The 45147-nt window shown below is 30.8% G+C and carries 46 protein-coding genes and 1 pseudogene (1 of these 47 running past the window's edge); 43 read left to right on the forward strand and 4 right to left on the reverse strand.

What is annotated here, in order from left to right; translation table 11 throughout:
- The 15 genes from KPL44_RS05020 to KPL44_RS05085 form a co-directional block, all read left to right on the forward strand.
- Window positions 1–41, forward strand: partial view of a flagellar basal body-associated FliL family protein gene (locus tag KPL44_RS05020; RefSeq protein ID WP_216247801.1) — the final stretch only. Its footprint begins 421 nt before the window's first position; 41 of the gene's 462 nt are visible here — the last part of the coding sequence; its start codon lies beyond the left edge, outside the window; its stop codon occupies window positions 39–41.
- An 11-nt stretch (window positions 42–52) separates the two neighbouring features.
- A complete protein-coding gene (locus tag KPL44_RS05025; protein WP_216247802.1) occupies window positions 53–430 on the forward strand; it encodes a flagellar biosynthetic protein FliO in 378 nt (125 codons plus the stop codon).
- Complete coding sequence (fliP, locus tag KPL44_RS05030) at window positions 414–1238, forward strand: flagellar type III secretion system pore protein FliP (RefSeq protein WP_216247803.1); 825 nt, start codon at window positions 414–416, stop codon at window positions 1236–1238. The genes KPL44_RS05025 and fliP overlap by 17 nt, the downstream gene beginning before the upstream one ends.
- Before the next feature lie 10 nt (window positions 1239–1248).
- The gene (gene fliQ, locus KPL44_RS05035; RefSeq protein ID WP_171296813.1) at window positions 1249–1518 is read left to right on the forward strand and encodes a flagellar biosynthesis protein FliQ; all 270 of its coding nucleotides are present in this window, start codon (window positions 1249–1251) and stop codon (window positions 1516–1518) included.
- A gap of 11 nt (window positions 1519–1529) precedes the next feature.
- Window positions 1530–3365, forward strand: coding sequence for a fused FliR family export protein/FlhB family type III secretion system protein (locus KPL44_RS05040; RefSeq protein WP_407934992.1), 1836 nt, complete (start codon window positions 1530–1532; stop codon window positions 3363–3365).
- A 15-nt stretch (window positions 3366–3380) separates the two neighbouring features.
- A complete protein-coding gene (flhA, locus tag KPL44_RS05045) occupies window positions 3381–5447 on the forward strand; it encodes a flagellar biosynthesis protein FlhA (protein ID WP_407934993.1) in 2067 nt (688 codons plus the stop codon).
- Entirely contained in the window at window positions 5444–6646 is a 1203-nt protein-coding gene (gene flhF, locus KPL44_RS05050; RefSeq protein WP_216247805.1) for a flagellar biosynthesis protein FlhF, read from the forward strand. Before flhA ends, flhF begins: the two co-directional genes overlap by 4 nt.
- The gene (locus tag KPL44_RS05055) at window positions 6640–7500 is read left to right on the forward strand and encodes a MinD/ParA family protein (RefSeq protein WP_216247806.1); all 861 of its coding nucleotides are present in this window, start codon (window positions 6640–6642) and stop codon (window positions 7498–7500) included. The genes flhF and KPL44_RS05055 overlap by 7 nt, the downstream gene beginning before the upstream one ends.
- Window positions 7501–7513: 13 nt before the next feature.
- On the forward strand, window positions 7514–8158 hold the full coding sequence (locus tag KPL44_RS05060; RefSeq protein WP_216247807.1) for a flagellar brake protein: 645 nt from the start codon (window positions 7514–7516) through the stop codon (window positions 8156–8158).
- Between the two features lie 12 nt (window positions 8159–8170).
- Window positions 8171–8899, forward strand: coding sequence for a FliA/WhiG family RNA polymerase sigma factor (locus KPL44_RS05065; RefSeq protein WP_216122286.1), 729 nt, complete (start codon window positions 8171–8173; stop codon window positions 8897–8899).
- A gap of 51 nt (window positions 8900–8950) precedes the next feature.
- Window positions 8951–9442 (forward strand): DUF6115 domain-containing protein, encoded by a 492-nt coding sequence (locus KPL44_RS05070; RefSeq protein WP_216247808.1) that lies wholly within the window; start codon window positions 8951–8953, stop codon window positions 9440–9442.
- A gap of 62 nt (window positions 9443–9504) precedes the next feature.
- Window positions 9505–9639 (forward strand): hypothetical protein, encoded by a 135-nt coding sequence (locus tag KPL44_RS25715; protein WP_258880636.1) that lies wholly within the window; start codon window positions 9505–9507, stop codon window positions 9637–9639.
- The gene (locus tag KPL44_RS05075; protein ID WP_216247809.1) at window positions 9636–10418 is read left to right on the forward strand and encodes a flagellar hook-basal body complex protein; all 783 of its coding nucleotides are present in this window, start codon (window positions 9636–9638) and stop codon (window positions 10416–10418) included. Before KPL44_RS25715 ends, KPL44_RS05075 begins: the two co-directional genes overlap by 4 nt.
- A 26-nt stretch (window positions 10419–10444) precedes the next feature.
- A complete protein-coding gene (locus KPL44_RS05080; RefSeq protein ID WP_216247810.1) occupies window positions 10445–11230 on the forward strand; it encodes a flagellar hook-basal body complex protein in 786 nt (261 codons plus the stop codon).
- A gap of 141 nt (window positions 11231–11371) precedes the next feature.
- A complete protein-coding gene (locus KPL44_RS05085) occupies window positions 11372–12133 on the forward strand; it encodes a hypothetical protein (protein ID WP_216247811.1) in 762 nt (253 codons plus the stop codon).
- Window positions 12134–12206: 73 nt separating this feature from the next.
- On the opposite strand, the gene KPL44_RS05090 is transcribed toward KPL44_RS05085, so the two are convergent.
- A complete protein-coding gene (locus KPL44_RS05090; protein WP_216247812.1) occupies window positions 12207–13850 on the reverse strand; it encodes a putative manganese-dependent inorganic diphosphatase in 1644 nt (547 codons plus the stop codon).
- A gap of 290 nt (window positions 13851–14140) precedes the next feature.
- Between KPL44_RS05090 and KPL44_RS05095 the strand changes: the two genes are divergently transcribed.
- Window positions 14141–16735 (forward strand): calcium-translocating P-type ATPase, PMCA-type, encoded by a 2595-nt coding sequence (locus KPL44_RS05095; protein WP_216247867.1) that lies wholly within the window; start codon window positions 14141–14143, stop codon window positions 16733–16735.
- 103 nt (window positions 16736–16838) lie between these two features.
- Here KPL44_RS05095 and KPL44_RS05100 read toward each other — a convergent pair whose 3' ends face one another.
- Window positions 16839–17258: a hypothetical protein gene (locus KPL44_RS05100; RefSeq protein ID WP_071613418.1), complete on the reverse strand. Its 420-nt coding sequence runs from the start codon at window positions 17256–17258 to the stop codon at window positions 16839–16841.
- Between the two features lie 245 nt (window positions 17259–17503).
- On the opposite strand from KPL44_RS05100, the gene KPL44_RS05105 reads away from it, so the two are divergent.
- Window positions 17504–19798: an AAA family ATPase gene (locus KPL44_RS05105; RefSeq protein ID WP_216247813.1), complete on the forward strand. Its 2295-nt coding sequence runs from the start codon at window positions 17504–17506 to the stop codon at window positions 19796–19798.
- Between the two features lie 306 nt (window positions 19799–20104).
- Here KPL44_RS05105 and ychF read toward each other — a convergent pair whose 3' ends face one another.
- Complete coding sequence (gene ychF, locus KPL44_RS05110) at window positions 20105–21202, reverse strand: redox-regulated ATPase YchF (RefSeq protein ID WP_171296824.1); 1098 nt, start codon at window positions 21200–21202, stop codon at window positions 20105–20107.
- Window positions 21203–21535: 333 nt separating this feature from the next.
- On the opposite strand from ychF, the gene mraZ reads away from it, so the two are divergent.
- The 24 genes from mraZ (at window position 21536) to KPL44_RS05230 (ending at window position 43319) form a co-directional block, all read left to right on the forward strand.
- The gene (gene mraZ, locus KPL44_RS05115) at window positions 21536–21964 is read left to right on the forward strand and encodes a division/cell wall cluster transcriptional repressor MraZ (RefSeq protein ID WP_216247814.1); all 429 of its coding nucleotides are present in this window, start codon (window positions 21536–21538) and stop codon (window positions 21962–21964) included.
- A gap of 11 nt (window positions 21965–21975) precedes the next feature.
- Window positions 21976–22908 carry a 16S rRNA (cytosine(1402)-N(4))-methyltransferase RsmH gene (gene rsmH / locus KPL44_RS05120; protein WP_216122301.1) on the forward strand — a complete coding sequence of 311 codons (933 nt, stop codon included), beginning with the start codon at window positions 21976–21978 and terminating at the stop codon, window positions 22906–22908.
- 18 nt (window positions 22909–22926) lie between these two features.
- Window positions 22927–23421 carry a hypothetical protein gene (locus tag KPL44_RS05125; protein ID WP_216247815.1) on the forward strand — a complete coding sequence of 165 codons (495 nt, stop codon included), beginning with the start codon at window positions 22927–22929 and terminating at the stop codon, window positions 23419–23421.
- Between the two features lie 42 nt (window positions 23422–23463).
- Window positions 23464–25659 (forward strand): stage V sporulation protein D, encoded by a 2196-nt coding sequence (locus KPL44_RS05130; protein WP_216247816.1) that lies wholly within the window; start codon window positions 23464–23466, stop codon window positions 25657–25659.
- A 254-nt stretch (window positions 25660–25913) separates the two neighbouring features.
- Window positions 25914–27359: a UDP-N-acetylmuramoyl-L-alanyl-D-glutamate--2,6-diaminopimelate ligase gene (locus KPL44_RS05135; protein ID WP_216247817.1), complete on the forward strand. Its 1446-nt coding sequence runs from the start codon at window positions 25914–25916 to the stop codon at window positions 27357–27359.
- Entirely contained in the window at window positions 27360–28772 is a 1413-nt protein-coding gene (locus tag KPL44_RS05140) for a UDP-N-acetylmuramoyl-tripeptide--D-alanyl-D-alanine ligase (RefSeq protein ID WP_216247818.1), read from the forward strand.
- Entirely contained in the window at window positions 28769–29722 is a 954-nt protein-coding gene (mraY, locus tag KPL44_RS05145; protein ID WP_216247819.1) for a phospho-N-acetylmuramoyl-pentapeptide-transferase, read from the forward strand. Before KPL44_RS05140 ends, mraY begins: the two co-directional genes overlap by 4 nt.
- Window positions 29723–29742: 20 nt before the next feature.
- Window positions 29743–30849 (forward strand): stage V sporulation protein E, encoded by a 1107-nt coding sequence (gene spoVE, locus KPL44_RS05150; protein WP_216247820.1) that lies wholly within the window; start codon window positions 29743–29745, stop codon window positions 30847–30849.
- Window positions 30850–31172: 323 nt separating this feature from the next.
- Window positions 31173–31985 carry a cell division protein FtsQ/DivIB gene (locus KPL44_RS05155; RefSeq protein ID WP_216247821.1) on the forward strand — a complete coding sequence of 271 codons (813 nt, stop codon included), beginning with the start codon at window positions 31173–31175 and terminating at the stop codon, window positions 31983–31985.
- Window positions 31986–32023: 38 nt separating this feature from the next.
- Window positions 32024–32749 (forward strand): DUF881 domain-containing protein, encoded by a 726-nt coding sequence (locus KPL44_RS05160; RefSeq protein ID WP_216247822.1) that lies wholly within the window; start codon window positions 32024–32026, stop codon window positions 32747–32749.
- 10 nt (window positions 32750–32759) lie between these two features.
- On the forward strand, window positions 32760–33101 hold the full coding sequence (locus KPL44_RS05165; RefSeq protein ID WP_071613405.1) for a small basic family protein: 342 nt from the start codon (window positions 32760–32762) through the stop codon (window positions 33099–33101).
- A 9-nt stretch (window positions 33102–33110) separates the two neighbouring features.
- A complete protein-coding gene (locus KPL44_RS05170) occupies window positions 33111–33821 on the forward strand; it encodes a DUF881 domain-containing protein (RefSeq protein ID WP_216247823.1) in 711 nt (236 codons plus the stop codon).
- Between the two features lie 115 nt (window positions 33822–33936).
- A complete protein-coding gene (locus KPL44_RS05175) occupies window positions 33937–34611 on the forward strand; it encodes a YggS family pyridoxal phosphate-dependent enzyme (protein WP_216247824.1) in 675 nt (224 codons plus the stop codon).
- A gap of 43 nt (window positions 34612–34654) precedes the next feature.
- Window positions 34655–35059 carry a cell division protein SepF gene (locus KPL44_RS05180; protein ID WP_407934994.1) on the forward strand — a complete coding sequence of 135 codons (405 nt, stop codon included), beginning with the start codon at window positions 34655–34657 and terminating at the stop codon, window positions 35057–35059.
- A 78-nt stretch (window positions 35060–35137) separates the two neighbouring features.
- A complete protein-coding gene (locus KPL44_RS05185) occupies window positions 35138–35407 on the forward strand; it encodes a YggT family protein (RefSeq protein WP_253201619.1) in 270 nt (89 codons plus the stop codon).
- 12 nt (window positions 35408–35419) lie between these two features.
- Window positions 35420–36193 carry a YlmH family RNA-binding protein gene (locus KPL44_RS05190; RefSeq protein WP_216247826.1) on the forward strand — a complete coding sequence of 258 codons (774 nt, stop codon included), beginning with the start codon at window positions 35420–35422 and terminating at the stop codon, window positions 36191–36193.
- 16 nt (window positions 36194–36209) lie between these two features.
- Window positions 36210–36824, forward strand: a complete 615-nt coding sequence (locus KPL44_RS05195; protein ID WP_216247827.1) for a DivIVA domain-containing protein — start codon at window positions 36210–36212, stop codon at window positions 36822–36824.
- 117 nt (window positions 36825–36941) lie between these two features.
- Entirely contained in the window at window positions 36942–37634 is a 693-nt protein-coding gene (locus KPL44_RS05200; protein ID WP_216247828.1) for a 5'-methylthioadenosine/adenosylhomocysteine nucleosidase, read from the forward strand.
- A gap of 142 nt (window positions 37635–37776) precedes the next feature.
- Complete coding sequence (locus tag KPL44_RS05205) at window positions 37777–38370, forward strand: TraR/DksA C4-type zinc finger protein (protein ID WP_216247829.1); 594 nt, start codon at window positions 37777–37779, stop codon at window positions 38368–38370.
- Between the two features lie 106 nt (window positions 38371–38476).
- Window positions 38477–38923, forward strand: a complete 447-nt coding sequence (gene lspA / locus KPL44_RS05210) for a signal peptidase II (protein ID WP_216247830.1) — start codon at window positions 38477–38479, stop codon at window positions 38921–38923.
- Window positions 38924–39835, forward strand: coding sequence for an RluA family pseudouridine synthase (locus tag KPL44_RS05215; RefSeq protein ID WP_216247831.1), 912 nt, complete (start codon window positions 38924–38926; stop codon window positions 39833–39835).
- A 218-nt stretch (window positions 39836–40053) separates the two neighbouring features.
- The gene (pyrR, locus tag KPL44_RS05220) at window positions 40054–40590 is read left to right on the forward strand and encodes a bifunctional pyr operon transcriptional regulator/uracil phosphoribosyltransferase PyrR (RefSeq protein ID WP_071613395.1); all 537 of its coding nucleotides are present in this window, start codon (window positions 40054–40056) and stop codon (window positions 40588–40590) included.
- 83 nt (window positions 40591–40673) lie between these two features.
- Window positions 40674–41957 (forward strand): uracil permease, encoded by a 1284-nt coding sequence (uraA, locus tag KPL44_RS05225; RefSeq protein ID WP_216247832.1) that lies wholly within the window; start codon window positions 40674–40676, stop codon window positions 41955–41957.
- A 222-nt stretch (window positions 41958–42179) separates the two neighbouring features.
- Window positions 42180–43319 (forward strand): THUMP domain-containing class I SAM-dependent RNA methyltransferase, encoded by a 1140-nt coding sequence (locus KPL44_RS05230; RefSeq protein WP_216247833.1) that lies wholly within the window; start codon window positions 42180–42182, stop codon window positions 43317–43319.
- Window positions 43320–43766: 447 nt separating this feature from the next.
- On the opposite strand, the gene KPL44_RS05235 is transcribed toward KPL44_RS05230, so the two are convergent.
- Window positions 43767–44180, reverse strand: a complete 414-nt coding sequence (locus KPL44_RS05235) for an Lrp/AsnC family transcriptional regulator (protein WP_216247834.1) — start codon at window positions 44178–44180, stop codon at window positions 43767–43769.
- Window positions 44181–44307: 127 nt separating this feature from the next.
- Between KPL44_RS05235 and tnpA the strand changes: the two genes are divergently transcribed.
- Together tnpA and KPL44_RS05245 are read left to right on the forward strand one after the other, a co-directional pair.
- Window positions 44308–44709, forward strand: coding sequence for an IS200/IS605 family transposase (gene tnpA / locus KPL44_RS05240; protein WP_216247835.1), 402 nt, complete (start codon window positions 44308–44310; stop codon window positions 44707–44709).
- A 7-nt stretch (window positions 44710–44716) separates the two neighbouring features.
- Window positions 44717–45147 (forward strand): annotated as a pseudogene (locus KPL44_RS05245) (RNA-guided endonuclease TnpB family protein); the annotation flags it as partial.

Raw genomic sequence — 45147 nt, forward strand, 5'->3', positions numbered from 1 at the left:
AAATAGATCATGTATATTTTAATGATTTATTGGTACAGTAGGTGATAAAATAATGGATAAAGATTTTTGGATATTGATGTTTAAAATTATAATATTTTTACCCTTTATATTATGTATGTTGTATTTATCTTTGAAATATGGAGGAACCAAACTTCGCAAATTGCAAGATGGTAGATATATGAGGATACTCGATAGAATTTCTTTATCTAAGGAAAACAGTATTGCAGTTGTAAAAATCGGTGATAAAGCCTATGCTGTATCATCAAGTTTAAATGATATTAAAATTCTATTTGAATTACCTATCGAAGAGATTATAAAAATAGAAAAAATTAAAGAGCTACCTCAATATGAAGACATGAAGGATTTATTCAAAAAACATATTTTGAAAAAGCAAACTAAAGAGGAAGTTAGATATGAAAATAAAAAATAAAAATTTGTTTGTTTTTGCTCTAGCTCTAGCTATAACAGGTATAGCTACGATAAGCATTGTACATGCAACTACAATACCAATACCTAAAATTAATATTTCGGTTGATAATGCAAGTACACCAAAGGAGTATGTTGATAATATTAAGTTATTATTGCTTCTAACAGTACTTACCTTATTGCCATCAATTATTATAATGTCTACAAGTTTTGTAAGAATAATTATAGTGTTATCATTATTCAAAAGTGCTATAGGTATTCAAAATGCAGTACCAAAAGAGGTTATAATTGGACTTGCTCTATTTTTAACATTTTTCACTATGGCGCCGACATTTACAAAAATCAATACTGAGGCTTTAACTCCTTATTTAAACAGTAAAATAACTCAAAAGGTTGCAATTGAAAAAGGTTCTAAACCTATGAGGGACTTTATGTTAAAACAGACTAGAGCAAAAGATTTAAAACTTTTCTTAGATGTAGGTAAATTACAAGATACAGTTAAAAATCAAGTTGATGCTAATGGAAAAGAGATACTTAAAAATGGAAAACCTGTAGTTACATATGACAAAGTACCATTATATGCTGTTGTGCCATCGTTTATAATAAGTGAATTAAGGCGAGCTTTTGAAATGGGATTTTTGCTGTTTATACCGTTTATTATAATAGATATAGTAACAGGTAGTATACTTATGGCTATGGGTATGATGATGTTACCACCAGTTATGATTTCTCTTCCATTTAAATTATTGTTATTTGTTATGGTTGATGGATGGAATTTGCTTGCAAAAGCGCTGATTATGAGTTTTAGTTGAGGTGAATTAAATGACAGAGAATATTGTATTATCCGTAATAAAAGATGCTATCTATACTGCAATAATGGTATCTGCTCCAATTTTAGTTGTAGCTACTGTAGTAGGGCTAATAATAAGTATATTCCAAGCTACTACTCAAATTCAAGAGCAAACATTAACTTTTGTGCCAAAACTCGTTGCGGTAGCACTAATTGGCTTATTAATGGGTAGTTGGATGCTCCATATAATGCTTGATTTTACTACTAGAATTTTTGCACTTATAGCTAATATGGGAGGTTAGGTGGAATTGTTTTGACTAATATGGCTTACTATTTGGGCTTTATCATGGTACTCCTTAGAATATCAGCATTCTTTATGAGTATACCAATTTTCTTCCCTAAATCTGCCCCTGTTTTGCTTAAGGTCGGATTTTGTGCTGTTTTCACTTTTATAATTATGCCAGGTATTAATTATCAAAATGTAAATTTAATTACTAATAATGGAACGCTCATAATATTTTCACTAGCAGAGGTTGTTACTGGTTTAATGCTTGGGTACTTAACAAAGTTTTGTTTTTACTCTGCACAAATGGCTGGGCAACTTATGGATTTCCAAATCGGATTTTCTATGATGAGTATGTTTGATCCGATATCTAACGATAATGTAACTTTACTTGGGAATTTGCTTTATTGGGTAAGTATGGTAATGTTCTTCGTAGTGGATGGCCACCATATGTTAATTAGAGCGATTATTGATTCATTCAATAATGTTGAAATTGGGAAATTTATATTATCGCAGCAAACTGCTATGATGATGCTGAAAGTTTTCATAGAGTTTTTCACGCTTGGATTAAAAATAGCAATACCGATTATTTTAATAATTATTATAACAGATTTAAGTATTGGTCTTGTTTCGAGAACAGTACCACAATTAAATGTTATGATTTTAGGTATGCCAATAAAAATAGTAATAGGACTTGCTTGCTTTTCATTAGTGCTTCCTGCGGCTATAACTTTAATAGTGAATTCTTTTTATACTATTCCAGACATAATCAAGGGGCTTTATAAAGTAATACCACTACTTATTTTTGTATCATCTGATAGTGGTGAAAAAACTGAAGATGCTACTCCTAAGAAGAAAAGTGACTCAAAGAAAAAGGGTCAAGTTGCCAAAAGTAAGGAATTATCTTCTACCACAACACTACTCACAGTAACAGTTCTGATGATGACGCTTGGGGCATATACTCTAGACAATTTAAAAGGCATATTAATTCTTTTCTTAAACAATTATTTAACATTTACACTTACTGAGTATACTTTTAAAACTGTACTTTTGGTATCACTTATGAAATTTGGTATTTTAATTTTGCCGATTGTGGTTCCTATTATGATAATGGGAATAGTTGCTAGCCTTATGCAATCGGGATTTATATTTACAGGTGAGCCACTTAAACCAGATCTTAAAAAGCTAAATCCTATAAGTGGGTTTAAAAAAATCTTTTCCATGAGATCAGTGGTGGATTTAATTAAAAATTTAACTATAGTTACTCTTATATCAGTTATAGCTTATAAATTTGTAAAAGACAACTATATGCAAATAATGACATACGGGAGTTTAAAAACAGAAGCTATTTTGGCGGCCTTTGGAAGTCTCGTTATAGATATATTTTTTAAAATAGCAATAGTTATGCTTATAATATCTATAATTGATTTCGCTTATCAGAAATATAAACATAATAAAGAACTAAAAATGAGTATGCAAGAAATCAAGGAAGAATATAAGCAACAAGAAGGAGATCCTTTGATTAAATCAAAAATCAGGCAGAAACAAAGAGAAATGGCATCTGGTAGAATGATGCAAGATGTACCTGATGCAACAGTTGTCATTACAAATCCAACCCACTTAGCTATTGCAATTAAGTATGAGCAAGGAGGGGATGGAGCACCTATAGTTGTGGCTATTGGCGCAGATAATGTGGCAATAAAGATAAAAGAAATTGCAAGTGAAAATGATATTCCAATTATTGAAAATAAACCTTTAGCAAGGTTAATATACAAGGAATTAGAGGTAGGCTCAGAAATCCCAGCTGATATGTATCAAGCAGTAGCAGAGATATTAGCATTGGTATATAAACTGAAGAAAAAATAGTAAAGGATGATATTTGTGGCTGAAAAATCAAGATTTAACATTAAAAATAATTTGGATGTAATAGTTCCATTTGGTGTAATAGGTATAGTTTTAATGATAATTATTCCTTTACCAACAGCTCTTCTTGATGTAATAATTGCATTTAATATTACACTAGCAGTTGTAATTTTATTATTAACAATGTTTACAACAGAAGTTTTGCAATTTTCAGTGTTTCCAACTTTATTACTTATTACCACACTTTTAAGGTTAGGATTAAATATTTCATCTACGAGACTTGTATTAACACAGGCTTATGCAGGAGATATTATAGAAGCTTTTGGTGAGTTTGTTGTTGGTGGTAATTATGTAGTCGGAATAATTATTTTCTTAATAATAATAATTATACAGTTTGTTGTTATTACAAGCGGTGCTGGTCGTGTATCAGAAGTTTCTGCTAGATTTACGCTAGACGCTATGCCAGGTAAACAAATGAGTATAGATGCTGATTTGAATGCAGGCGTTATAACTGAGGAGCAGGCAAGAGAGCGAAGAACAAAACTTCAAGATGAAGCTAGTTTTTATGGAGCTATGGATGGAGCTTCAAAATTCGTAAAAGGAGATGCAATAGCAGGTATAATTATTACAATAATTAACATCTTCGGTGGAATAATTATAGGCGTGGTAATGCTTGGTATGCCAATTGGGACAGCTGCAACTACTTATGTTAGGTTAACAGTTGGAGATGGGCTTGTAAGTCAAATACCGGCTCTTTTAATATCAACTGCATCAGGTATTTTAGTTACAAGATCTAGTAGCGCTGTGAATTTAGGAACCCAAATAACATCGCAACTTACTACATTCCCAAAGGCAATTGCTTTAGCATCAGTAGTGCTTGTAGTTTTGGCTTGTATTCCAGGAATGCCACATATTGTTTTCATAATACTAGCTATTGCACTAGCAGCTAGCGCATATTTCTTGAACAAGGATGCAAACGATCAAAAAATAATAAAATCAGAAACTGAAGAACAAGAATCTTTTGAAACAGAAAATAGAGAACCCGAGGATGTAATGAATTTAATTTCTGTAGAACCTATGGAGATAGAGATAGGTTATGGATTAATACCACTTGCAGATGAAGCTACAGGTGGAGATTTGTTACAAAGAATAGCATCTGTAAGAAGGCAATGTGCACTCGAGATGGGAATTGTTGTACAACCTATTAGAATTAAAGATAATTTGCAACTAAAAACAAATGAATACGTAGTTAAGATAAGAGGTACTGTAATAATAAAAGGTGAATTAATGCCAAGCATGTTACTTTGTATTGATCCAAGTTCAGAAGATATTACTATTCAAGGTATTAATACTGTTGAACCAACCTTTGGATTACCAGCAGTATGGATAAATAATGATCAAAGAGAAGATGCTGAAATCAAGGGCTTAACGGTTGTAGATCCAACTACTGTAATGGTAACTCATTTAACAGAAACTATTAAGAATCATGCTTTTGAACTTCTAGGAAGGCAGGAAACTAAATTATTAATTGATTCGGTTAAAGAAAAATATAACACCGTAGTTGAAGAATTAATACCAGATCTTATGACCATTGGTGAAGTACAAAAGGTTCTTCAAAGTCTTCTTAAAGAAAAGGTAGCTATAAAGGATATGGTAACTATTCTAGAATCTTTAGCAGATAATGCGAGAATAACAAAGGACATAGAAGTATTAACAGAGTATGTACGTTTTTCACTTGGACGAAGTATTTGTAATGGACTAATTGACGAGAATGGTGTTATGACAATTATGACACTTTCACCTGAAATTGAGAATATTGTATCAAATAATATTCAAAAATCTCTTCAAGGTTCTTTTCCAGCAGTTGATCCAGAGACTACTGGTAAAATATTGAATTCTATTAAAGAAAATATTAATACAATTTATTTTCACAATAATCAACCAGTGATACTTGTATCTCCTAAGATAAGACCAGCATTCAGAAGGTTAATTGAAATGGTATTTCCTACATTATCTGTGCTTTCTCTTAATGAGATACCAAATGAAGTTGAGATCAAAACTGAAGGAGTTGTGACTCTACAATGATTATAAAACGTTATATAGTTAATACCATGAATGAGGCTATGACAAGAATAAGATATGAACTAGGAAGAGATGCAGTAATTATAAGTCAAAGGAAAATTAGAAAGCCAGGAATAAAGGGATTCTTTTCTGCCAAAAGTATTGAAGTCACCGCTGCAGTTGAAAATGAAGTAAATGAGAAAAAACAAAATACAGTAAATGATAATAGCAATAATAATCGAAATAGTAATGAATTAAATAACATAGAATTAAATAGTATAGAAGCAATAAAAAAAGTTGTGCAGCAAGAAAATGAAAATCACTCAAGGGTAGTCCAAAAACAAAATAGCAGTGTACATAAAGTTTCTAATCAAAGTGATAATAATTCAGAGAATTTAATGAGTGAAATGATGAAAATGAAAACCATGATTAGTTCTCTCTCTCAAGTTGGCACACCAATAGAAAATCAAAAAAGTGACATAGAAAAAATATTATTTGATAATGATGTAGATAGTGAAAACATTGAAAACATAATGATGAAAATTAAAAATGATAGGACTGAAAAAACAGATCTTGAAAAATTAAAAATTATATTAAAAGAAATGATTCATATAACCAAACCAAAACTCGAAGGTAGAATAGTGCTTGTAGGCCCAACGGGTGTAGGAAAAACCACAACTATAGCAAAACTTGCAGGTAGGCTTGCTCTAGCTGAGGGAAAAAAAGTAGGGCTGATTACTGTAGATACTTATAGAATAGGTGCAGTTGAACAGTTAAAAACGTATGCTGATATTATGAACTTACCGTTTAAGGTTGTATATAATATGAATGATATGGACAAGGCAATAGAAAGTATGAGTGAATGTGAGGTAGTGTTAATTGATACTACAGGACGAAGTAGTAAAAATAAGATGCAAATTGCTGAACTTCGAACATTTGTAGAAAAAGCAGATACAAAAAATATCCATTTAGTTCTAAGCTCTACAACTAAAAATAGAGACATGAAATATATTATTGAAGGATATCGAATTTTGAATTATAATAGTATAATAGTAACTAAATTAGATGAAACTGCCACTTATGGGTCTATACTGAATATACTAGAAACAGCTAAAATACCGCTTAGTTTTGTGTCAATTGGTCAGAACGTACCTGATGATATTAAAGAGTTATCTGCTGACTCAATTGTTAGCCTTATACTAGGAGAGGATACTATATGCTAGACCAAGCACAAAGACTTAGGCAAATGGCTGTAAAAAATGATAATAAGGTGGATTTGCAACCAAGAATTATAACTGTTACCTCTGGTAAAGGGGGAGTAGGTAAAAGTAATATAGTAGTGAATTTATCTATAGCTCTTCAAAAGATGGGCAGAAAAGTTATGATTTTTGATGCAGATATTGGTATGGGTAATGATGATATTATAATGGGATGTTCATCTAGATATAGTGTATTTGATGTTATAAGTAAAGGGAAAGAAATAGAGGAAGTTGTTTTAACAGGACCATTTGGAGTGAAACTTCTCCCAGGAGGTTCAGCTCTTACAAAGGTTGAGGATTTGACAGAAGTTGAAAGAAATATATTTTTAAGTAAGCTTACAGCTTTAACAGGACTTGATTATATAATAATGGATACAGGAGCTGGTGTAAATAAAAGTGTTTTGGGTTTTATTGCTTGCTGTGAAGATTTAGTAATTGTAACAACGCCAGAACCTACATCGTTAACTGATGCTTATAGTTTACTCAAGGCTGTTAAGCATTTTGATATTAAAAATTCTGCTAAAGTTATAATAAATAGGTCCCTTGACAATAATGAAGCTAATTTGACCTTTAATAAATTTAATAATGCTGTTATCAAATTTCTTGATATGAAACTTGAATATTTGGGTAAAATCGGTGAGGATAAGAAATTGTCTTATGCAGTAAGGCAACAAGAGCCTGTAGTTGTAAGTTATCCGAATTCTGAGGCAGCTCAGGATATAAATAAAATTGCAAATAAACTTGAAGGCGCAAAGGATAAAGTAAGTGGAATTGGTATAGAGGGGCTATTTAAAAAGATTTTCAGCATTTTTTCATAAGGGGTTGGGGTAGTTGATTAAAGTTGATTTTAAGTTAAATAAGAAGCTAGAAATATTAGTTGACGAAAAATATTTTAATAGTAATGTGCAAGACGTAACAGAAGATTACATAGCAATTAGTATTCCTACGAATTCAGGAGAGTATCTTCCATTGTCAAATGGATCCATAATAGATGTAATATATTATGAAGAAGAAAATATTTATAAATTTTCATCTACAATTATAGGTCGTAAATTTGAGAATATACCCATTTTACTCCTTGCAAAACCTGATGAAATAAAAAAAATACAAAGAAGAAAATATGTTAGAGTACCATTAATAAAAACTGCTAAATACATAAATCTTAAGAATGAACCCAAAGTAAATCTTAGTACTATTGATGATAGTAAATATTTAAAGGCAGTGCTTGTTGATTTAAGTGGTGGTGGCATGAGGGTTAAAGTGTCAGAGGAAATTAAGGATAATGATTTTCTTTTGGTAGCATTAACTGTTAACGAAGAAGAGGTACTTATTGTGGGGCAAACAAAGAGGATAATGAGAGATGACGATGGCAGATTTATATGTGGTCTTAGTTTCGAATTTTTAGATAACGCAACAAGGGAGCAACTTATTAGATATATATTTCAACTTATGAGAAATCAAATGAAAAAAATTTGAGGAGGTTTTTAAATGTCCATAGCTAAAGCAGATGATATAAGAGAGCAAATTGTAAAAAAACATATACCTTTAGTTAAATATATTGCATCTAGAGTAATTATTGGAAAAACTAAATATGTTGAATATGAAGACTTAATTAGTTATGGTATGTTAGGCCTTATGGATGCTTTAGGAAAATACGATGCCACTAAAGGTATGAAGTTTTCAAGCTATGCATCAATAAGAATAAAAGGTGCTATGATAGATGAGCTTAGGCGTAATAGCCCAATATCTAAAGGAGCTATGGATAAGCTTAACAGATACAACGAAGCAATTGAGAGGCTTCAGAAATGCTTATATCGGGAACCAACAAACCACGAAATTGCGAGTGAACTTGGTATTACAATAAATGAAGTCGCAAGCATTGAAAACAATATAAATTATATATCGGTAGTTTCGCTTGAAGACCTGATTTTTTCTGACGATGATGACATGCCACTTAGTGGTACTATTAGAGATAATAGGAGTCCAAGCCCTGAGGGAGCATTAGAACAAAAAGAACAAGTTGAATATTTAGCTTTAGGGCTAGACAATGTTAAAGAAAAAGATAAACTTGTTTTAACATTATATTATTTTGAAGGTCTTACACTTAAGGAAATAGGAAATATTTTGAGCGTATCTGAATCAAGAGTTTGTCAACTCCATAGCAGAGCTCTTATAAATCTAAGAAAGGCCTTAGTTAAACTTAAATATGATTTATAATATAGAAATTATATACTAACAATTTAATTTTTAAGATTCGGGGTGAATTATATGACAGGTTTATTAATTTTTATTGGGTTAATTCTTATAATTTTAAATGTGTTATCAATAAAAAAACAAAATAAGTCCTTTAATGGGGTTTTAGGAAATGCTATGGGAAATATTAAAGATGATGATATTAGAATAGGGGAACTTAGAGCAGAGTTTTCTAAAAGTATTTTAGAACTTCAAAGCGGAATAATGGAAATTAAAGAGAGTATGGTAAAAAACGATAAAATACATAAAGACTATGAAGCGTGTCACGATAATAAAGAGAATACAATTACTATAGATGATACTAAATCAGATAATGCAAGTATTACATATATAGCTAAGCCAGATGAAATTGATAGTAGAGTCTTAGATGAACCTAATAATAGTAATGAAAAAGTTGAGGAAATAAAAAGGTTATTTAGTGAAGGCTCATCTACTGACGAAGTTTGTGAAATATTGCATTTGGGTAAGGGGGAAGTACTATTAATAAAGGATTTATATATAAGATAAAAGGATTAATAGACTTTTTAAGTGATAGAAAACTCTTGATTGGAATAGGAATAGGTTTGATTATGGCATGTATTTTACTAGCTGGTTCAAAGATAAATTATGAAATGAGTAAAGGACAAATTGAAATTAAGGCAAGTGGGTATGGTATGCGTTACCCAGATGATATGCCAATAACTATTAAGGATGTGAAAAAATGATTAGAGCTTTATACACAGCAGTTACAGGACTTATAACTGGAGAAGCAAAGCAAAGTACAGTAACTAATAATATAGCCAATTCCAATACAAATGGATATAAGGCTGAGAATCTTTCTATCAAATCATTTGATGATGTTTTAATACAAAACTATGATAAGATGGTAAATGGTAAAAACACAAAAAATGTTATTGGATCTCTTAGTCAGGGAAGTAAAGTTGATGATGTAAATACAGATTTTACTCAAGGTATTATACAAACTACAGATAAATCTACAGATTTTGCAATTGAGGGAAAGGGTTTTTTTACAGTTCAAAGTAATAACGGAATAACTACTAAAAATTATTATACAAGAACTGGTGATTTTCATGTTGATGGAAGTGGATATTTAGTAACAGATAGCGGAGATAAGGTTTTAGGTAAAAATAGTACAACAAATGCTATAGAACCAATATTTGTAGGTGATGGTAAAATTCAATCTGATAAATATGGAAATATTAGTGTTAACGGTAAAAAACAATATAAATTTGATCTAGTTGACTTTAAAGATTATAATGCTATCAAAAAAGTTGGAGATAACTTGTATGATGGAGCAAATCCTATTCAAAATGCAAATGTTACTGTAAGACAAGGTTCTCTTGAAAAATCAAATGTTAATGTAACAAATGAAATGGTAAATATGATGGAAATCATGAGAAATTTTGAAAGTAACCAGAAGGTTATGCAAGCTATTGATATGACTTTAGGTAAAGCTGTAAATGAAGTAGGAACAGTTAAATAAAACATTAAAAGGGGGAGTGAGTAAATATGTTAAGGATTATATGGGATAGTAAAAGTGCTATGATGGCACAACAAGAAAAGTTAGATACTATATCAAATAATATTGCAAATGTAAATACAAATGGATATAAAAAGCTTAATACAAATTTCAAAGATCTTGTTTACGAAACGATTGATAGAAAAGGATATCCAGTAAGTATGGCTTCCAAAACTACCCTTCAAAATGGTACAGGTGTTAGAGTAGGGGAATGGAAAAGAGACAATACGCAAGGGGCGCTTAATCAGACAGGCTTATCAACTGACTTAGCTATAGATGGTACTGGTTATTTTGAAGTAACTCAACCAGACGGTAGCAAGGCTTATACAAGAGCTGGTAATTTCCTCTCAGATGCAAGTGGAACTATAGTTGATGAGAAGGGAAACAGATTAAGTATACTTGATGCCAGTGGTAAAAATATTAATACAGTAAATGGAACTTTTAAATTTACTGCTAATAATTTTCAGGTTTCTGAAAATGGCAATGTATCTATAAAAGGTAACAATGCTGTTGTTGGGAAAATAAAAATTTCAACTGTTGTAGGAGATAATTCAATGATTTCAATAGGCGATAATTTATTTCAGCCAAAACCTGGCACAAATGTAGTGGGTAGTAAAGATTATTCTATTAATCAAGGGTATTTAGAACAATCAAATGTTGATATTGCTACTGAAATGACTGATATGCTTATGACTCAAAGAGCTTTTCAGCTTAGCTCAAGTACTTTAAAAACAGCTGATGAAATGTGGCAAATGGCTAATAATTTACGTGGCTAATTAATTTATAATTGTTTTGACATGCTTTTGAAGTATGTCTTTTTTTGTTATAATAAATAATACAAAAATTAGTTTTAATTGGAGATAATTCCTCATATATTATTAGTAAAGTACATAATAATATGATTTAGGAGGGTGATCATGGGGATAGGATATATAATTGGTTGTTTATTTAGCATATTACTGTGGAGATTGGATAGACAAAGGATCTTTGATTTTATTAATGTAAAATCAAAGAATAAAATTAAAAATATATATGCGGTGCAATTTTCATATATATTTCTTATATTTATTATATGTTTGGGGCTTACTTATATAAAAAATAACCAAGTATATAATGCTATTACAGCTTTTATGGTAATAGATATTAGTAATACAGAGAGAAAAAATTTAAAGAACAATGAAAAAAAACATTTTTATGACACAATATCTACTATATCTAGAGCTCTTATATGTGGATTTATAACACCATTATTTCTCATTATAATGTTTGGTAACGGCTTAGCAATTGTATTTGCAATATTATACAATTTAAGTGCTGATGAGGATCTGTTTATATTAGGTTTTATTGTGTCTATAGCTAATATAATACCATCAATGATGGCAGAAGTTTTTTTATATATAATTTATGTATTTAGAAATCGAAAATTAAAGGTAAAATTTAAAGGAGATTACATTAGTAATCTTTTCATAGTACCTCTCCTAAATGTTGATATTTTGGCTGCATTTATAGAATCAGTTAATTTTTATTCTTACCACAAGGGTAACAATATGCATTATCTAAAATGTTATGGTGACTACAACAATAAAATTGATAACGTATGCATTAAGGATTATTTAAGCATAAGTTATTCTATATGCTTCATAGTTTTTATAGTTTTTCTTGTTATACAGCTAATATAGAAGTGTTCATAAAATATAAAAAACAAAGCAAATATTTTTTAATAAATGCCTTGTTTTTTATTTAATTAAAATTTTATTTTATTTTACTTAGGGCAACTGTGATAGGGGGTATAACTTGTTTTTTCCTTGAAACAAGACCAGGTATGTATACACCGATATCTGTTAAATTAACATTAAAAGCTTTTGAAACAATGTCCTTGTGTTCACCAGCAGCTATTAATACTGAACCGCCATTTAATATATCGGTTAGCATTAATATAATCAAGTTGAAACCATTTTCTGTTGCTTTTTTATTCATTAAATCTATCATATCATCTTTAATTGTATCGAAGCCTTCAATATACATTGTACCAACTTGTGATACTCCTACTTTAAAACCACTAAGAGTAAAAATTTTAAAATCCTGATAGAAAATTTCCTCAGCTGTTTTACCGTCCAGTGAGGTACCAGCTTTAAACATTTCTTTAGCAAACTCTTCTATATTTAAGTCGGCAATCTGAGCTAATCTTTTTAAAGTTAGTTCGTCAACTATTGTAGATGTTGGTGATTTTAATAATAATGTATCGGAAATAATTGCTGCACATAAAATTCCAGCAACATTTTTTGATGGTCTAATTCCATTTTCAAAGAATATGGTTGCTACGATTGTTGAAGTGCTTCCAACAGGTTCATTTCTGAAATATATAGGTTGACCAGTTTGAACATCCGCAATTCTATGATGATCTATTATTTCTAATATTTCAGCATCTTCAAGTCCGAGTACCGATTGGGTTTTTTCATTATGATCTACAAGTATAACCTTTTTTTTATTTTCTGATATTAAATGAAATCTTGAGATACTTCCAACTACTTTATTATTTTCATCAAGAACTGGATAACTTCTATATCTAGTCTCAATCATAGTGTATTTTATTTCATCAATAAAATCCTCTGTATTAAAAGTAACAAGATTTTTTCTGGTCATAACATAATCTATAGGAATACTTTGAGTTATAAGTCTAGAAGCTGTAAATGTGTCATATGGTGTCAATACAATTGTACACTCGTTAGTTTTTGCAAGTTCTACAACCTCAGCTGATGGAGCATGGTCACCTGTGATAATTACAAGTGATGCTTTTGACTTAATAAGTAAGCACTGTGAATCATCTCTATCGCCACATATGCCGATATCCCCAGCTTCAATTACTGTTTTTGTGCTATCAGGATGCATAGCAGCCACAATAATTTTACCAGTTATCTTAAAGGGGGTCTCTGGTTTGTATAAACATTTAGCGGATAGTGTATCTAAAATATTTTCAAGGGGTGTATTACTCTTTGCAAGAATAGAATTGTCCCAAATATCTAAATAGTTTGAAGCAAGATTTGAAACTGAAGCTACACCAGCTAGTTGATCATTTTCATCTATTACAGGTAGGGTCTTAACATTCTTTTTCTTCATAATAGACCAAGCCATTTTTAGAGAAATATCCGGTGAAATTGGAGCTACAACATCAATGTCTAAATCAGAAATTTGTGTTTTAACTGTAGTTATAAGTTCAGGTTCGGGTACAGCAAAATATTTAAGGATAAATTTTGTTTCGGAATTTGTTTCACCGAGCCTTATAGGCACAGCAGTAAGTTTACCAGTTTTATTTTTAAATTCTGAATAGGCAATAGCAGAACAAATAGAATCAGTATCTGGATTTTTGTGACCAGTAATATAAACAATGTTTTTCATGTATGTCCTCCTTGTCTTCCCCTAGGGCAGATAATAATTATTATCTACGTGTCGTTTTAACTAATAATTGTTGATAACATTATTTTATATTCAAATTTACATATTGTAAAGAAAAAACCAAATATTCTTTTCATATGTAGGAAAGTAACCACATATATTAGTAAAGAATATAGAATATAGCAATGTAGTTATCATAAAATAATAAGATGATTACGTAGGAAAGATAACAATTAGAAAATGTTATCTATTTTAAAGAGGTGTAAGGGGGAATATAAGTGTTTAATGAACGAATGTCAAATAACAATGCTAAGGATAAAAATAAGTCAAGTGGACTTGGTTATGATAGTATTACCTCATCAAAGGGGCTAACAAATTCAGAGGCCGAGAGTAGGCTTAAAAAATATGGGTTTAATAAATTAGAAAGTAAAAAAAAGATATCAGCTCTTCAAATATTTATTTCTCAATTCAATGACTTTATTACTTGGATATTAATTGTAGCAACGGTGCTTTCGGGTCTTATGGGTGAAAAAGCGGATGCAATAACTATATTCATAATAGTTATAATGAATGGAATATTAGGATTTATTCAAGAGTTTAAAACTGAGAAGTCATTAGAGGCACTTAGTAAGCTTGCAGCGCCAACAGCTAAAGTAGTTAGAAATGGAGGGATTTCAGTAATAAATGCAATATATTTAGTGCCCGGAGACCTCGTAATTTTAGAAAGCGGAGATAGAATCCCGGCAGATTGCATTTTGACTGAGTGTAATAACATCATGCTAGATGAATCCTTACTTACTGGAGAATCCGCTGGAGTATCTAAAAGTGCAAGCTCTAAGGAAAATACCATTTATATGGGAACGATAATTTTGACTGGAAAAGCTAAAGCCAAAGTTATTGCAACAGGAATGAGCACGGAAATGGGGAAAATAGCAGATATGCTTCACAGTATAGATAATGAGAGGTCGCCATTAAAAGAACGATTGGCGCATCTTGGAAAAATATTAGTTATACTTTGTATAATAATTTGCTTTGTTGTAACGTTTATGGGAATTTGGCGTGGACAAGATAAGTACGAAATGTTTTTACTAGGAGTAAGTCTTGCAGTAGCTGCAATACCTGAAGGTTTAACTGCTATAGTTACAGTTGCTTTGGCACTTGGTGTATCTAGAATGCTTAAAAGAAATGCTCTAGTTAGAAAATTGCCGGCCGTTGAAACTCTGGGTTGTACTTCAGTAATATGTACTGATAAAACAGGAACCTTAACTGAAAATAATATGACAGTAAAAGCATTTTATTTTGATGGACAGATTTACAATGTTGACAATGACAATGTCCCGCTTAATTTAATGATGAAAAAAGCCTATACATACTGTAATGATTGTAATTATGATTTCAGTGCAAGAAATATTGAAAAGTGTTTATTTGGTGATCCAACAGAAACAGCATTGATTAAAGGTCTTTTCAATAACTCTAAGGAGTTACAGGAATTCTTAAACAAAGCGAGACGGGTATATGAAATTGCATTTAACTCAACAAGAAAAATTATGTCTGTTATTGTTAAAGAGGATGGTAGAGAAGTTTGTTATGTAAAGGGTGCCCCGGAGCGGGTTATAGAAAAATGTAATTATATATTGATTGATGGATTGATACAGCCAATGCTTCCCATTTATAAAAATAAACTAATGAGATCGGTTGAGGCTATGTCAAACAAAGCTTTAAGATGTATCGCCGCGGCCTATAAGGTGACTGGTATTGTGCATAATGATAATTTGGAGAGTAATTTAATTTTTATAGGTGTAGCAGGTATAATTGATCCTCCAAGAAAAGAAGTAAAGGATGCAGTTATAAAGTGTAAGATTGCAGGTATAAGACCTATAATGATAACAGGAGATCATAAAAATACAGCTTATGCTATAGGAAAAGATTTAGAAATATGTAAATCGCAAGAAGAAGTTATAACTGGAGATGAACTAGATAAATTAAGCGATAAAGAATTAGATAAGAATATTGATAATTTAAAAATATTTGCAAGGGTGAGTCCTAAACACAAGCTAAGGATAGTTAAGGCATTTAAACATAAAAATCATATTGTAGCTATGACTGGGGACGGTGTTAATGATGCACCAGCTATAAAAGAGGCAGATATTGGTATAGCTATGGGCATATCTGGTACAGATGTAACTAAAGAGGCAGCATCTATGATCTTACTTGATGACAATTTTGCGACTATTGTTTCTGCAGTTGAAGAAGGTCGTGTAATTTACAATAATATTAGAAAATTTATAAGGTATTTATTATCCTGTAATTTGGGCGAAGTACTTACTATGTTTTTGGCTTCTTTATTTTATTTAGAGAATCCACTTCTTCCAATTCAAATTTTGTTTGTAAATTTAGTTACGGATGGTCTTCCAGCTATTGCTTTGGGAGTAGATCCTGCAGATCCTGATATAATGCTAGAAAAACCTAGAGGGAAAAATGAAAGTGTATTTTCAAGAGGTCTTACAGAAAAGATTATCATACGTGGATGTCTTATAGGTGTTTGTACTATATTGTCATTTATTGGTGGAAAATATTATGGCATGAGTATTGAGGCATGTAGAACACTTGCTCTTGGAACGTTAGTTTTATCTCAACTCATACATGTGTTTGAATGTAGATCTGAAAAACATTCTTTATTTGAAATTAACCCATTCACCAATATGTATTTATTGGGGGCTGTAAGTATATCGGTAATTATGTTACTTAGTATAGTTTATATTCCATTTTTACAAAGTGTTTTTCACACTATACCTCTTAATTTTGGGCAATGGTTAATTGTTTTGTTTTTCTCAAGTATTATTTCCTTTATAAATAGTTTGTACTTATATTTAACAAACAAGCACTAACATTACCGTTAGGTAATTCAGCACCTAGCGGTGCTGCATCACCTGATGGTAACAAGTTTTGTGGATTTAAAAAGCTATATGACAAAAAGTCATATAGCTTTTATTACTTAAATCGTTTATCTGCTCTTACCCTTTGTACCTTTTGAGGCGGGGTCCCTTGTTTTTGTGGAACTAAGTCTTTTTTCGTAGTCATATTTCTAATGTTAACAATTTGAATATGTTCTCTGTGTTCTTTACCTTTTTTGCCTTTCATTCCTTGAATTATAACAGACTGTCCTTGAAGTACTGATATAAAGGCTATCTTTTTAAACCAACGATGTTTTTTATATATGCACTTAGAAATTGATTTGCTTCCATCAGCCTTTACAAGGATGGTTACTGTTAATTTATAAAATATTCTAAGATAATTTTTCGCTTCTACTTTGACAGATAGAACTCTGCCTTGTGCTTGAGTAAGTCTATCACCATATCTTTTTAAATAAGCATTTGTGTAACTATTAGTCAATTTGTCTTTTAATCCCATTAAATTACTCCTTCACAAAAAAAATTATAAAAAATATAAAAAGTCAATAAGCTTATTATATCTTAAGTTGTTATTTAACTCAAGTATTAAAAAGGGTGTATTTATAAATTTATTTTTACAATATATGTATAAAAAGAGGCGTAATCATAAAATTAGAAAAATTATTAATCTATAATGAGAATATCTGTCCCCAAATGTGTGATTTAAGAATATTAATAGAATAAAGAATTGAAAGGAGGAGGAATATGAGTAAGGAATTAACTCCAAAGGATATAATATATGAATTTGATATTGAAAATATGGATGCAAGGGAAACATTAGATCCCATGCCACAATATTTAGATGTAATAAAAAATATTAAAACTGCTATGAGTATAGATAAAGAAGGTTTTAATGTTTATTTAATAGACGATTTTTCAAAGGAAAGCCTTAAGGATATTACTGAATGTGTAGATAAAATATTTCAGAATAATAGTAAACCAAAAGATATTTGTTATGTATTATATGAAGATGAAAAATCTCCTAAACCTATTATGGTAAGTAATGGGGGTGGAAATAGGTTAAAAGATATAATTGAGGGATTGCAGGATGAGTATTTAGAGTGTACATTTCAGTTTTATAATAATTCATCAAATAAAGAAAAAGAGGGAATCCAAGAAGGAATTCAAAAAAAAAGGAATGAACTTATTGGGGGTCTAATAGATATAGCAAAAGATAGAGGTTTTGATATAAAGTCTACTAATAGTGGGTTTACATTCATTCCTTTAAGTAAAGGAAAGGAAATGTCAGAGAATGAATATGATACACTAGATAAAGAGAGAAAAGAAGAAATTTTAGCTACGGCAAAAATGTTAAAAGAAAAAGCTAAGGATACTTTAGAGAAATTAAAAGAATTTGAAGTAATAGACTTAGAAAAAATAAAACAAATAATGGGAATATACTACAAAAATGAAATGAGTCAAATAAAAGATGACTTTAAAGATATGTTTATTGAAGATGAAGTTGTAGTGGAATATATTGATATAGTATGCAGCGGTATTGAAACAAGACTTATAGATAATTATTCTATGAATTATGATGATGATGAAGAACAAATAAATGAAATTATCTACAAATATATTGTTAATGTAATTGTAGATAACAGCAATAATAAAGTGCCACCAGTAATTTTTGAGCAAGATCCCAATTTAACGAACTTAATTGGAAATATAGAATATGAAAATCACAAAGGAGTTTATTCAACTAATGTTGGATTTATAAGGAGTGGAAGTTTAATCAAAGCAAATGAAGGGTGTTTGATAATTAGAATAAATAGCTTGCTAAGTAACCCTTTGGCGTATAATCAGTTAAAGAAATCTTTATTAGCAGAAAAGGTAGATGTTGGAGCTAACAGTAACCATTATGAGACTATTTCTTTAAACACTTTAAAACCGGAACCTATATCCATCAAAACAAAAATTATTCTTATTGGAGATTACGAGACATACGACTTGCTTTATAATTATGATGAGGACTTTAAAAAAATTTTCACTATAAAAGCAGAATGTAATCCAGTACAGAATATAGATAATAATCTAAAAAACTCTTTAGTATGTGGTATTAATAAGATTTGCCACGAAAATAATTTTAAATCACTTACAAACGGAGCTATTAGAGAAGTGGCAAGGATAATGTCTAGGAGGGTAGAAAGTAAGAAAAAAGTTTATTATGACAAACATGAGATTAAAAAATTATTAATCTTAGCTAGTAATAAGGTTGAGTCAGAAAATAGAGCTGAGATTAATGAAAATGATATAATTGAGGTAGGGTATACAAAAGATATTATGGAAAAGGAAATTTTAAATCACTATACTGAAAAGAAAATGCTTATTGATGTTACGAATAGTAAAATAGGACAAGTGAATGGACTATCAGTAATTGATACAGGATATTTTAGTTTTGGTAAGCCAATAAAAATCACCTGTTGTTGTTATAAGGGAGCAGGTAATATAATAGATGTTCAGCAAGAGAGCAATCTAAGTGGAAGCATTCATAGTAAATCTATTAATATTTTGAAAGGTTATATGAGTAATATTAATGGCGGGTTTAGTAGACTACCAGTTGATTTTCATGTAAGTTTTGAACAAATATATGGAAAAATAGATGGTGATAGTGCATCAGTTGCAGAAATAATAAGTATGCTCTCGGCTCTAAGCAAAGTACCAGTAAAGCAAAACATTGCCATTACAGGCTCGGTAAATCAATTTGGTGAAGTCCAACCTATTGGAGGAGTAAATCATAAAATAGAAGGTTTCTTTGCAGCATGCAAAGCCTTAGACACTATAAAAGACAAAGGTGTATTGATTCCATTATCTAATGCAGACGATTTGGTCCTAAATGGGGAAGTTGAACAGGAAATTAAAAATGGAAACTTTCACATATATACAATGACCTCCATCGATGATGCGATTCAAGTACTAATGGGTGACTCAGATCAAAACTTTGAATCTCTAATGTTAATCATTAGCAAAGAGCTAAAGAAATACAGCAGCAGAAAATGATTAGTAAATATTTTTGTTGTTGTTTTATCATAACATGTTAACAAAAGTATATATTGCGTAAAATGCATTTGAGCAAACCTTAGAAATTCTTAATTTATTATATTTATGTATGCGTTAAGAAACCCACATGTTTGAGCGCAGCGAGTTTGTGGGTTTTAGCATCCATAAATATAATAAATTTTAGAATTTCAAGGTGAAGCGAAACGCAGTTGTAGCGATATATACTCTTAGTTAACAGACATGAGAAAACATGAGATTAATGAAAAAGCACAGAACTAATTTCTTAGTATCTGTGCCTTATATTTTTTATACGTTAAATCTAAAGTTGACCACATCACCATCTTGCATAATGTATTCTTTTCCTTCAAGTCTATATTGTCCTTTTTCCTTAGCAGCAGCTTCGCTACCACATTCAACTAATTTATCATAGGAAACTATTTCTGCTCTTATAAAACCTCTTTCTATATCAGAATGAATTTTACCAGCTGCAGCAGGGGCTTTAGTCCCAACGTGTATAGTCCAGGCCCTTATTTCTTGAGGCCCTGCAGTTAAGTAACTCATTAGTCCGAGTAATCTATAACTCGAATGAATAAGTTTATCAAGGCCTGTTTCGTTAAGGCCATATTCTTGTAAAAGCTCCATTTTTTCCGCGTCGTCTAAAGTAGATAATTCTTCCTCTAGGCTTGCACAAACTACAATTACTTCTGAATTTTCATTTTTAGCAAATTCCTGAACTTTTTTAACCATATCATTTTCTGTATTACCAGACATTAGATCATCTTCACTAATATTTGCAGCATATAATACTGGTTTTGAAGTAATTAGAAAAAGACTGTTTACGAAAATAGTTTCTTCTTCGGTAAATTCAAGGGTTCTTGCTGGAAGATTTGCTTCAAGGTGTTCTTTTATTCTTTCCATAAGTTCATATTCCATTTTTGCCGTTTTATCTCCAGAACGAACAAGTTTTTGTGATCTTTCTAGGCGCCTCTCTAATACATCAAGATCAGAAAAAATAAGTTCTAAGTTAATAGTGTCTATATCTCGAAGTGGATCAACGTTACCATCTACATGTATGATATTTTCATCTACAAAACATCTTACTACATGAACAATAGACGCAACCTCTCTTATGTGAGATAAAAATTTATTACCTAAACCTTCCCCTTTGCTTGCTCCTTTTACGAGGCCGGCTATATCATAAAATTCAATTGCAGTGTGAATTATCTTTTTACTATCGTAAATACCTTGTAATACATCCAGTCTTTTGTCTGGAACACTTACAACACCTACATTTGGTTCTATAGTACAAAATGGATAGTTAGCAGATTCAGCACCTGCCTTTGTAATTGCATTAAATAATGTGCTTTTCCCTACATTTGGTAAACCTACAATTCCTAGCTTCATATATATGTACATTCCTTTCCTGCGTTTAAGATTATTAAGTTCTAATAAATTATACTCTAGATATTATTCTATTTCAAGCTAATGCATTTCAAGGAAGTGAAATTGGCCAATTGTTTAACTAAATACAACTCAGAGATATTAATGTAATTTTAGTTAATAAATTCAAGTAAAGGATTAAAATGATTTAATTACATTTAAAATTTCATTTAAAATTTTAAAAATGATATAAAATAAAGAGGAATTTTTGTTTTTCTATAGAATATTACTTAATAGTGGTTTAAAATGGTTTAAAGTGGTTCAAAGTGGAGTAATAATATAAAGTGGGGTAATATTATGTTTATTGGTGAATATCAACATGCCATTGATAGTAAAAACAGAATGATTATTCCCACAAAATTTCGCGAGGGACTAGGCAGCGAATTTATATTGACTAAGGGTCTTGATGGGTGCTTGTATATATATACAATGGACGAATGGAAGATAATGGAGGAAAAACTAAAAAAACTTCCATTAACGAGTAAGGATGCCAGAGCATTTGTGCGATTTTTTTTCTCTGGTGCAAATGAAATAACAAGTGATAAGCAAGGAAGGGCCTTAATACCACAAAATTTATGTGAATACGCTTCGATTAAGAAGGAAATAGTAAGTATAGGTGTATCAACTAGAATAGAAATATGGGCTAAAGACAAATGGGATAAATATAATGAGTCAGATATGGATTTTGATGAGATTGCAGAAAAAATGAACGAATTAGGTTTATAAAGGAGATAAAAATGGAGTTTAAACATATATCAGTTTTATTAAATGAGTGTATTGAAGCACTTGATATAAAGGAAGATGGAATTTATGTGGATTGTACACTAGGAGGTGCAGGTCACTCACTGGAAATTTTAAAAAGGTTATCTTCTAAAGGAAGGCTTATTGGAATTGATCAAGACGAGGACGCACTAAAGGCTGCAAAGGAAAAGATTAAGGAATTTAATAACGTTACTTATGTACATGATAATTTTTACAATATAAAATCAATACTAGATAAATTAGAAATTGAAAAAGTAGATGGGATTTTTATGGATTTAGGTGTTTCGTCATATCAATTAGATAATACAGAACGTGGATTTAGTTATATGAGAGATGCAAAACTTGATATGAGAATGGACAGAAGTAAAGGAATAACAGCTTTTGACGTTGTAAACAATTACGAAGAAGAGCAAATAGCAGATGTTTTAAGAAATTATGGTGAAGAAAAATTTTCTAAAAGAATTGCTGGTTTTATAGTAGATAGAAGAAAAGACAAACCAATTGAAACAACGCTTGAGTTAGTGAATGTTATAGATGCAGCTATCCCTGCAAAGTTTAAGAGAGATGGAGGTCACCCTGCTAAAAGAACTTTCCAAGGCATAAGAATTGAAGTTAACGGGGAACTGAAAATACTTGATAAAGCAATAGAAGATGGGATAGAGAGGCTAAATTCCGGTGGAAGAATGGCGATTATTACATTCCAGTCACTCGAGGATAGAATTGTTAAAGTTAAATTTAAAAGCTTAGAAGACCCTTGTAAATGTCCAAAAGAGTTACCTATGTGTGTGTGTGGTAAAACACCAATCGTAAAACTTATTAGTAGAAAACCTATAAGGGCAACAGAAGAAGAACTAGAGGTAAATAGTAGGAGTAGAAGTGCAAAACTAAGAGTGGCAGAAAAAATTTAGTTCTAAATTGTGGATGGGGTGAATAAAGTGATAGTAGCAAAAAAAGAGTTTGAAATGTTTGGGAATACAGTTTTAGCACCACAAGAACCAATTAAAAAACGAAAATATGAAGATTTAGAGAAGTCACGAAGGCAGGCTAATCAAAGTAAAAGACAAAAGGATATTAAAAAGAAAAAGAAGGTTCTTGCAAATATTTTTATAGGGTTTGTTATTGGAATGGTTATTATAGCAAGGTACTGTATGATTTATTCCTATCAACAAGCAAGTTCTAAAGCCAAAGCTCAGATAGACACAATAAGTAAACAAAATGATGCATATGAGGTAGACCTAATAAAGTTTAGAAATATAAGCTATATTGAGAAAACGGCTACGACAAAACTTCATATGGTTAAACCCAAAATAAGTGATATACAATATTTTAATTTAAGCAAAAACAATTTAGGTACAAATGATGATTCAAAAGTTAGAATAAGTAATAATGTAGTAAATAAAATAAAAGATATTATGTTTTAGATAGTAAGTAATACCCAGTTAAAGTAGCAGGGGGGAAATAAGTTGGCAAGAGGAGAGTATAGAGACAAGGTAGTAGTTAAACGTAGGATGTTAATTGTCTTTTTCATACTTTTTATTTTGTTTTTTCTATTAGTTAGTAGGTTAAGCTACGTAATGATAGTTAAAGGATCTGATTACAAAGAAAAAGCAATTCTACAGTGGACAAGTGATGTTCGAATTTCACCAAAGAGGGGACGAATTCTAGATAGAAGTGGAAAAGAGTTAGCTATAAGTGCAAATGTTTTTAGAGTAGATTTAGATCTTAATGCATTAAGAGAAACTACGACGAAAAATAGTTTAACTATGAAAGCTATTGCGCCAGAACTAGCTACAATACTTGGAATGGAATCTAGTGACGTTTTATCAACTTTGACTAAGACAAATTCAAAAGGCAAAGTTATTGGGTCAGCTATTTTGAAAAGAAGGATAGAAAAGGTTACAGCTGATAAAATAAGTGATTATTCGAAAAAACATAATCTTCGTGGAATTGTGATTACAGGAGACACAAAAAGATTTTATCCCAATAATAATTTCTTATCAAGTGTTTTAGGACATACAAATTCTGATGGTAATGGATTAACAGGGGTTGAACTTTATTACAATAAGTTTCTATCAGGAGTACCTGGAATAAAAATTTCAGAAACTGATAGAAAAAGTGAGGAATTGCCTTACACAATATCTGATTATACAAAACCCATAAATGGTAAAGATGTAGTACTTACAATTGATGAGATGATTCAGTATTTTTGTGAAAAAGCTGCATCACAAGCTATGATTGATAATAAAGCAAAAGCAGTTAGTATAATTGCAATGAATCCTAAAAATGGCGAAATATTAGGAATGGTTAATAAACCAGACTATAATCCTAATGATCCTTGGGATCTTAGCAAAAGTTATGATGAAAACCAAAAGGTATGGAGAAATAGGGCTGTTAGTGATATTTTTGAACCGGGGTCTATTTTTAAAGTGTTTACAGCTACAGCTGCAATGGAAGAAAAATTAGTTAAGGAAGATGATAAGTTTTTCTGCTCAGGTAGTACAGTAGTTGCAGGGAGAAGAATTAAGTGTTGGAAAACTACAGGGCATGGAGCTGAAAACTTTGTGGACATATTAAAGAACTCATGTAATGTTGGATTTATGGAGCTTGGTCGCAGACTTGGTGCGGAAAAATTAAATAAGTATATTTATTTGTTTGGATTTGGTCAAAAAACTAAGATTGATGTAAATGGGGAAGCTTCAGGAATAGTTACAAAAACTAAAAATATGACTGCTCAAGATGTAGCAACGACATCATTTGGTCAGCATGATGCTATATCTTGTATACAATATTTAACGGGTTTTAATGCTATTGCAAATGGAGGAAAGCTTATAACTCCTCATATCATGAAAGAGATAGTTGATTATGGGGATACAAATACTAAAAAGGTTCTAGAGACATATTCAAATTACAATGAGAGAAAGATAATTGAACCGGAAGTTGCAAAGAAGCTTAGGGGTTACCTTGAACAAGTTGTAGAAAGTGGTGGTGGTAAGAAGGCATTTATCGCAGGATATCATATTGCCGGAAAAACAGGAACTGCTCAAAAGATTAGTGAGACAGGTCCAGGATATGCATCACAAAAATATGTTTCATCATTTGCGGGAATGGCTCCGTCAAATGATCCTCAAATAACTATACTAATTAATATAGATGAACCAGACCCATCTAATTACTATGGTGGTCAGATTGCGACTGTTGTTGGAAAACAAGTATTTAATGATATTTTCAATTATTTATCATTGAAATCTGATGCTACTAGTGAAGAAATTGGCAAAAGTTTATTAAAAGATATTATTGTACCTGAGGTAAGAGGTCTTAAAACAGCAGATGCGCAGAAGATAATAAAAGAAAACAATTTAAAGATAAAATTAAGTTCAGATGGAGGTACTATTACTGATATGACACCAAAACCTGGTTATACGGTTAAAGAGGGAACTGAAATTATTCTGCATACGGGCGAGGTAAAAGAAGATAGTAATACGGTTATGGTACCAAGTATTATAGGGCGTAGTTCAGAAAGCGCTAGTGAACTATTGAGTAGTCTTGGATTGAAAGTTACATTTACTGGGAATGGGATAGTTTCAGAACAAACTTTAGAAGGTAAAGTCGTGAAGAAAGGAACTACAATTACTGCAGATCTAGACATTATGGCTGATTAACTTTTATTTTTAGTAATAGATGACTTTCATCTGAAATGTCATTAAATATAGTGTATAATTATAAATTAGTACGTGGCAAACCAAAACCGACAGGATTCAGCATTTGTGAACTGTCGGATTTGCCATGTTAGAGGGTAGAGTGATTTTTTATAAAATCAATTTTATTTGTATACTATTTGTAAAAGAGGTTAGTAATAAAAAGAATAATATATTTTGCTTTGTGGCAATATGTTATGAATTAAGGGAGCGATTGTATGAAGTTAAGAAAAATTATGGAGAATATTAATTTCAATTTAATAAAGGGTGATATTGATATAGATATAAAAAAAATTCAATATGACTCAAGAAAGGTAAAAAAAGGGGACGTGTTTTTCGCTATAGAAGGATATAATCTCGATGGACATAAATATATTCAAAGCGCTATTAATAATGGCGCTGTTGCTGTTATATGTCAGAAGGATATAGAAGATGGACTAGATATCGTTGTAATTAAAGTTGAGGACGCTAGAAGGGCACTAGCTATAAGCGCGGCTAATTATTATGAAAATCCAAGCCGTAGTATGAAAACGATAGGGATTACAGGAACTAATGGAAAAACAACATCAGCCTTTATGATTAAAGCAATTTTAGAGCAGAGTGGATATAAGGTTGGGCTAATAGGTACCATAGCAAATTTTATAGGAAAAAAGAAGATTCATACAGAGAGAACTACTCCAGAATCGCTAGAATTACATGAGCTTTTTAAAGAAATGGTAGATTCTAATGTTGATTATTGTGTAATGGAGGTGTCATCGCATTCTTTAAGTTTAGACAGAGTATATGGAATAGAGTTTTGCGAAAGCATTTTCACAAATTTAACTCAAGATCATTTGGATTTTCATAAAACTTTTGAAAACTATTTTAATGCTAAATTGAAATTGTTTAAGCTAAGCAAAACATCAGTAATTAATATCGATGATGAATATGGCGCAAAAGCCTATAATTTAATAAAAAATAGTAAATTGAGTTTTGCATTAAACCACACGGCAGATATTATGGCTAGCAATATAAAAATGCATTCAAGAGGGAGTCAATTTACTTTAAAGTATAAAGAAAGTTCTTTTGATATAGAATTAAATATACCAGGAAATTATAATGTATATAACGCTCTTGGGTGTATAGCTGTTTGCTTGAATCAGGGAGTGGAGATTCCAGCAATTAAAAAAGCATTACAAAAGGTGCAAGTACTTGGACGATGTGAACTTGTTGAGAATAATCATAATTTGGGGTTTGAAATAATTTTAGATTATGCACATACACCTGATGGTTTAGAAAACATTTTGGAAACAGTAAGGGAATTCACAAAAGGTAAACTTATAGCTGTTTACGGTTGCGGTGGAGATCGGGATAAAACTAAAAGACCTATAATGGGTAGAATAGGAACAAACTTAAGTGATTTTTCATTTATAACTTCTGATAATCCAAGGACCGAAAATCCGCTGGAAATAATAAAGGATGTGGTTCTCGGCATTGAAAAGAATAATTTTGAAATAATAGAGAATAGACGCGAGGCTATAAAACGGGCAATAGAGAGTGCAACAACTGGGGATATAATTGTTATTGCGGGAAAAGGTCATGAGGATTATCAAATACTTAAAGATAAAACTATACATTTTGACGAGAGAGAAGTCATTTCAGAGATACTTAAGGAGAAATTATAAATGGAGTATATTACTACAAATGAGATAATAGAGGCAATTCATGGGGAAGTAGTTTTGCAAGGTGAGAGTACTAAGCATAATAATGTATGCATAGATACAAGAATTATAAAAGAGGAAGATGTTTTTATAGCAATAAAAGGTGAAAATTTTAATGCTAATGATTATGCCTTAGAGGCTAGTAAAAAAGGAGCTTCAATTTGTATAATTGATGATATGAAGTTTGAGAGGAATGATTTTAATAAGAAAACATCTGTTATTAAAGTAGTAGATACTAAAAAAGCACTTCTTATGCTTGCTAAATATTACATAAATAAACTTAATATAAAGGTAGTAGGAATTACTGGTTCTACAGGTAAGACATCTACAAAAGATTTGGTTGCGGCAGTGCTTAGTGCTAAGTTCAAAGTGTTTAAAACACTAGGTAATTTTAATAACGAAATAGGATTACCTATGATGATATTTAAGTTAGATAAAAGTTATGATGTTGCTGTTCTTGAGATGGGCATGAGTGACTTTAAAGAGATTCATAACTTATGTGAAGTTGCAAAACCTGATATTGCTATTATTACTAACATTGGAATGTCTCACATTGAAAATCTTAAAACTAGAGAAAATATTTTAAAAGCTAAAATGGAAATAACAGATTTTTTTGGTGAAAATTCTGTTCTAATTGTAAATTCGGATAATGATCTATTACAAGATATTACATCAAAATATGAACTTATAAAAACCGGAATTGACGCTAAGGCTGATTATAGAGCATGTAATTTGAATATCCTTGAAAATAAAATAATATTTAACATAATGGATAAAGGAAATTTAATAGAAACCGGTATTGAGGTAAATATACCAGGACGCCATAATATACTTAATTCGATGCTCGCTGTAGCCTCTGCAAGAGTAATGAATATGAGTTACAAAGAAATTGCAGTAGGTTTTAAAAAACTTGAAGTTACATCTATGCGTTTAAATATAAAAAAAGGAAAAAGGTTTACTATAATTAATGATTGTTATAATGCTAGTCCGGATTCAATGGTAGCTGCGATTGATGTACTTTGCGACACTCATGGTAAATCCAAAATTGCAATCTTTGGCACTATGAAGGAGCTCGGGGATAGTGCATATGATGCACATAAACAAGTTGGAAAATATGCGAAAAGTAAAAACCTTGATTTGTTAATAACACTTGGTGAATTTAATGAGGAATATAAAGAAGGATTTAATGATATAAATAAATATAGAAGTTTTGAAACCTATAACGAGGTAGTTTCATTTTTAGATGGAATCATAAAACAGGGGGATGTTGTTTTAGTTAAAGCTTCAAGATATATGAAGTTTGAGAGCATAGTGAAGGAACTCGAGAACTTGAATTCTTGCGAAAATATTAATAATAAAGAGGTGATAGAAAAATGAGTTTAATTATTTATTCTGTAATAATTGCATTTTTATTATCAATTATACAAGGACCCTTGTTAATTCCACTTCTACATAAGCTTAAGTTTGGTCAGAATATAAGGGCAGAAGGACCTAAAAGTCATCTTAAAAAAGCTGGGACACCTACTATGGGTGGCATAATATTTATGGTTTCAACAATAATTACAATGTTATTAATTGTTAGACATACAAATGATGAAGCAATGATTGCAGTATATTGTTTTATAGCTTTTGGATTAATAGGACTTATTGATGATTTCCTTAAGATAACACATAAAGATAATGAAGGACTTAAATCTAAACAAAAGATGTTACTTATAGTAATAGTTGCAGGAGTAATTGGATATTACTCTTCCATTAGATTAGGAACGGATATAACGATACCATTTGCCAATATGAGTATAAATTTGGGTATTTGGTATGTACCTTTTATTATTATATATTTTGCGTCAACTACAAATGCAGTAAATTTAACTGACGGGTTAGATGGACTTGCAACTTCAGTTACAATAGTAGTTATGACATTTTTTGCTTTGGTTAGCAATATGTTGTTTCATCCCTCTCTTGCAATATTTTGTGCGGCACTTGCGGGTGCATTATTAGGATTTTTAAAATACAATTCTTATAAAGCACAAATTTTTATGGGAGATATGGGGTCCTTAGCACTTGGAGGAGCAGTAGCAGGTGTTGGCATGATACTAAAATCACCCTTCCTCGTTGTTATCGTAGGTGGTATATATGTTATGGAAACACTCTCAGTTATTATTCAAGTTTTTGTATTTAAGGCTACAGGCAAGAGAGTATTTAAAATGTCCCCCATTCATCATCATTTTGAATTAAGTGGATGGAATGAAACTAAAGTTGTTGCAGTATTCTCTATTGCAACAGTAGTTTTCTGTTTAATTGGATTTCTATCATTTTCCTATTAGTGATGTAAGGAGGATACAATATGAAAAAACAAAATTCTAAAATGGGACAAATAGATTTTATATTATTTGCAACAATAATGATTCTTGTGGTTATTGGAGTAGTTATGGTTTATAGTTCCAGTTCATATGTTGCTGCTTTTAAATATAATGATCCAGAGTTTTTTTTGAAAAAGCAACTTATGTGGGCAGCTATAGGAAGCATTTTAATGGTTGTAGCAATTAAAATTGATTATCATATTTTAAAAAGATATACTGGCATTATGATGGTAATTACTATACTATTGTTACTTGTAGTTTTAGCTTTCCCAGCTATTAACGGTGCTAAGAGATGGATTCCATTAGGATTCGCATCTATTCAGCCATCTGAGATTGCAAAATACACTGTAGTTTTGTTTATGGCTAAGAGCTTAGACAGAAAGGGAGAAAAAGTAAAAGAATTTTTTAAGGGAATATGTCCATACTTATTAGTTTCAGGATTTTATGCGGGTCTAGTTTTGCTTGGATCAAACTTAAGTATAGCAGCTGTTATAATGATTGTTACGGTTATTATATTATTTGCAGCAGGTGCAAAATTTTTACACCTTTTTGCAATAGGTTCTACGCTTGTTGCGGCGGTTGGTGCTTTAACAATTCTTGAACCATATAGATTGGCTAGACTTATGAATTTCAGAGATCCTTTTGCTGATAGTCAAGGTAAGGGATATCAATTAGTTCAGTCACTTCTTGCACTAGGGTCAGGCGGAATTACTGGCGCAGGCATTGGCCAGTCAAGGCAGAAATGTCTTTATATACCAGAGCCTCAAACGGATTTCATCTTTGCAATAATTGGGGAGGAACTAGGCCTAATAGGATGCACATTTATAATGCTGTTGTTTGTAATTTTTATATGGCGAGGTATTAAAACAGCGGTTACTTCTAAAGATATGTACGGAACCATCCTTGGTATTGGAATTACATCAGTTATAGCAATACAGGCAGTAATTAATATTGCTGTAGTTACAGGTTCGATGCCAGTAACTGGCGTGCCATTACCGTTTATAAGTTATGGTGGATCAGCTCTGGTTTTTAATATGGTTGCAATGGGGATACTTTTGAATTTGTCGAGGCAAACTGAAAATAAAAATTAGAAAAGGCATGCGTAGCGGCATTGCCTTTTCTAATTTTCAAATTACAATTAGTGGGTATAGTTTTAAATAAATAATGAGTCTAAGGGCTTGTATATTTCGGTTATTATTTGTTCTGGTGTAGTTAAAGAAAATTAATATTATAAATACTAAAAATAGGTTAAAATTCAGATGAAAATAGTTAAGTTAAGTGTTATTATATATAGGAGAATAGTTTTAAATAATATTATGTAAATTAAATCTGGATCTATTTTACAATATACAAATTTTAATGGTGTATTTTAATATATAAATTTGTAAATTTGTTAAGGAATGCGAGGAAGTGAATGAGAAAGAAAAGTAATAATCTTGAAAAAGGGAATTACATTATAGAAAATAAAGAAAAATTATTACATAAAAGGAAAAAACGGAAAAAAGTAAGGGGCTTAATTTTATTAGTCATAATTATGGTAACAACGCTTATTACGTTATGCATGAAATTGCCTTATTTTGATATTAAAAATATTGAAATAACAGGAAATGTGAATGCATCTAAAACTGAAATTAATGATATAGCTAAAACTCATTTAGGTAATAATATTTTATATGATGGTTTTGGTGATACCAATAAACAAATTATGGAAAACCCATACGTTTTAAGTGTAAAAGTTAAAAAAGTTTTTCCTAGCAAGATTATTATAGAAATAAATGAAAAAAGAGCGACGTTTTATGGAAAAGCAAATAATGATTTTTACATTATAGATAATAAAGGAAACCTACTTCAAAAAAAATCAGATATTAAAGGTATGAACTTAGTAAATCTAATTGGATTTAATTATGAAAAAGCTCAAGTAGGTAGTTTAATTGGAGAGAAGAGCGATCGAAAAATTGATACTCTAGTTTCAATGGCTAGTATCATTGAGAATTATAGAAAGACTAGTAAATCAAATAAGATAATAGCAGTAGATGTAAATAATGTGTTAGATATTAAGATTTTATATGGAAATATGTATATTAAATTTGGAACAACACTAGATTTGAAAAACAAATTTAATAAGGCGATAAATATTATTACGCAACCTCAATATGAGAATGCAAAGGGGTATGTAGATGTAAGTTTTACAGGAAATCCAGCAATTTATGTAGGACCAAAGAAGTAAGAAGGTGTCTCCCCCGGAGAGTAACAAGGAGGAAGTTTATGAAGAAGTTTATATCTCAAATATCCATTGGTATTATATGTGTATTATTAGGATTTATGATAACTTATCAATTTAAAATGATAAGCAAACAAAATTCAGCATCAACATCAGATACAAATAAAAATACACCTGAAATTATAACTGAAAATGAACAATTAAAAAAGAGTAAGGTAGAGATGCAGAAAAAAATTGATGATTTAGATACTAAAACAAAAGAATATGAAACTGCTGCAGGGGGGAAAGACACAGAAAGTGAATTGTTAAATAAAGAATTAGTTGAGACGAGAATACTCACTGGAGATACCGATGTAAAAGGTGAAGGTATGACAATTTATATAACTCCTAAAAGTAGTATTTTTGGAAGTAATTCTGATGATCAAAAAATAAATGATACAGATTTAGTTCATATAGTAAATGAATTAAATGCTGCAGATGCAGAAGCAATTTCTATCAATGATATTAGACTAACTTCTCGTAGTGGTATAAGAAATGCTGGAAATGCGATTATTATAAATGATGAAAGAATTTCTTATAGTAAAAGAATAACTATTAAAGCAATTGGTAAAAGTGACATATTGGAAAGTGCCATTAGTTTCCCAGGAGCAATTCCACAAACCCTTAGCCAGACTTGTGATATAACAATGGAAAAATCAAATAAAGTTGTAATTACTAAATCAAATAGAGCATATAAGTTCGAGTTTGCGAAACCAATAGAAAAGAAGTAGAGGTGATTAAATGGTTGCTTTTGTAGGATTACTTATAGGTGTAATATTAGGAATTGTATGGAATGTTAATATTCCAGTTAAATTTTCTCCATATATTTCAGTAGCAATTTTTGCGTGTTTAGATTCTGTTTTTGGTGCATTAAGAGGTTCAATGTCTCATAATTTCCGTGCGGATATTTTTGTGTCAGGTTTTTTTGGGAATGCTGCGCTAGCTGTAGCAATGGTTTATTTAGGTGATAAATTAGGAATTCCAATTTATTTGGCCGCTATTATTGTATTCGGAGGTCGGATATTTGATAACTTTGCAATTATTAGACGACTTTTAATTGACAAAGCTAAATCCCACTCATGAGGTGATTAAATGAAAAATAATGAAGCTACCATATTTGTTTTTATTGCTTCAATAATCATAGGAATTCTTATATCAATGAATATTGGATTTAAAGGGAAAAGCAATTTTTTAGATGTAAAACAGTATGATCAAGCCTATAATGAGAGAACTAAATTATATTCAGAACTAAACAGTTTAAAAGAGCAATACCATAGTACCAGTGTAAAGCTTAAAAAGTATGATACTGGTGATGAAAAAACACTTCAGGTTTCAAAAGAAATTAAAAAAGAAGTTATTAATAATAATTTAATAATTGGAAATAGTGATGTTTATGGCCAGGGGGTTAAAATTAAACTAGAGGATGGCGCCGATAGTTTTGATAAGAATGTTACTATGAGTCAATTAATTCATGATTCTGATATTGTTCAAGTAATAAATGATCTTAGAAATGCAGGGGCCGAGGCAATATCAGTAAATGGAATAAGAGTTATTTATGATAATTGGGGGTTATGTGCCGGTTCTAATATTGATTTAAATGGTGTCAAGATAGTAACTCCATTTTATATTAGTGCTATTGGAAACAAGGATATAATGTATAATTATTTAACTTTAGAGCAAACTCATACATCATTCCTCCAAAGTAGTGATGTTAAAATTAATATTGCTAAGTCAGATAATATAAAGATATTAGCATATAATGGTGAGTTTATTTATAAGTACATGAGTTTAGTGAATAAATAATATTAAATATACGAATCTTAAAGGATTTTCCTGTTTAATGAAGAATTAATACAGAAATGGGATAGGGTAATTAATAATTGTTTTGAGCCCTAAAAAACTAAGGAGGGACGGATAGTTGTCAGTTGGTGAGGTTTATAATAAAATAAAGAATGAAATTCCAGAAAACGTAACACTAATATGCGTTTCTAAGACTAGGCAAATTAGTGAAATAAAAGAGGCTTATGAATCTGGAGCTAGAGACTTTGGAGAGAACAAAGTTCAAGAATTTCTTGAAAAATACGATAACATAGAGAAAGATAGTAGATGGCACTTTATAGGACATTTGCAGACAAATAAGGTGAAATATATAGTTGGAAAAGTTCATCTTATACATTCTTTAGACAGCATACATTTACTCAAAGAAATTGAAAAGCGTTATGGGGCAAAGAATGAAATAGCAAATGTTTTAATTCAAATAAATATTGGAAACGAAATCGCGAAGACGGGCGTTGCTCTTGAGGAAATGAATGATCTAATAAAGGCCTGCGAAGAATGTAATAATGTAAAAGTCAAAGGGCTTATGGCTACAATTCCAATTGGTGACGATGAAAGCTCTAGAAAATATTTTGCGAAGATGAAGGCTATTTTTGATAATCTAAAGACTTATAAATACAAAAATGTTTCAATGGAGTTTTTATCTTTAGGAATGAGCAAAGATTTCCCTATTGCTTTAGAACAGGGAGCTAATATGATAAGACTTGGTGAGAAAATATTTGGAAAAAGAGATTATAAAAAACTGGAGGTAATATAAAATGGCAAGTAAAGTGATTAATAAAGTTATGGGCTTTTTGGGTATGGCAGAGGAAGAAGAGGATGAGGTTCAAGAAATAGATAATGAAGATGAAAATGTGGATATTGAATCATTGATGAGTGCAAATAAGAAACAGAGTAAAGTAGTAAATATTCATACATCAACATCTACAAAGGTAGTAATCATAAAACCAGATGATTTTGATGAAGCAACAGTGATTAGTGACAACTTAAAGGCTAGAAAGATAATTGTGATAAATACAACTGCGCTAGAACCAAAAACTGGTCAAAGATTATTAGATTTTGTCGGTGGAGTATGTTACGCTTTAGGCGGGGATCTTCAGCAGGTAGAAAAAGGAGTATATATAATTTCTCCATCCAATGTAGAGGTTAATAATGAATTGAAAAACGAACTAAGTTCAAAGGGAATCTTTAACTGGAATAAGTAAAAATATGTATCAAAGAAATTTTTAGGACACAATAAAATATTGTTGTCTATATTTAGAAAATTCAGGAGGTTATAAAATTTGTATTTGTATAATGTAATTAATATGTTTTTTAAGGTGTTAGAGTATGCAATTCTTATTGAAGTAGTTTTGTCTTGGGTTTATGCTGGGCGCTCAAATCAGTACACTGAAATTTTACATAAAATAACTAATCCTTTGCTAGAACCTGGTAGAAAGATTCAAAATAGATATTTTGGTAATATGATGATAGATTTTTCTCCAATAATAGCGCTTGGTATTATAATGATCTTAAAGCAAATTGTGTATGCTTTATTTACACTTTTTTTATAAGGTTAAACACAGATGGATAAAAAACATTTTTTAAATAATATAAATTGTGAAGATAAAAATTTAATTTCTAACATATTTAATAAAATACAAATAGCTGAAAAGACAAATCAAATCATATTTACTAATGATTTTTTACCTCCAGCTATATGGCATCAAATTCTTGCTATAAGTGAAGATTATGAAATAAAACCATTTACAAATGGAATATTTAAAGATGCAGATAGGAGAATGTTATCATTTTCGACCGGTGAGGCTCCTATAGAGTATCCTATAGTTTTACTTAAAATAAAAAATAAATCTAAATTTGCGAAGGTTGATCATAAAGATTATTTAGGTGCAATAATGTCATTAGGCATTAAAAGAGAAAAATTGGGTGATTTAATAATTCAAGATTCTGTATGTTATGCACCGGTTTGCAGTGATATTAGTAATTTTATAATTAATAATTTAAATAAAATAAAGAATTGTCCTTGCGATGTCACTGAGTATGATTATGCATCACAGGATCTTCCAGAAAGAAAATTTGAGGAAAAAGTTATTATAACTACGTCATTTAGATTAGATGGTTTAGTTTCAGCTGTATGTAATATTTCTAGAAATAGTTCAGTTGAACTAATATCTTCAGGCAAAATATTAGTTAATTATTTTAATTGTTTAAAGAAGGATAAAGTTATTGAAAATAATGATACATTAACAATTAGAGGATATGGAAAATTTAAGGTGGCAGATGTTGTAGGAAATACGCAAAAGGGTCGCTTGAAAGTTGTAATAAAGAAGTACATATAGGCATAGGGGGGAAAGAATGAGAATAACATCTATGGATATTAACAATAAAGAATTTAAGAAGGTCATAAGAGGATACAACTCAGAAGAGGTTGATGATTTTTTAGAAACAGTATCTGATGAATATGAAATGGCATATAAAGAAAATTCTACACTTAAAGAGAAGATAAGTTTTTTAGAAGAGAAGTTAGATCATCATGTTAAGATAGAAGCAACAATTCAAAATACTTTAGTGTTAGCTCAAAATGCAGCAGAACAAGCAAGGGTGTCTGCTCAAAAGGAAGCTGAATTGATTATTAGAAATGCAAACGACACTTCCCAAAGGATGCTAAATAAGGCTCATGATGATGTACTCAAGGTAAATGATGAATATGAAAAAGTTAAGCAGGAATTTGCAAAATTTAGGACTAAATTCAGAAGTTTCATGAATTGTCAGCTTGAAATGTTTGAAGGTCTGGAAAATGATTACCTTAAAAATTATAACATAGGAAATGTTACTCATGATGATAGAGTAGATGATGAAGCTGCTATTGATTCTGAATGTTCTAATTTAACACTCAAAAATATTGAGGAAAAAGATTTTCATGAAAACGGTGAGATGGAACAAATAAAAAGTTTTTTTGCTAAAGGGTAAAAACATAAAAAATCTCACTCATTGGGTGAGATTTTTTATGTAACAAATATGAAATCTATAAATTGGGATAAAATAGCTATCTTTTTAGTTATTTATAAAATAAGGAGGAATATAAAAATGAATATAGGTATTATTGGAGCAATGCAGGAAGAGGTTCAATTTTTAATTAGGGATATGGAGTTTAAGCGGAAAGAAGTGAAGGCTAAAATGGAATTTAGTCTTGGAAGTTTACATAATAAAAATGTTGTTGTAGTAACTAGTGGTATAGGCAAAGTTAATGCAGCAATTTGTGCTCAGATATTAATTGATGATTTTAATGTTGATTACATTATAAATGTTGGTATTGCAGGTGGAACGGTGGATAACATATATCCAGGAGATATTGTGATTGCAAATAATTTAGTACAACATGATATAGATACAACTATATTTGGTGATAAGATAGGACAAATTCCAAGGTTAGATACTTTTGAGTTTAAATGTGATGTTTCTCTAATCAAATTTGCAGAGGAATCATGTAAAAATATAAAAGGGCATAATCATTTTACCGGAAGAATCGTGTCAGGTGACCAATTTATAGCAAATATTGATAAGATAAAGTGGTTAAATTCAGAATTTGAATGTTTGGCATGTGAAATGGAAGGGGCAAGCATTGCTCAGGTATGTTATTTAAATGAGACCCCATTTATTGTTATTAGATCTATATCAGACAATGCAAGCAACGGGGCTCAAATGGAATATGAAAAATTTAAAGATATTGCAGTTGAAAATTCTACAAATATTTTAAATAATATGTTGAAACTAATTTAGAAATCAATCCTTGATAAGTGTTAAAAAATATAAATATTATTAAATAAGTGTAATAAAATTCTTCCCATGAGAAAACATAATCATATAGAAGTTTTAGTTTTTTTAATATTACTACTATATTAAAACTAGAGGAGTTGTTATCATGGAAAAGAATAAAATACAATATTTTAAAAAAAAATTGATAAATGAACAGTCGCGGGTACTTGATCTTATTAAATTAATGAGACAAAATGGAGTTATAGATTCTAATAGTGAAATGGCAACTGAATTGTCGTTTTATGACAATCATCCATCTGATGTTGCCACTGAATTGTTTGATAAGGAAAAGGGACTTGCGTTAAAAGGAAATGAGATATCTGTATTAAATAAAATTGAAGATGCTTTAAAGAGCATTGATGACCATACTTATGGAAAATGCAAAAGTTGTGGAGCTGATATTGATTCAGAAAGATTAGAATTCATACCATATGCTACTAATTGTGTGTCATGTGAAAAATCTAGTGGCAATAAAAAACCAGCAGAGCAAAACAATAGATGTGTTGAGGAAGATATACTAGGATCATTTTTTAAATACAGCAATAAAGGTGATATAGGTGTTGATGAAGAAGATACTTATCAAGATGTAGAACGGTTTAATAACAAATTAGATGATATAATCGAATTTGATGAGGATGGTTATGTTGAACCTATAGAGAAAATAAGTAATCAACAATATAAAAATCAGCTACCAGATTAACAGTATATCTAATTAGAAAAATTAAAAGAGTATATATTGCTTATAATTTTAAAATAATAAATTTGGAGCAATATATACTTTCTTTTGTATTAATAGGGGGAAGGGTATGGAAGTTTTAATTATTTTTTTAGGCCTAATATTGGATAGATTAACTAAAGTTTGGGCACTCACTGCTTTGAAAGATAATAATGGAGTTATATTAATTAAAGATTTCTTTAAATTGGAATATTTAGAGAATAGGGGAGCCGCTTTTGGAATACTTCAGAACAAATTAATATTGCTTGCATTAGTTACATTACTTGTTATATTGGGCATGATATATTATATTATTAAGTATAAGCCAAAATCAAAATTTCTTAGAATAAGTTTTGCGCTCATTATAAGTGGAGCACTTGGAAATTTATATGATAGACTGTTTTATAAGTATGTAGTAGATTTTATTTTAATTCATTATAAAGAGGTTTACTCTTTTCCAACATTTAACGTAGCAGATATGTTAGTTGTTGTGGGAACATTGGTTTTGGCAATTTCAATAGTAAAGGAAGAGGTATAGATGGAAAATTATGATTTTAAAGTTGAAGAAAACTCTGTTGGTATGAGGCTTGATGTATTTATTGCTAATGAATTTGAGGATAAATCAAGGTCATACATTCAAGGAATAATTGAAAAGGAAAATGCTACTGTGAATGGAAAATGTCGAAAAAGTAATTTTAAATTGAAATTAAATGACACAATTGATTTATCTATTCCAGATCCTGTTGAGTTAAACGTAAAAGCAGAAGATATACCTTTGGACATTATATATGAAGATAGTGACGTAATTGTGATTAACAAACCTCAAGATATGGTGGTTCACCCGGCACCAGGAAATTATTCGGGTACATTGGTTAATGCACTCTTAAATCATTGTACAGACCTATCAGGTATAAATGGTGTCCTTAGACCAGGCATAGTACATAGAATCGATAAGGACACATCTGGGGCCTTAGTAGTAGCTAAAAATGATAATGCACATAACTCTCTTGCAGCGCAGCTTAAGGATCATTCAATGACAAGAAGTTATTTAGCACTTGTAGAAGGTCTTATTAAAGATGATGAAGGTATGGTTGATGCGCCTATCGGAAGACATTCAAAAGATAGGATAAAAATGGCGATAGTTGAGAGTGGTAAAAAAGCAGTAACTCATTATAAAGTAATTGAAAGATTTGAGGGTTATACATTAGTAGAATGTAATTTAGAAACAGGGCGAACTCATCAAATAAGGGTACATATGGCAAAGATAGGACATCCTTTAGTTGGTGACTTGATATATGGGTTCAAAAAGCAGAAGTTTAATTTAAAAGGGCAGGTTCTGCATGCAAAAAGGCTTGGATTTATACATCCAACTACTAATAAATACATGGAATTTGATTCACCGATCCCAACTTATTTTGAAAAGTTAATAACTAAGTTAAGAAATAGTTGAAATAGTATATGACATGTGATATTATATTGGAAGTGCAATATCACATATTATGTGTATTGTTTTTTTAATATAATACCTATCCCTTTAAATGTTCCAGAGAGAGCATAAGGATAAAGATAGTAATACTATTATGCAAGTATAGTATGCCTTTACCTTTTGGTAGAGGCTTTTTTTTATATTAATTCCGTATAAATATATATTTGATAGGAGGCGAAATTATGGAATTTAAGTCAGTGTTATTAGATGAAAAAGCTATAAATCGAACATTAACAAGAGTTGCACATGAGATTACTGAAAAAAATAAGGGTACAGAAAACATTATACTAGTTGGAATAAAGAGACGTGGAGTACCAATTGCGCAAAGAATTGCTTTTTTAATAGAACAGTTCGAGGGAGTTAAAGTTCCAGTAAGTTCTGTTGACATTACATTATATAGAGATGATCTTACAACTTTGGATGACCAGCCAGTATTAAATAATGTAAATTTGGGCATAGATGTAAGAGGTAAGAAAGTAATTTTAGTAGACGATGTACTTTATACTGGAAGGACTGCTAGAGCTGCAATAGATGCCATAATAGATAATGGTAGACCTCAAATGATACAATTAGCTGTTTTAGTAGATAGAGGACATAGGGAACTACCTATAAGAGCAGATTATGTAGGTAAAAATATACCTACTTCGAGTAAAGAGATGATCTCTGTTGAACTTTTAGAAACTGATGAAAATGATTCAGTGAGTATATACGAACTGTAGCTTCACAGGAGATGACTACAACTTTACGAAAGATGACTGATCTTTTAATATAGTCCAGCGAGACTAAAAGGAGGAACTAACTAATGAAAGATTTTATAGATGTTGATGAGAAATTACCAATTTTAAAGACTCTACCATTAAGTTTCCAGCACTTATTTGCTATGGTGGGGGCAACTATACTTGTACCGATGCTTACAGGTCTTAGTCCCTCAATTGCGCTATTTTGTAGTGGTGTGGGAACGCTACTATATATATTATGTACAAAAGCTAGGCTTCCGGCATATGTAGGTTCATCATTTGCGTTTATAGGACCTATGAGTGTTGCTACAAAGGCATATGGACAAAGTTCAATGCTATCTGGAATTATTGCTGCAGGGTTTGTATATGTAATTGTAGCTCTAATTATTAAACTTATTGGTATTAAATGGTTAGATAGAATGTTACCGCCAGTTGTTGTAGCTTCTGTTGTAATTGTAATAGGCCTAAGCCTCGCAAGTGGTGCAATAAATTGGTCAGGTTTAAATTCAACATTTACAGATCCTGGGCTTAAGGGCGTAGCTAGAGCCACATGGATATTTATATCAATGACAACTTTAGGCGTAGCAATAGTGGGTACTATGTATTTCAAGGGCTTTTTCGGGGTAGTCCCCATTTTAATTGCAATGGTAGTTGGATATATATTGTCAATATTATTGGGAGTAATTCCTCATGAAGTTTTAAAGGAAATATCAACAGCCAAATTTATTAGATTGCCAAGTTTTGTTTTGCCGACATTTAACATAAATGCTATTATGCTTATGGCTCCAATAGCTTTCGTAACACTTGCTGAACATATTGGACATGTGTATGTTACAAGTAATGTTTGCGGTCGAGATTTCACAAAAGATCCAGGACTTCATAGATCAATACTTGGAGATGGTATTGCTACAATGTTTGCAGGTTTTGTTGGGGGCCCTCCTAATACGACTTACGGGGAGAACATAGGAGTTATGGCAATCACAAAGGTTTATAGTGTTTGGGTAATTGGTGGAGCTGCAATTATTGCAATTGTATTATCATTTATAGGACCTGTGTCAGTAGTTATAGGTAATATCCCATTACCTGTAATTGGTGGAGTAAGTGTAATGTTATTTGGAATAATTGCATCATCTGGTTTTAGAATCTTTGTTGAGGATAAAGTTGATTTTAGTAAAAAGAGAAACCTTATTATCTCTTCAGTGATAATAGTTTTAGGAGTAGGCGGAGGTGGCATTAATTTTCATCTAGCGGGTGCACAAGTACAAATCGCAGGGGTTGCACTTGCAACTTTAGTGGGTATAGTATTAAATTTAGTTTTACCTCAAACAAGCAAGTCAGGGGAGAATTAAGGAGTGATTAATTAAGAAAATCATAATATGTAGTGTCAGACTAGTTCTGGCACTTTTGTTTTTCAAAAGGATGGCTATTTTAAAAATTATAGACAAGAATAGCAAATAGAGATATTATTATATGAGTGATACAAGTAAAAAGGGACATTCAAATAAATAAAAAGTTAGTATACTATTTATTTAGATATTCCTAAGGAAAAGAAGAAATGGGAGAGATAATATATGACATATACGTTAATAGCCACTACAACCTTCGGGTTAGAAGCAGTTACAGCTAAAGAACTAAAGGCACTAGGGTACGAGGATTTAATAGTTGAAAATGGAAGAGTCATGTTTGAAGGCGATGAAATGGATATTGCTATATGCAATATTTGGTTAAGAACTGCAGAAAGACTTTTTATAAAAATGGCTGAATTTAATGCATTGTCTTTTGAGGAATTATTTCAAGGTACAAAAGCTGTTGAATGGGGTAATTTAATACCAGAAGATGGGAAAATGCATATTGTAGGTAAATCTGTAAAATCACAACTACATAGTGTTCCAGATTGTCAGAGTATAGTAAAAAAGGCAGTAGTAGAATCTATGAAGAAAAAATATGACAAAGAATGGTTTACAGAAGAGGGACCGGTCTATAAGATCGAGGTTTCAGTTTTAAGAGATGTTGTAACTTTATCAATAGATACTTCAGGTGTGGGATTACATAAGAGAGGGTATAGAGAATATGCTGGTGAGGCACCACTCAAGGAGACACTAGCTGCTGCCCTAGTTTTAATAAGTAAATGGGATAGTACTAGAGTGCTCGCTGATCCACTTTGTGGTTCGGGAACCATCGCAATAGAAGCAGCACTTATAGCGAAAAACATGGCACCAGGGGTAAATAGAGAATTTGTATCTGAGACATGGCCAAGTATGGATAAGGACATTTGGGAGCAAGTTCGTGAAGGTGCAAAACGAACTATAAATCCTAATCCAGTTGAAATACTAGCGTCAGATATAGATGGAAGATTAATTAAGACGGCAATAGATAATGCGGAAAAAGCTGGTGTTAAAGAATTTATAAAATTTCAGAAAATACCAATGCAAGAGTTTGCCTCAAGGCAAAAGTATGGAGTTATAATAACAAATCCACCATATGGAGAAAGATTGGGTGAGGTTGAGGAAGTAAAGAGTCTTCATATTGATCTTGGTGTTATGTATTCAAGCTTAAATGAATGGTCTTGCTTTGTTATAACAGCTAATCGTGATTTTCAAAAAGATTTTGGAAAGAAAGCAGATAAAAATAGAAAATTATATAATGGAAGATTGTTATGTTACTATTACCAATATATAAAAGAAATACCTAGGAAAAAGAAGGAAGAATAAAAGGGCATCAGTAATAAAATTCTCCTACGTGAATTGCAATATGAACTCTAAACGTGAAATTTAATTAACAAATTCTAATCTTTTGCAAATATAAAATTCTCTGCCGCTCACACTCGACGTCCTGTCTCGGGTTCGCTAACCTGACTTCCTGTCAGGTTCACGAGAATTTTATATTAGCAAAAGAAGAATTTCTAAATTGAATTTCAATGTTTTTTCGCTTCTTATTGCAAGTTACTTTGGAGAAAGTTCATACTTGTATGCATGTCCCTTCGGGCAGAAAGGGATAAAGATCCGATTCCATTGCTTAAAGGGTTTTGTGAATTTTCAATAAGGATAAGGCAAGGGATATATGTATAATACATCCCTTGTCTTATCTTTTGTTTTATATTTTGGTGAATGAATTAGAAAGGTAATTATATATCTTGATAAAAATAAGTCGCAATGTTTCTATTTTATATTTTGTATTGATAAATTTAATTTATAATTTCCATATTTTAAAATTTCATCTAGGAAGTCTATAATTTCAGCTTGAGTAGAGGCTGTTAATTTTAGAATGTAGCAGCCATCTCCGCTTATTCTGTGAGCCTCGGTTACTAATGAATTATTATTTATGTATTTTTTAAATGATAAATGGTCAGTTGTTTTCATAAAAACAGTTATAAAAGCAGTTAGATTTTTACCGAGTATTTCAGAATTGATATTTACAGTATAACCTTTAATAACGTCTGATTTTTCCATTTTGCTTATTCTGTTTTTAACTGCTTGTCCAGTTAAATGAACTTCTTCACCAATTTCTTGCCACTGCATTCGTGAATTTTTTGTAAGAAGACTTAAAATTTGAGTATCTGTTTGGTCAAGCATAATTACAATATATTGTGCGGAAAGCCCACGCCTTTAGGTGTGGGATGGATAGCAAATGCATAAATGTTTATCTGATATATATGTATAAAAGAGTTTAAACATACACATAATAGGATATAATGATATTATGGAAAATAAATATAGAACAACTAAAACAACAGTTTCTTTAATTAAGTATCATTTTATATTTTGCCCAAGATATAGAAGAAAAATATTTTTAATACCTAATGTAGAAGAAAGATTTAAGTGTTTGGTCAAAGATGTATGTAAGGAAATAGAAATTGAAATTATTGCAATAGAATGTGATAAGGATCATACACATATGTTTTTAAATTGTCTTCCCAAATTAGGACCGTCGGATATTATGCAAAAAATAAAAGGTGCAACAAGTAAAATTTTGAGAGCAGAATTTCAAGAATTAAATAAAATGCCTAGTCTATGGACCAGAAGTTATTTTGTATCCACGGCTGGTAACGTAAGTAGTGAAACAGTAAAAAATTATGTAGATAATCAAAAGACAAGATATTAAGAAGGGGGTGAATGCTGCGTCAAATTATATTTTAACTTTAAAATTAAACACAGAAAGATATCAAGAAGACATATTAAATAAAAGATTAGAAATAAGTAGAAGCATTTATAATAGTTGTTTAGGTGAATTGTTTAAAAGGTACAATCATATGAGAGAATCGAAAGATTATGAGAAAGTAATAAATATGGTTAAAGGGAAAGAGCGGAATAAAAAATTTAATGAATTAAACAAGAGATATAATTTGACAGAGTATTCTCTCCACAAATATGTCAAAACTATACAGAAATATTTTAAAGATAATGTAGATAGTTTTACTGCTCAAAAGATAGCTTCTAGGTGTTTTAGTGCTTTTCAAAAATTAATGCTCCATCAATCAAATAGAGTTTATTTTAAAAAGTATGGTGAAATGAATAGTGTTGAGGGAAAATCCAATAAAAC

Source organism: Clostridium sp. DSM 17811 (genome assembly GCF_018861905.1).
GTDB classification, from domain to species: Bacteria; Bacillota; Clostridia; order Clostridiales; family Clostridiaceae; genus Clostridium_AD; species Clostridium_AD frigoriphilum.

Excerpts from the sequence above, each read along its gene's own strand:
- rsmH (WP_216122301.1), top strand. The coding sequence starts at position 21,976 with ATGGAGTTTAAACATATATCAGTTTTATTAAATGAGTGTATTGAAGCA.
- KPL44_RS05105 (WP_216247813.1), top strand. The coding sequence starts at position 17,504 with ATGAGTAAGGAATTAACTCCAAAGGATATAATATATGAATTTGATATT.
- KPL44_RS05070 (WP_216247808.1), top strand. The coding sequence starts at position 8,951 with ATGACAGGTTTATTAATTTTTATTGGGTTAATTCTTATAATTTTAAAT.
- KPL44_RS05170 (WP_216247823.1), top strand. The coding sequence starts at position 33,111 with ATGAAAAATAATGAAGCTACCATATTTGTTTTTATTGCTTCAATAATC.
- pyrR (WP_071613395.1), top strand. The coding sequence starts at position 40,054 with ATGGAATTTAAGTCAGTGTTATTAGATGAAAAAGCTATAAATCGAACA.
- KPL44_RS05095 (WP_216247867.1), top strand. The coding sequence starts at position 14,141 with ATGTCAAATAACAATGCTAAGGATAAAAATAAGTCAAGTGGACTTGGT.
- KPL44_RS05215 (WP_216247831.1), top strand. The coding sequence starts at position 38,924 with ATGGAAAATTATGATTTTAAAGTTGAAGAAAACTCTGTTGGTATGAGG.
- spoVE (WP_216247820.1), top strand. The coding sequence starts at position 29,743 with ATGAAAAAACAAAATTCTAAAATGGGACAAATAGATTTTATATTATTT.
- KPL44_RS05160 (WP_216247822.1), top strand. The coding sequence starts at position 32,024 with ATGAAGAAGTTTATATCTCAAATATCCATTGGTATTATATGTGTATTA.
- KPL44_RS05230 (WP_216247833.1), top strand. The coding sequence starts at position 42,180 with ATGACATATACGTTAATAGCCACTACAACCTTCGGGTTAGAAGCAGTT.
- KPL44_RS05205 (WP_216247829.1), top strand. The coding sequence starts at position 37,777 with ATGGAAAAGAATAAAATACAATATTTTAAAAAAAAATTGATAAATGAA.
- KPL44_RS05075 (WP_216247809.1), top strand. The coding sequence starts at position 9,636 with ATGATTAGAGCTTTATACACAGCAGTTACAGGACTTATAACTGGAGAA.
- KPL44_RS05135 (WP_216247817.1), top strand. The coding sequence starts at position 25,914 with ATGAAGTTAAGAAAAATTATGGAGAATATTAATTTCAATTTAATAAAG.
- KPL44_RS05235 (WP_216247834.1), bottom strand. The coding sequence starts at position 44,180 with ATGCTTGACCAAACAGATACTCAAATTTTAAGTCTTCTTACAAAAAAT.
- tnpA (WP_216247835.1), top strand. The coding sequence starts at position 44,308 with ATGGAAAATAAATATAGAACAACTAAAACAACAGTTTCTTTAATTAAG.
- KPL44_RS05090 (WP_216247812.1), bottom strand. The coding sequence starts at position 13,850 with ATGAAAAACATTGTTTATATTACTGGTCACAAAAATCCAGATACTGAT.
- mraY (WP_216247819.1), top strand. The coding sequence starts at position 28,769 with ATGAGTTTAATTATTTATTCTGTAATAATTGCATTTTTATTATCAATT.
- fliP (WP_216247803.1), top strand. The coding sequence starts at position 414 with ATGAAAATAAAAAATAAAAATTTGTTTGTTTTTGCTCTAGCTCTAGCT.
- KPL44_RS05155 (WP_216247821.1), top strand. The coding sequence starts at position 31,173 with ATGAGAAAGAAAAGTAATAATCTTGAAAAAGGGAATTACATTATAGAA.
- KPL44_RS05190 (WP_216247826.1), top strand. The coding sequence starts at position 35,420 with ATGGATAAAAAACATTTTTTAAATAATATAAATTGTGAAGATAAAAAT.
- KPL44_RS05100 (WP_071613418.1), bottom strand. The coding sequence starts at position 17,258 with ATGGGATTAAAAGACAAATTGACTAATAGTTACACAAATGCTTATTTA.
- KPL44_RS05080 (WP_216247810.1), top strand. The coding sequence starts at position 10,445 with ATGTTAAGGATTATATGGGATAGTAAAAGTGCTATGATGGCACAACAA.
- fliQ (WP_171296813.1), top strand. The coding sequence starts at position 1,249 with ATGACAGAGAATATTGTATTATCCGTAATAAAAGATGCTATCTATACT.
- flhF (WP_216247805.1), top strand. The coding sequence starts at position 5,444 with ATGATTATAAAACGTTATATAGTTAATACCATGAATGAGGCTATGACA.
- uraA (WP_216247832.1), top strand. The coding sequence starts at position 40,674 with ATGAAAGATTTTATAGATGTTGATGAGAAATTACCAATTTTAAAGACT.
- KPL44_RS05055 (WP_216247806.1), top strand. The coding sequence starts at position 6,640 with ATGCTAGACCAAGCACAAAGACTTAGGCAAATGGCTGTAAAAAATGAT.
- lspA (WP_216247830.1), top strand. The coding sequence starts at position 38,477 with ATGGAAGTTTTAATTATTTTTTTAGGCCTAATATTGGATAGATTAACT.
- KPL44_RS05200 (WP_216247828.1), top strand. The coding sequence starts at position 36,942 with ATGAATATAGGTATTATTGGAGCAATGCAGGAAGAGGTTCAATTTTTA.
- mraZ (WP_216247814.1), top strand. The coding sequence starts at position 21,536 with ATGTTTATTGGTGAATATCAACATGCCATTGATAGTAAAAACAGAATG.
- ychF (WP_171296824.1), bottom strand. The coding sequence starts at position 21,202 with ATGAAGCTAGGAATTGTAGGTTTACCAAATGTAGGGAAAAGCACATTA.
- KPL44_RS05025 (WP_216247802.1), top strand. The coding sequence starts at position 53 with ATGGATAAAGATTTTTGGATATTGATGTTTAAAATTATAATATTTTTA.
- KPL44_RS05085 (WP_216247811.1), top strand. The coding sequence starts at position 11,372 with ATGGGGATAGGATATATAATTGGTTGTTTATTTAGCATATTACTGTGG.
- KPL44_RS05065 (WP_216122286.1), top strand. The coding sequence starts at position 8,171 with ATGTCCATAGCTAAAGCAGATGATATAAGAGAGCAAATTGTAAAAAAA.
- KPL44_RS05140 (WP_216247818.1), top strand. The coding sequence starts at position 27,360 with ATGGAGTATATTACTACAAATGAGATAATAGAGGCAATTCATGGGGAA.
- KPL44_RS05195 (WP_216247827.1), top strand. The coding sequence starts at position 36,210 with ATGAGAATAACATCTATGGATATTAACAATAAAGAATTTAAGAAGGTC.
- KPL44_RS05165 (WP_071613405.1), top strand. The coding sequence starts at position 32,760 with ATGGTTGCTTTTGTAGGATTACTTATAGGTGTAATATTAGGAATTGTA.
- KPL44_RS05180 (WP_407934994.1), top strand. The coding sequence starts at position 34,655 with ATGGCAGAGGAAGAAGAGGATGAGGTTCAAGAAATAGATAATGAAGAT.
- KPL44_RS25715 (WP_258880636.1), top strand. The coding sequence starts at position 9,505 with ATGGCATGTATTTTACTAGCTGGTTCAAAGATAAATTATGAAATGAGT.